This window comes from Roseateles sp. GW821-FHT09G03 (assembly GCF_059416045.1).
In genome coordinates this window covers 1-54663 of the sequence record NZ_JBWKOK010000014.1, presented here as the reverse complement: position 1 = coordinate 54663, position 54663 = coordinate 1, and the positions used below count along the sequence as shown (strand labels likewise).

General features: G+C 69.8%; 41 protein-coding genes and 1 pseudogene. 24 read left to right on the top strand and 18 right to left on the bottom strand.

Annotation, left to right across the window (positions count from 1 at the left end):
• From AC07OZ_RS29405 to AC07OZ_RS29370, 8 genes and pseudogenes are all read left to right on the top strand, one after another.
• A partial coding sequence (locus tag AC07OZ_RS29405; protein WP_495470561.1) for a hypothetical protein occupies nt 1-506 on the top strand: 506 nt, incomplete at its 5' end.
• Nucleotides 507-532: 26 nt separating this feature from the next.
• Nucleotides 533-1741 carry a response regulator gene (locus AC07OZ_RS29400; RefSeq protein ID WP_495470564.1) on the top strand — a complete coding sequence of 403 codons (1209 nt, stop codon included), beginning with the start codon at nt 533-535 and terminating at the stop codon, nt 1739-1741.
• Entirely contained in the window at nt 1741-5142 is a 3402-nt protein-coding gene (locus AC07OZ_RS29395; protein ID WP_495470560.1) for a response regulator, read from the top strand. Before AC07OZ_RS29400 ends, AC07OZ_RS29395 begins: the two co-directional genes overlap by 1 nt.
• On the top strand, nt 5139-9224 hold the full coding sequence (locus AC07OZ_RS29390) for a response regulator (RefSeq protein WP_495470559.1): 4086 nt from the start codon (nt 5139-5141) through the stop codon (nt 9222-9224). The genes AC07OZ_RS29395 and AC07OZ_RS29390 overlap by 4 nt, the downstream gene beginning before the upstream one ends.
• Nucleotides 9221-9664 (top strand): annotated as a pseudogene (locus AC07OZ_RS29385) (response regulator); the annotation flags it as partial. The gene AC07OZ_RS29390 and the pseudogene AC07OZ_RS29385, both read left to right, overlap by 4 nt.
• Nucleotides 9665-9811: 147 nt before the next feature.
• The gene (locus AC07OZ_RS29380; RefSeq protein ID WP_495470558.1) at nt 9812-10798 is read left to right on the top strand and encodes a S1C family serine protease; all 987 of its coding nucleotides are present in this window, start codon (nt 9812-9814) and stop codon (nt 10796-10798) included.
• A gap of 82 nt (nt 10799-10880) precedes the next feature.
• Nucleotides 10881-11894 carry an LLM class flavin-dependent oxidoreductase gene (locus AC07OZ_RS29375; protein ID WP_495470557.1) on the top strand — a complete coding sequence of 338 codons (1014 nt, stop codon included), beginning with the start codon at nt 10881-10883 and terminating at the stop codon, nt 11892-11894.
• A 163-nt stretch (nt 11895-12057) separates the two neighbouring features.
• Nucleotides 12058-13488, top strand: coding sequence for a type II secretion system protein (locus AC07OZ_RS29370; RefSeq protein WP_495470556.1), 1431 nt, complete (start codon nt 12058-12060; stop codon nt 13486-13488).
• Between the two features lie 16 nt (nt 13489-13504).
• Here AC07OZ_RS29370 and purL read toward each other — a convergent pair whose 3' ends face one another.
• Both purL and AC07OZ_RS29360 read right to left on the bottom strand, forming a co-directional pair.
• Nucleotides 13505-17533, bottom strand: coding sequence for a phosphoribosylformylglycinamidine synthase (gene purL, locus AC07OZ_RS29365; RefSeq protein ID WP_495470555.1), 4029 nt, complete (start codon nt 17531-17533; stop codon nt 13505-13507).
• A gap of 97 nt (nt 17534-17630) precedes the next feature.
• Nucleotides 17631-17942, bottom strand: a complete 312-nt coding sequence (locus AC07OZ_RS29360; protein WP_495470554.1) for a hypothetical protein — start codon at nt 17940-17942, stop codon at nt 17631-17633.
• Nucleotides 17943-18225: 283 nt separating this feature from the next.
• On the opposite strand from AC07OZ_RS29360, the gene fusA reads away from it, so the two are divergent.
• A complete protein-coding gene (fusA, locus tag AC07OZ_RS29355) occupies nt 18226-20328 on the top strand; it encodes an elongation factor G (RefSeq protein WP_495470553.1) in 2103 nt (700 codons plus the stop codon).
• An 80-nt stretch (nt 20329-20408) separates the two neighbouring features.
• On the opposite strand, the gene AC07OZ_RS29350 is transcribed toward fusA, so the two are convergent.
• A complete protein-coding gene (locus tag AC07OZ_RS29350; RefSeq protein ID WP_495470552.1) occupies nt 20409-22142 on the bottom strand; it encodes an aspartyl protease family protein in 1734 nt (577 codons plus the stop codon).
• 477 nt (nt 22143-22619) lie between these two features.
• On the opposite strand from AC07OZ_RS29350, the gene AC07OZ_RS29345 reads away from it, so the two are divergent.
• The gene (locus AC07OZ_RS29345) at nt 22620-22892 is read left to right on the top strand and encodes a helix-turn-helix domain-containing protein (protein ID WP_495470551.1); all 273 of its coding nucleotides are present in this window, start codon (nt 22620-22622) and stop codon (nt 22890-22892) included.
• A 74-nt stretch (nt 22893-22966) separates the two neighbouring features.
• Here AC07OZ_RS29345 and AC07OZ_RS29340 read toward each other — a convergent pair whose 3' ends face one another.
• On the bottom strand, nt 22967-23401 hold the full coding sequence (locus tag AC07OZ_RS29340; protein ID WP_495470550.1) for a VOC family protein: 435 nt from the start codon (nt 23399-23401) through the stop codon (nt 22967-22969).
• 83 nt (nt 23402-23484) lie between these two features.
• Here AC07OZ_RS29340 and AC07OZ_RS29335 point away from each other — a divergent pair, with 83 nt between their 5' ends.
• The 4 genes from AC07OZ_RS29335 to AC07OZ_RS29320 all read left to right on the top strand — a co-directional run bounded on the left by AC07OZ_RS29335 (nt 23485) and on the right by AC07OZ_RS29320 (nt 29263).
• Nucleotides 23485-24615, top strand: a complete 1131-nt coding sequence (locus AC07OZ_RS29335) for a saccharopine dehydrogenase family protein (protein WP_495470549.1) — start codon at nt 23485-23487, stop codon at nt 24613-24615.
• Nucleotides 24616-24622: 7 nt separating this feature from the next.
• Nucleotides 24623-25090 carry an SRPBCC family protein gene (locus AC07OZ_RS29330; protein WP_495470548.1) on the top strand — a complete coding sequence of 156 codons (468 nt, stop codon included), beginning with the start codon at nt 24623-24625 and terminating at the stop codon, nt 25088-25090.
• 40 nt (nt 25091-25130) lie between these two features.
• Entirely contained in the window at nt 25131-25763 is a 633-nt protein-coding gene (locus tag AC07OZ_RS29325) for an NAD-dependent epimerase/dehydratase family protein (protein WP_495470547.1), read from the top strand.
• Between the two features lie 116 nt (nt 25764-25879).
• A complete protein-coding gene (locus AC07OZ_RS29320; protein ID WP_495470546.1) occupies nt 25880-29263 on the top strand; it encodes an amidohydrolase family protein in 3384 nt (1127 codons plus the stop codon).
• A gap of 213 nt (nt 29264-29476) precedes the next feature.
• On the opposite strand, the gene dut is transcribed toward AC07OZ_RS29320, so the two are convergent.
• From dut to AC07OZ_RS29265, 11 genes are all read right to left on the bottom strand, one after another.
• Nucleotides 29477-29926, bottom strand: coding sequence for a dUTP diphosphatase (gene dut / locus AC07OZ_RS29315; RefSeq protein WP_331617251.1), 450 nt, complete (start codon nt 29924-29926; stop codon nt 29477-29479).
• A 60-nt stretch (nt 29927-29986) separates the two neighbouring features.
• Complete coding sequence (gene coaBC / locus AC07OZ_RS29310; RefSeq protein ID WP_495470545.1) at nt 29987-31216, bottom strand: bifunctional phosphopantothenoylcysteine decarboxylase/phosphopantothenate--cysteine ligase CoaBC; 1230 nt, start codon at nt 31214-31216, stop codon at nt 29987-29989.
• Between the two features lie 150 nt (nt 31217-31366).
• Nucleotides 31367-32098 carry a tRNA (guanosine(46)-N7)-methyltransferase TrmB gene (gene trmB, locus AC07OZ_RS29305; RefSeq protein ID WP_495470544.1) on the bottom strand — a complete coding sequence of 244 codons (732 nt, stop codon included), beginning with the start codon at nt 32096-32098 and terminating at the stop codon, nt 31367-31369.
• A 160-nt stretch (nt 32099-32258) separates the two neighbouring features.
• On the bottom strand, nt 32259-33578 hold the full coding sequence (gene deoA / locus AC07OZ_RS29300; protein ID WP_495470563.1) for a thymidine phosphorylase: 1320 nt from the start codon (nt 33576-33578) through the stop codon (nt 32259-32261).
• Between the two features lie 129 nt (nt 33579-33707).
• Nucleotides 33708-34484 carry a deoxyribose-phosphate aldolase gene (deoC, locus tag AC07OZ_RS29295; protein WP_495470543.1) on the bottom strand — a complete coding sequence of 259 codons (777 nt, stop codon included), beginning with the start codon at nt 34482-34484 and terminating at the stop codon, nt 33708-33710.
• 134 nt (nt 34485-34618) lie between these two features.
• The gene (locus AC07OZ_RS29290; protein WP_495470542.1) at nt 34619-35476 is read right to left on the bottom strand and encodes a purine-nucleoside phosphorylase; all 858 of its coding nucleotides are present in this window, start codon (nt 35474-35476) and stop codon (nt 34619-34621) included.
• Nucleotides 35477-35547: 71 nt separating this feature from the next.
• Nucleotides 35548-35994: a cytidine deaminase gene (gene cdd, locus AC07OZ_RS29285; RefSeq protein ID WP_495470541.1), complete on the bottom strand. Its 447-nt coding sequence runs from the start codon at nt 35992-35994 to the stop codon at nt 35548-35550.
• Nucleotides 35995-35996: 2 nt separating this feature from the next.
• Nucleotides 35997-36962 (bottom strand): ABC transporter permease, encoded by a 966-nt coding sequence (locus tag AC07OZ_RS29280; RefSeq protein WP_495470540.1) that lies wholly within the window; start codon nt 36960-36962, stop codon nt 35997-35999.
• On the bottom strand, nt 36955-38088 hold the full coding sequence (locus tag AC07OZ_RS29275) for an ABC transporter permease (RefSeq protein WP_495470539.1): 1134 nt from the start codon (nt 38086-38088) through the stop codon (nt 36955-36957). Before AC07OZ_RS29275 ends, AC07OZ_RS29280 begins: the two co-directional genes overlap by 8 nt.
• On the bottom strand, nt 38085-39680 hold the full coding sequence (locus tag AC07OZ_RS29270; RefSeq protein ID WP_495470538.1) for an ABC transporter ATP-binding protein: 1596 nt from the start codon (nt 39678-39680) through the stop codon (nt 38085-38087). The genes AC07OZ_RS29275 and AC07OZ_RS29270 overlap by 4 nt, the downstream gene beginning before the upstream one ends.
• 25 nt (nt 39681-39705) lie before the next feature.
• Nucleotides 39706-40695 (bottom strand): BMP family lipoprotein, encoded by a 990-nt coding sequence (locus AC07OZ_RS29265; RefSeq protein ID WP_495470562.1) that lies wholly within the window; start codon nt 40693-40695, stop codon nt 39706-39708.
• 433 nt (nt 40696-41128) lie between these two features.
• Here AC07OZ_RS29265 and AC07OZ_RS29260 point away from each other — a divergent pair, with 433 nt between their 5' ends.
• The 5 genes from AC07OZ_RS29260 (at nt 41129) to AC07OZ_RS29240 (ending at nt 46502) form a co-directional block, all read left to right on the top strand.
• Nucleotides 41129-41449 (top strand): FeoA family protein, encoded by a 321-nt coding sequence (locus tag AC07OZ_RS29260; protein ID WP_495470537.1) that lies wholly within the window; start codon nt 41129-41131, stop codon nt 41447-41449.
• On the top strand, nt 41442-43304 hold the full coding sequence (gene feoB, locus AC07OZ_RS29255) for a ferrous iron transporter B (RefSeq protein WP_495470536.1): 1863 nt from the start codon (nt 41442-41444) through the stop codon (nt 43302-43304). Before AC07OZ_RS29260 ends, feoB begins: the two co-directional genes overlap by 8 nt.
• A gap of 163 nt (nt 43305-43467) precedes the next feature.
• Complete coding sequence (locus AC07OZ_RS29250) at nt 43468-45333, top strand: DUF885 domain-containing protein (RefSeq protein WP_495470535.1); 1866 nt, start codon at nt 43468-43470, stop codon at nt 45331-45333.
• Nucleotides 45330-45581 carry a SlyX family protein gene (locus AC07OZ_RS29245; RefSeq protein WP_495470534.1) on the top strand — a complete coding sequence of 84 codons (252 nt, stop codon included), beginning with the start codon at nt 45330-45332 and terminating at the stop codon, nt 45579-45581. The genes AC07OZ_RS29250 and AC07OZ_RS29245 overlap by 4 nt, the downstream gene beginning before the upstream one ends.
• A 174-nt stretch (nt 45582-45755) precedes the next feature.
• On the top strand, nt 45756-46502 hold the full coding sequence (locus AC07OZ_RS29240) for a hypothetical protein (RefSeq protein WP_495470533.1): 747 nt from the start codon (nt 45756-45758) through the stop codon (nt 46500-46502).
• A gap of 48 nt (nt 46503-46550) precedes the next feature.
• Here AC07OZ_RS29240 and AC07OZ_RS29235 read toward each other — a convergent pair whose 3' ends face one another.
• Together AC07OZ_RS29235 and lepB are read right to left on the bottom strand one after the other, a co-directional pair.
• Nucleotides 46551-47261, bottom strand: a complete 711-nt coding sequence (locus AC07OZ_RS29235) for a glutathione S-transferase N-terminal domain-containing protein (protein WP_495470532.1) — start codon at nt 47259-47261, stop codon at nt 46551-46553.
• Between the two features lie 161 nt (nt 47262-47422).
• Nucleotides 47423-48103 carry a signal peptidase I gene (gene lepB, locus AC07OZ_RS29230; protein WP_495470531.1) on the bottom strand — a complete coding sequence of 227 codons (681 nt, stop codon included), beginning with the start codon at nt 48101-48103 and terminating at the stop codon, nt 47423-47425.
• 238 nt (nt 48104-48341) lie between these two features.
• On the opposite strand from lepB, the gene AC07OZ_RS29225 reads away from it, so the two are divergent.
• Nucleotides 48342-48686 carry a DUF2946 family protein gene (locus AC07OZ_RS29225; RefSeq protein WP_495470530.1) on the top strand — a complete coding sequence of 115 codons (345 nt, stop codon included), beginning with the start codon at nt 48342-48344 and terminating at the stop codon, nt 48684-48686.
• Nucleotides 48687-48815: 129 nt separating this feature from the next.
• On the top strand, nt 48816-51023 hold the full coding sequence (locus tag AC07OZ_RS29220) for a TonB-dependent receptor (protein WP_495470529.1): 2208 nt from the start codon (nt 48816-48818) through the stop codon (nt 51021-51023).
• 70 nt (nt 51024-51093) lie between these two features.
• Here AC07OZ_RS29220 and AC07OZ_RS29215 read toward each other — a convergent pair whose 3' ends face one another.
• A complete protein-coding gene (locus AC07OZ_RS29215; protein WP_495470528.1) occupies nt 51094-51840 on the bottom strand; it encodes a hypothetical protein in 747 nt (248 codons plus the stop codon).
• A 274-nt stretch (nt 51841-52114) separates the two neighbouring features.
• Here AC07OZ_RS29215 and AC07OZ_RS29210 point away from each other — a divergent pair, with 274 nt between their 5' ends.
• The 3 genes from AC07OZ_RS29210 to AC07OZ_RS29200 all read left to right on the top strand — a co-directional run bounded on the left by AC07OZ_RS29210 (nt 52115) and on the right by AC07OZ_RS29200 (nt 54623).
• On the top strand, nt 52115-52864 hold the full coding sequence (locus AC07OZ_RS29210; protein WP_495470527.1) for a class I SAM-dependent methyltransferase: 750 nt from the start codon (nt 52115-52117) through the stop codon (nt 52862-52864).
• 126 nt (nt 52865-52990) lie between these two features.
• Nucleotides 52991-53479 (top strand): MarR family winged helix-turn-helix transcriptional regulator, encoded by a 489-nt coding sequence (locus tag AC07OZ_RS29205; RefSeq protein WP_495470526.1) that lies wholly within the window; start codon nt 52991-52993, stop codon nt 53477-53479.
• A gap of 148 nt (nt 53480-53627) precedes the next feature.
• The gene (locus AC07OZ_RS29200; RefSeq protein WP_495470525.1) at nt 53628-54623 is read left to right on the top strand and encodes an alpha/beta fold hydrolase; all 996 of its coding nucleotides are present in this window, start codon (nt 53628-53630) and stop codon (nt 54621-54623) included.
• The last annotated feature ends 40 nt before the right edge of the window (nt 54624-54663 follow it).

Sequence of the window (54663 nt, the reverse complement as noted above, 5' to 3'; positions counted from 1 at the left end):
CGCTCGAACAGGCCTGCTCGCAGCGCGCCTCCGCCGCCGAGCGCGAACCCTTGCTGATCCGCGCGCAGTCGCTGCTGGCGACCTTGCTGGTGTCGCTGGGCCGGCACCTCGCGCGCGAGGCGATGACGCAGGCGGCACCCGATTCGTGGTCGCCGCCGCCATCGTCGTCGTCGTCATCGTCGCCATCGTCATCGTCATCGTCGCCATCGCCGCCGCCACCCGCCCTGTCCGGGAGCGGCGCCCCGCCGGTCCTCGACGACGCCTCGCGCGAGCGCCTGGACGCGCTGCTGGCGCGCCTGACCGCGCTGCTGCGGGACAGCGACTCCGCGGCCACCGACGCGGCGCAGGAACTGTCCGCGCTGCTCGACCGCCTGCCGCTGCCGACCGCCCGGGCCCGGCTGCTGCGCCGCGCGGCGGACTCCGCGGCCCGCTTCGACTTCGACGGCGCGCTCGACTGGCTGCAAGACGACCAACGCACCGCCTCCTCGTCCGGGAGACCCGCATGAGCGATCCCTTCTCCCCCGCCCGCGCCATGACCCCGGCGGATGCCGCCTCGGATCCCACCGACGGCGCCACCGTGCTGGTCGTCGACGACACGCCCGACAACCTGCTGCTGATGAGCGAACTGCTGCGCGACCGCTACCGCGTGAAGATCGCGAACCACGGCGAGAAGGCCCTGGCCATCGCGGGCGCCGAGCCCCGGCCCGACCTGATCCTGCTCGACGTCATGATGCCCGGCATGGACGGCCACGACGTCTGCCGGCGCCTGAAGGCCGACCCGGACACGCGCGACGTGCCGGTGATCTTCCTGACGGCGAAGTCCGACGTCGCCGACGAGACCCGCGGGCTGTCGCTGGGCGCCGTCGACTACATCACCAAGCCGATCAGCCCGCCGATCGTGATGGCGCGCGTGCGCACGCATCTGCAGCTCAAGGCGAGCGCCGATTTCCTGCGCGACAAGGCGGTCTACCTCGAGGCCGAGGTGGCCCGCCGCAGCGAGGAACTGGCCGCCATCCAGGACGTCACCATCCTGGCGATGGCCTCGCTGGCCGAGACCCGCGACAGCGACACCGGCAACCACATCCGGCGCACCCAGCACTACGTGCGGGCGCTGGCCGAGGCGTTGCGCGAGCACCCGCGCTGCCGCGAGCTGCGCGCGCCGGGCTTCATCGCCACGCTGTTCAAGTCGGCCCCGCTGCACGACATCGGCAAGATCGGCATCCCCGACCGCATCCTGCTCAAGCCGGGCCGCTTCACGCCGGAGGAGTTCGAGGTCATGAAGTCGCATCCGGCGCTCGGACGCGACGCCATCGAGCAGGCCGAGGCGCAGCTCGGCACGCCGGTGGCTTTCCTGTCGACGGCCAAGGACATCGCCTACTGCCACCAGGAGAAGTGGGACGGCTCCGGTTACCCGCAGGGCCTGCGGGGCGAGGCGATCCCGCTGTCCGCGCGGCTGATGGCGCTGGCGGACGTCTACGACGCGCTGATCAGCCGGCGCGTCTACAAGGAAGGCATGGCGCACGAGCAGGCGGCGGCGATCATCGCCGAGGGCGCCGGCACGCACTTCGATCCGGACGTCGTCGAGGCCTTCCTGCGCATCCAGCCAGAGTTCCAGTCGATCGCGCGGCGCTTCGCCGACGACGACGCGTCGCTCGCGCGCAAGCGGGCCTGGATGGAGACGGTCAGCCCGCCCGACCTCGCGCTCGAAGTCACGCCGCCGGCCACCCACCGGGATCGCTGATGTCCCCGACGACCGATCGGAGCCGGCCCGTCTGGCGCGATCGATCCGCGCTCGCGTGGGGCATCGCCGCCCTCGTCGCGATCGCGGCGGGCGGGGCGCTGAGCACCGCGCATCGCTGGGTCCTCGAGCTGGACCGGCACCGCGCCCTGCAGTCGGCCACCGACCGCGAAGGTGTCTCCCTGGTCCAGCGCACCCTGTCGGGCCAGGACATGGGCGCCGTCGAGCTGAGCGGCCGGATCGACCCGCTCGTCAAGACGATGACGCTGGAGACCGACCCCGAACGGGCGCGCCTGATGCGTCCCGGCGAGGCGCACCTGCGGGCCGTCGCCGAGACGCTGTCCAGCGCCGGCGTCATCGTGCTCAACGGCGCCGGCATCGTGGTGGCGGAATGGGGACCGGACCCGACGGAGCGCTTCATCGGCCGCGACCTGTCGTTCCGCCCGTACGTCCGGCAGGCGCTGAACGGGCGGCCGTCGGTCTACACGGGACTGGGTCCCGACCTGCGGACCCGCACGCTGCTGTTCAGCGCGCCGGTCCTGGCGAGCCGCGAATCCACCGGCGCCGTCATCGGCGCGATGGTCGCGCGCAAGTCGTCGGCGGTGCTGGACCGCTTCTTCGACGCGCGGGGCCATGCCGGCGGACTGCTGATCTCGCCGCAGGGCGTGGTCTTCGCGGCGAGCCGGCCCGACTGGGCGCTGGCCCTGGTGGGCCCGGCCACCCGGGAGCGCGCCGCGCGGCTGACGGCGACGCAGCGTTTCGCGGGGCTCTTCGTGGACCCGGCCCGGACGCGCGTGCTGCCCTTCGACCCCCTCGACGGCGCGGTGGTCGAGGTCGACGGCCGGCGCCTGGCCGCCGCTGCGACGACGATCGAGTGGAACGACCCGGACGGCCCCTGGCGCCTGGTGCTGCTGGACGACCTCTCCGCGACATGGACCGCGCGGCAGCAACTGGCGGTGGCAGCCCTGGCCGCGGCGCTCCTGCTGGGGGGCTACGCGCTGACGCGGCAGATCGCGGCCCATCGCCGTGAGCGCGAGCGCCACGCCGCGGCGATGGCCGCCCGCGCCGAGGCGGTCCGCGCCATGTTCCGCATCGCGCCCATCGGGGTCTGCCTGATCGTCAACGGCCGGATCGAGTTCCTCAATCCGGTGCTGGCCGAGCAACTGGGACTGCGCCTGTTCCAGGAGTGGCCGCGCCGCTACGCCGACGACGCCAGCCGCGCGCTGGTCGACACGGTGCTGCGCGAGCGGCGCCGCGCGTTCGACGCCGAGGTCCGCCTGGTCGGTGCCGGCGGCGGGACGCGCGCCTACGTGCTTTCGTCCATGCCCTTCGACTACGAGGGCGACAAACCCGGCGTGGTGCTGTGGCTGGTGGACATCACCCGGCGCCAGGAGGCCGCGCGCGAGGCGCGGCGGGCGATGGAGGCGGCCCGGGACGCGGCGCGCGCCAAGTCCAGCTTCCTGGCCGGCATGAGCCACGAGATCCGTTCGCCGATGAACGTCATCGTCGGCATGTCCGACCTCGCGCTGCAGACCGGCCTGGACGCGCGCCAGCGCAACTACCTTGAGAAGGTGAACGGCGCGGCGCTCAGCCTGCTCGACCTGATCGACGACATCCTGGACTTCAGCAGCATCGAGTCCGGCCGGATCGCGCTGGAGCGGGTGCCCTTCCAGCTCGACGGGGTGCTGGACCGCCTCATCGACCTGATCGGTCTGCGCGCTGAGGACAAGGGCGTGGAACTGCTGATCCACCGTCCCGCCGACGTCCCCGACGCGTTGATCGGCGATCCGATGCGGCTCGGCCAGGTGCTGATCAACCTGGGCGCCAACGCCGTGAAATTCACGGACAGCGGCGAGGTCATCGTCGCCGTGGAACGCGTGCCGGCGGGCGCGGCCGGCGCGGGGACCGGGACCGGGACCGGGACCGATGGCGATGTCGATGTCGATGGCAAGGACGACGAGGTCGAGCTGCGCTTCAGCGTCACCGATTCGGGCATCGGCATGACGGAGGCGACGATCTCGCGGCTGTTCCACAGTTTCCACCAGGCCGACACGTCGACGACGCGCCAGTACGGCGGCAGCGGGCTGGGCCTGGCGGTCAGCCGCCAGCTGGTCGAGATGATGGGCGGCCGCATCCAGGTCACGTCCCGCCCGGGCGAGGGCTCGACCTTCTCCTTCACCGTGCGGCTCGGTCTGCGCCGGGGGGCGCTCGCGACGGCCACGCGGGCCACGGCGGCGATGGCCGACCTGTCGCGGCTGCGCGTGCTGGTGGCCGATGACAACCGCGCCGCGCGCGAGATCCTCGGCGCCTTGTGCGCGGGCTTCGGCATGCGCGTGGACACGGCCGTCAACGGCGCGAACGCCGCGCAATGCGTGCTGGAGGCCGAGGCCGGCAAGCGACCCTACGACCTGGTGCTGATGGACTGGCAGATGCCCGTGCTGGACGGCCTCGAGGCGACGCGGCTGATCGCGGCGGGGAGGCTCGCCTCGCCGCCGGCGATCCTGCTGGTCACCGCCTTCGGCCGCGATGCCACGCTCGCCGCCGCGCTGGTCGACGCGGACCCGCGCCACCGGCCGCAGTTGCTGAGCAAGCCGGTCACCGCCTCGACGCTGCTGTCGGCCATCGGCGAGGCCACCGGGCAGGCGCAGGTGCGCACGCTCGCGTCCCCGCGGCGCGGCATCGCGACGCGCGCGGCGATGGCGCGGCTGACCGGGACGCGGCTGCTGGTCGTCGAGGACGATCCGGTCAGCCGGGAGCTGGGCGCCGAGCTGCTGCGCGCCGCCGGCCTGGACGTGACGCTGGCGCCGGACGGCCAGGCCGCGCTCGACCTGCTGGCGCTTCCGGATCCGGGCATCGACGCGGTGCTGATGGATTGCCAGATGCCGAGGATGGACGGCTTCGAGACCACGCGCCGCCTGCGCCAGGACCCGCGCTGGCGCGATCTGCCCGTCATCGCGCTGACGGCCAGCGCGACGCTGGAGGCGCGCGAACGTCTCGCCGCCGCCGGCATGAACGGCTGGCTGAGCAAGCCGCTGAGCGTGGACCGCCTCTTCGAGGTGCTGGCGCATTTCTCGCGCGGCGGGATGCCGGATCCGTCGGCGGTCGCCGGCGAGGGCGCGACGCCGGGGGCTGAGGCCTCCGCGGACGGCTCGGCGGACACCTCGACGGACGCCGACCTGGACGCGCTGCTGACGCGCCTGAGCCAACTGCTCCAGGGCAGCGACGCGGCGGCCGTCGAGATCGGCCGCTCGCTGGCGGAGACGATCGCCCGGCGGCCGCCCCCGCCGGCCCGCGCCCGTCTGCTGCGCCGCGTCGCCGCAGCGGCCTCGGGCTTCCGTTTCGACGAAGCGCTGGCGCTGCTGAGCTGGGACGCCGGCACGCCGGCCGGAGGGCCGCCGACATGACGCGCGCGGCGATCCTGCCGGCACGTCATGCGGCCGCCACGGGAGTCGCCGCGTGGGCCGCCGCCAGGGTCGTCCAGGGGACCGCCGCGCGGGTCGCCGCCTGGGTGGTCGCGGCGGCGCTGTCGCTGCTCGCCGGCGCGCTGATCGCCGGGCAGGCGCGGCAGGTCCTCGACGAGCGGTTCCGCGACCGGATGGCGGCCGCGATCGACCGCGAAGTCCTGCTCTTCCGCGGCCTCACGGAAGAGAGCAAGGCGATGGGCGCGCTGCGGCTGGCGGGCCGCATGGATCCCGACCTGAAGAAGGCCGCGCGGCAGACCGATCTCCAGGCGGCGCTGCGCATGCGGCCGGCCGCCGACGTGCTGTCCGCGATGAACGACCAGCTCGGCGCGGACGTCAGCTTCGTGACCAACCGCGACGGCATGATCGTCGGCGAATGGAACCGCGGCCTGCAGCGGTCGCCCATGGGCATGGACCTCAGCCACCGCGAGTATTTCCGCGAGTCCATGGCCGGCCGCGTCGCCGTCTCGATGGCGGTCAGCCAGGCCACGGCGCGCCGGGCCCTCTACCTGAGCGCGCCAGTCTTCCAGGACGTCGACGCGCGGGGGCCGGTGATCGGCGTCGTCGCCACGCAGTTCTACGGTCCGTCGCTGGACCGCTTCCTGACCGCGCACGAAGACATGAACTCGCTGATCCTGTCGCCCGAGGGCGTGGTGATGGCGTCGACCCGCCCCGAGTGGGCGTTGATGCTCGCGGGTGTCGCGTCGCCCGGGCGCAGCCGGCGCCTGACCGAGGGGCAGCGCTACGGACGCCAGTTCGAGGACCCGGCCCGCGCGGCCGTGCTTCCCTTCGATCCTGGCGCGAGCGACGCGGTGATCGACGGGCACCCGCAGGCGCTGGTGGCGCGCGACCTGGGCTGGCGCGACAGCGCCGGCCCGTGGCGGATGGTCGTCGTCGCCGATCTCTCGAGCGCGCTCAGCGGACCGGCGCAGGCGGGCATCGGCCTGCTGTCCGCGCTGCTGTGCTTCGCCGCGCTCGCCGCGTTGCTGCGCGGCCTCTCGCTGCGCGCCGCGCGGCACGCGCAGGAGACGGCGCTCCTGCGCCAGGGCGAACGCTTCATGGCCCTCATCGAGCACACGCCCACCGGCATCGGGCTGATCTCGGACGGCGTGGTGGGCATCGCCAATCCGGCGCTGCGGCGCCTGGTCGACGTCGAGATCGGCCAGCCCTGGCCCGACGTCTACGCGGACGACGTCAGCCGCGCGCGTGCCCGGGCGCAGCTGGACAACGGCAACGGCAGCGAAGTCGAACTGCAGATCGTCGATCCCGAGGGCGCGCGCCACGCCTGCCTGGCGGCGTTCCTGCCGGTGGCCTTCGGCCACTCGGGCACGCTGATCTGGCTGACGGACCTGACCGACCGCCTGTCCGCCGAGAACGAGATCCGCGCGGCGCGCGAATCCGCGGAGACCACCACCCGCGCCAAGGCCGACTTCTTCGCCAACATGAGCCACGAGTTGCGCACGCCGATGAACGCGATCATCGGCATGGCCGAGCTGGCGCTGCAGACCGAACTCGACGCGCGCCAGCGCAACTATGTGGACAAGACCTGCCGTGCCGCGGAGACCCTGCTCGGCGTGATCGACGACATCCTCGATTTCAGCCGCATCGAGGCCGGCCGGCTGACGCTCGAGCACATCCCGTTCGAGCTCGACGACGTGCTGGCGCACCTGGTGCAGGTCGTCGGTCTCGGCCTGGAGGAGAAAGGCGTGGAGCTTCTGTTGAGCGTGCCGGCCGGCTTGCCGGCGACGCTGGTCGGCGATCCGTTCCGCCTCGGCCAGGTGCTGGCCCACGTCGCCAAGCATGCGGCGCGGCGCAGCGAGCAGGACGAGGTTGTGGTGGCCGTGGCCGCCGTGATGGAAGAGGACCGCCTGACCGCCGGCGATCGTGGCATCGGCGATCAAGGTGTCGACATCGACGACGGTGCCGACGACATCGATGGCATCGACCCTCCCGAGCACGACGCGCGCGACGGCATCGACGACACCGGCATCCTGCTGCGCTTCAGCATCCGCGACAGCGGTCCCGCGCTGTCGCCCCCGGAGCTGGCGCGGCTGGGCCGGGGGCCGGCGGAAGGCGACGCGGACACCCCCGATCGCGGCGATCTGGCGCTGGCCGTGTGCCGGATGCTGGTGGAGATGATGGGCGGGACGCTGAGCGTGGACTCGATGCCCGGCGCGGGCCTGACGCTGCACTTCACGGTGCGGCTGGGCATCGGCGCGCGCGAGGACGGCGACGAGGTCCATGAGGCCCACGAAGCCCACGAAGCCCATGAAGGCGGGCAGGCCGGCGGGCGGCCGGCGGCGCTCCACGGCCGCGTGCTGATCGTCGACGACAACCGCGTCGCCCGCGAGGTCCTGGCCGCGCTCTGCCAAGGCCTGGGCCTGCAGGCCGAGCAGGCTGCCGACGGCGCGCGCGCCGTGCGGGCGGTGCACGCGGCCGCGCGGGAGCACCGCCCGTTCGACTGGGTGCTGATGGACTGGAAGATGGCGGAGATGGACGGCGTGGCCGCGGCGGCCCGGCTCTTCGAGGAAGCGGTCCCCGTGCCGCGCATCGTGATGGTGACCGCCTTCGGCAATGACGACGCGCTGTACGAGGCGATGACGGCGCTGCCGATCACGCCGCCGCTGCCCGTGCTCGGCAAGCCGGTGACGGCTGCCGCGCTGCGGGGCGCCCTCGGGGCGTTGGACGGCTCGCGCCCAGGAAACACTCACTCGGGCGCTCACCCGGGCGCGCATCCGCACGCGCAAGCCCGCCGCGCCGCCACGAAGGCGACGATGCAGGCCCTGGCCGGCGCGCGGCTGCTGGTCGTGGAGGACAACCCGGTCAACCAGGAGCTCGCCCAGGAGCTGCTGACCAACGCCGGCATCGCGGTGACCCTCGCGGGCAACGGCGCGATCGCGCTGGAGCGGCTGCGGCAGTCGCCGGACGGCTTCGACGGGGTGCTGATGGACTGCCAGATGCCGGTGATGGACGGCTACGACGCCACGCGTCAGTTGCGCCAGGACGCCCGCTGGCGCGAGCTGCCCGTCATCGCGCTGACGGCCAACGCCACCGGCGCCGACCGCGCGCGCATCCTGGCCACCGGCATGAACGACCACGTCGCCAAGCCGCTGAACGTCGACACGCTGTTCGAGGTCCTCGCGCGCTGGATCCTCCCCGCCGGGGGCGCGGCCATGGCGGCGGCCGCGCGGCCCCGTACGACGGCGGTGCCGCCGCTGTCCGCCGCCGTTCCCCCGCCCGACATGCTGTCCGCGCCGTCTGCGTCCTCCAGGCTCCGCGGATCGCGGCCGGTCACCCCGGCGCTGCCCGTCGTCGACGGCCTCGAGGCGCGCTCCGGCCTGGCCGCGGCCGCGAACAACGCCGTGCTCTACCTGCGCCTGCTGAAGGTCTTCCTCCATTCCCAGCAGGAGACCGGCGCGCGGCTGGCCGAGGCGGCCGCGTCGGACCACGCGCACGCGCTGGAACAGATCGCCCATTCGCTGCGGGGCTCGTCCGCGACCATCGGCGCGCTGCCGTTGAGCGAGGCGGCCGCCGCGCTGGAGAGCGCCTGCCGCGCCCGGGCGCCGGCGGCCCGGCGGCGGGAGTTGGCGATGGCCCTGCGCGTCACGCTGGACCGCCTGCTGCACGCCCTGGGGCAGACCTTCGCGGACGGCACGCCGCCGCCGATGCCCGGTCCGCTGCAGGATCCGCTGCAGGATCCGCCGCGGCCGGCGGGCCTCCCGATGCTGGACGAACGCCTGGCGCGCCTGCGCCGCGAGCTGGGCGAGCACGACGCCGCGGCGGTGGACACCGCCGAGCGGCTCAAGGAGGAGATCGACCGGGGCGGGCATGGCCTGGACGACCGGCGCGCCACCGCCCTGCGCGAGGTCCTGGCGGCCGCGACGCGATTCGACTTCGAGACCGCGCGCCGCGGCCTGGACCAGGAGGCGGCCCGGGCTGAACAACCGCCCCACTCGACCCACATGCCGCCCGCGCCGCCCCCGCCGTCACCCGGCGCCCGATCGATGGAGGATCCCCAGCCATGAGCCTCTCCAACGGAGACCCGCGCCCGACGATCCTGATCGTGGACGATTCGCCCGAGGTCCTGTCGCAGCTGTACGAACTGCTCAAGGAGCGGCACCGCGTCAAGGTGGCGACCACCGGCGACCGCGCGCTGCGCATCGCGGCCGAGCCGCCGCGGCCCGACCTCATCCTGCTGGACGTGCTGATGCCCAGCATGGACGGCTACGAGCTCTGCCGCTGGCTCAAGGCGGACGCGGCCACGCGCGACATCCCGGTGCTCTTCCTCACGGCGCGCTCGGACCCCGCGGACGAGAGCCACGGGCTGTCGCTGGGCGCGGTGGACTACATCACCAAGCCGATCAGTCCGCCGATCCTGCTCGCGCGGGTGCGCACGCACCTGCAGCTCAAGGCCACCGCGGACGTGCTCCGCGAACGCGCCGCACACCTGGAAGCCGAAATCGCACGCTGGGCCGGCGCTCCGGACTGACGGAGCTTTGATAATCATCCGGTCTTTGGTGCTTTCGGCCTTGTCATGCACTTCCGGCTTCTGTCCGTCGTTCTCATCACGCTTCTCCTGGGGTCAGGCCTTGTCCAGGCCCAGCCTCGGCCGGTGACGCCGCGCGGTCCGCTCGACGCGCAGGAGCAGAACAACATCGCGGTGTTCCGCAAGGTGTCGCCGTCGGTCGTCCACATCACGACGCTGGCCCAGCAGCGCGACCTCTTCTCCCGGCACGTGACGGAGGTGCCCAGCGGCACCGGCAGCGGCTTCCTGTGGGACGAGCTGGGCCACATCGTCACCAACTTCCACGTGATCCGCGGCGCCTCGGCGGCGAAGGTCACGCTGTCGGACCAGAGCGCGTATGACGCCACGCTGGTCGGCGTCGATCCGGACCGCGACCTGGCCGTGCTGCGCATCGTCGCGCCGCGCGAGAAGCTGACCCCCGTGCCCATGGGCAGCAGCCGCGACCTGCTGGTCGGACAGACGGTCTATGCGATCGGCAATCCGTTCGGACTCGACCAGACGCTGACGCGCGGCATCGTCTCGGCGTTGAACCGCGAGATCGAATCGATGACGCAGCGCACGATCCGCGGCGCGATCCAGACCGACGCGGCGATCAACCCCGGCAACTCGGGCGGTCCGCTGCTGGACTCGGCAGGCCGGCTGATCGGCGTCAACACCTCCATCTTCAGCCCGAGCGGCGGCAGCAACGGCATCGGCTTCGCCATCCCCGCCGACGAGGTGAACCGCGTCGTGCCGCAACTGATCAAGCACGGCCGCGTGATCCGGCCCGCGCTGGGACTGACCGCCGGCAGCGAGCAGTTGCGCCAGGCGCTGCGTCTGCCCAAGGGCGTCGTGCTGATCGGCCTGCAGCCCGGCGGCGGCGCGCAGCGCGCGGGGCTGCAGCCGTTCATGCGCGGTCGCGACGGCCGCATCGTCGGCGGCGACGTCATCACCGCCGTCAACGGCAAGGCGGTGGCCGACCTCGACGACCTGCTCGGCGAACTCGAGGAACGCCAGGTCGGCGAGAAGGTCACGCTGACCGTCTGGAACGGCGGCAAGACGCGCCAGGTCCTGGCCCCGCTCACCAGCGACTGATCGCCGGGACCGGTCGCCTACCCCAATTCGCGATAACCCTCCCGGGACCCCGGTCCGGACGGCCCGCCTAGACTCGGCGCCCATGCAAGCCCGACTTTCGATCCTCGACCTCGCCTTCATCGTCGACGGCGGTTCCGCCGCCCAGGCGCTCCGCGAGAGCATGGCGCTGGCGCAGCACGCCGAGCGCCTCGGCTACACCCGCTACTGGGTCGCCGAACACCACAACATGGACGGCGTCGCCTCGTCCGCCACCGCCGTGCTGATCGGCCAGATCGCCGCGGCGACCTCGACGATACGCGTCGGCTCGGGCGGGATCATGCTGCCCAACCACGCGCCGCTGACGATCGCCGAACAGTTCGGCACGCTGGCCACGCTGTTCCCCGGCCGCATCGACCTGGGACTGGGCCGCGCGCCGGGCACCGACGGACCGACGATGCGCGCGCTGCGCCGCCACCTGGCCACCGCCCATGAGGACCGCTTCCCCGAGGACGTGCTGGAGCTGATCGGCTACCTCGCCCCCGCGCAGGAGGGTCAGGTCGTGCGCGCCGTGCCCGGCCAGGGCACCGAGGTGCCGGTCTGGCTGCTCGGCTCCAGCCTGTACGGCGCCCAGCTGGCCGCCTACCTGGGGCTGCCGTTCGCGTTCGCCTCGCATTTCGCACCGGCGATGCTGATGCAGGCGCTGGAGATCTACCGCGCCCAGTACCGGCCCAGCGCCCGGAACCCGGAGCCCTACGCGGCGGTCGGGCTCAACGTCGTCGTGGCCGACACCGATGCGCAGGCGCAGCGCCTGTTCACCTCCATCCAGCAGCGTTTCCTCGGCATGCAGCGCGGCCAGCGCGGCCTGCTGCCGCGGCCCATCGACAGCATGGACACGCTGTGGACCGCCGGCGAGAAGCTGGGCGTGGAGCGCATGTTGTCGGAGTCCATCGTCGGCTCGCCGCGCACGGTGCGCGAAGGGCTGCTGGCGACGCAGGAGCGCACCGGCGCGGACGAGTTCATCGTCGCCTGCGCGGTGCATGACCCGGCCGCGCGGCGGCGCTCGTACGAGCTGCTGGCAGGTATTGCCGCAGGTTCGGCCGCAGGCACCGCGGGCTGAATCCGGCGCCGGCGTGCGGCTGGCGCAGCGCGGTGACGGAGACAGGGGAGCCGCCTGCCGCGAATCGAGGAGCGCCGGCCGCGGGGCGCTCAACTTCGCGGATTGGCACGAACGCCGGGGATTGGGAGGATGACGGCCCTCACCCCCCAGGAGTTCCTCCCGCATGTCTGTCCGCGTCCGCTCCTTCTTCCCACCCTCCTCCGCCGGATCCGCGAGAGCCGCGAGAGCCGCGACACGGCAGACGGGCTTCAGCCTGATCGAAGTGACGATGGCGCTGGTGCTGCTGGGCGCGATGTCGCTCGGTGCGCTGCAGGTGCAGCAGTTCCAGCAGATCGTCGACAGCGGACGCCAGGCCGGGCTGCGGCTCGCCGCGCTGCGGGACGGTGCCGAGCGTTATGCGCGGGATCACGGGGCCACCCTGCTGGCGCTGAAGTCACGCACGGCCTGCGAGAAGATCGCCCTCTCGCGGACGTCCTCGGCGGGAACGCCGCCGCCCGGAGACTGCGCCCTGAAGCTCGACGGGAAGCCCGACGGCAAGACGCTGGCGGTCAACGCCTTCCAGCCGTCGATCGGTGAGCTGCAGGCGCTGGGCTACGTCAATCTCGACGACAGCCTGCCGTTCCCGCACGGGAACACGATCGTGGACGGCCGCACCGGCCAGGCCGCCGAGCCGCGATGGGCCGTGTCCGTGCTGTGCCACGCGAACTGCGACCCGGCAAAAGGCGGTGGTCCGATCTTCCGGGTCATGCTCTACAACACCCAGCCGTTCTTCGCGCAGGAGGATCTCCCCTTCGGCTACGGCGCCCAGTTGAAGGCGACGCTGCGGGCGCTCGGACCCGATGCGATGGTGTCCCTGCCGGGCGAGTCCCCGGAGACGGCGGTGACGCTCAGGGGCAAGGAGGCCGCCGCCGTCACCAATCCGCTGAAGGGCGACAGCCCCGACACCGGCGTTCCCGGCGTCGTGGCGTCGAATCAGCTGGTCTACGTGGACAAGGGTGCCCTCACCCCGGGCATCGCCTGCGGCGTCGCCACCGGCGCCAGCGGTCCCGGCGCCAGCGGCGCGACCTGCCGCGACGGCTCGGCGACGCCGACGCAGCGCTGGGATTTCAATGCCCAGCCGCTGGAGAACGTCGGTCGCCTGCAGGTCGTGGGCGACACCGCCATCGGCGGCCGGACCACCCTCCACAAGGACCTGCAGGTCGGCAGGAAGGACCACGGCGCCTGGCCGGCCCACGTCAGCGTGAACCGGGGGAACGTCGATCTCCACGAGGGCAAGCTGGTGGTGCATCGCGGCTACGGCGACTTCAGCGATCACCGGTCGCACGCGAACTCGCGGCTGGGCGGCATCCGGCTGCCGACGACGAATGGCCCGGGCCTGCCTTGCGATCCCGTCAGCAACGATCCCGATCAGGCCGGCGGCAACCTCGGCCTCTACTTCGATGGCAAGGCCATGCACGTGATGGTCTGCCGCCCGCGGCAGCTGTCGGCATTGGGCGGAGCCGCCAACCAGCGCCGGGTCTGGCAGATGGACGGCATCTGGACGCGCAGCGGCGACGCGCGAAGCGCGGACCGCGTGCAGCTGCCCCATCCCTGACGGTCAGGTCCGGGGCTTATCCCACCCACTTGCGCGCGTTGCGGAACATGCGCATCCACGGGCTGAACTCGCCGGCGTCGCCGCCGGTCCAGCTCATCTGGATGTTGCGGAACACGCGTTCCGGATGCGGCATCAGCGCGGTGAAGCGGCCGTCGGCCGTGGTCACCGCGGTCAGGCCTTGCGGGCTGCCGTTGGGGTTCAGCGGGTACTGCTCGGTCGGCTGGCCGTCGCCGTCGACGTAGCGCATCGCGCGCAGCACCTGGTCCGGGTTGCCGCGCTGCGAGAAGTCCGCGAAGCCCTCGCCGTGCGCGACCGCGATGGGCAGGCGGCTGCCGGCCATCCCGGTGAAGAAGATGCTCGGCGAGTCGACGATCTCGACCTGCGCCAGGCGGGCCTCGAACTGCTCGCTGCGGTTGCGCACGAACTTGGGCCAGTGCTGCGCGCCGGGGATCATCGGCGACAGCGCCGCCAGCATCTGGCAGCCGTTGCACACGCCCAGCGCGAAGCTGTCGGAGCGCGCGAAGAAGGCCTCGAAGGCCGCCTTCAGCACCGGGTTGAAGAGGATGGACCGCGCCCAGCCCTCGCCCGCGCCCAGCGTGTCGCCGTAGCTGAAGCCGCCGCAGGCGACGAAGCCCTTGAAGTCCTTCAGGTCGACCGCGCCGGCCTGCAGGTCGCTCATGTGCACGTCGTAGGCGTCGAAGCCGGCCTGCGCCATCGCATAGGCCATCTCGACATGCGAGTTGACGCCCTGCTCGCGCAGGATCGCGACCTTGGGGCGCACGCCGCTGGCGATCAGCGCGGCGGCGACGTCGTCCTTCACGTCGAAGCTGGGCGACCAGTGCAGGCCCTTGCCCGGCGTGCCCGCCAGCGTGTGTTCCTGGTCCGCGCAGGCGGGGTTGTCGCGCTCGCGGGCGATGCGCCACGAGACCTGGTCCCATTCCTGCTGCAGCTCGGCCAGCGGCGCGGCGAAGACCTTCTTCGCGTCGCGCCAGACTTCGGCCTGCTTCGTGTCGTTGGTCTTGCCGACGACGTGCGAGAGCTTGGACAGCCCGTGCGTGCGCAGCGTCTGCAGCACGGCGTCGCGGTCGCCGGTGGCGACCTGCAGCACGATGCCCAGTTCCTCGTTGAACAGCGCCTTCAGCGTCAGTTCTTCGCGGCGGGCGCTGACCTGCGAGGCCCAGTTCTTGGAGTCGCCCATCTCGGCGCGGCTGTCGCTGATGCCGTCGCCTTCGGTGACCAGCATGTCGACGTTCAGGCTCACGCCGCGCTGGCCGGCGAAGGCCATCTCCAGCGCCGCGGCGAACAGGCCGCCGTCGCTGCGGTCGTGGTACGCCAGCAGCTTGCCCTGACCGCGCAGGTCGTTCACGGCGGCCACCAGCGACTTCAGCAGCGCGGGATCGTCGAGGTCGGGGACCTCGGGGCCGAACTGGTTCAGCGTCTGCGCCAGGATGGAGCCACCCATGCGCATGCGGCCCTGGCCGAGGTCGACCAGGACGAGCGTCGTGTCGCCGTCGCGCAGCTGCGGCGTCAGCGTGCCCCGCACGTCCGCCAGCGAGGCGAAGGCGGTGATGATCAGCGAGACCGGCGCGGTGACCTGCTTCGTGGCGCCGTCGTCGCTCCAGCGCGTGCGCATCGACAGCGAATCCTTGCCCACCGGGATCGAGATGCCCAGCGCCGGGCACAGGTCCATGCCGACGGCCTTGACGGTGTCGTACAGCGCGGCGTCTTCACCCGGTTCGCCGCAGGCCGCCATCCAGTTGGCGGACAGCTTCACGCGCGACAGCTCGATGGGCGCGGCCAGCAGGTTGGTGATGGCCTCGGCGACGGCCATGCGGCCCGACGCGGGCGCGTCGACGGCGGCCAGCGGCGTGCGCTCGCCCATGCTCATCGCCTCGCCGGTGAAGCCCTTGAAGTCGGACAGCGTGACGGCGACGTCGGCCACCGGCAGTTGCCACGGGCCGACCATCTGGTCGCGGTGGTTCAGGCCGCCGACGGTGCGGTCGCCGATGGTGACCAGGAAGCGCTTGCTGGCCACCGTCGGGTGGCGCAGCACGGTGCGCGCGGCCACGCCCAGATCCACGCCGTCCAGCGTCAGCGCACCGCCCGAACGGGCCACGCGCGTCACGTCGCGGTGCATCTTCGGCGGCTTGCCCAGCAGCACGTCCATCGGCATGTCGATGGCGCGTTCGCCGTCGGTGCCGTCTTCCAGGACCAGCTCACGCTGCTCGGTCGTCACGCCGACGACGGCGAACGGGCAGCGCTCGCGCTCGGCCATCGCGGTGAAGAGTTCGAGGCTCTCCGGCGCGATCACCAGGACGTAGCGCTCCTGGCTCTCGTTGCACCAGATCTCCTTGGGCGCCAGGCCACTCTCTTCCAGCGGCACCTTGCGCAGGTCGAAGATCGCGCCGCGGCCCGCGTCGTTCACCAGTTCCGGGAAGGCGTTGGAGATGCCGCCCGCGCCGACGTCGTGCACGGCCAGGATGGGGTTGCGCTCGGCCAGGCCCCAGCAGTGGTTGAGGACTTCCTGCGCGCGGCGCTGGATCTCGGGGTTGCCGCGCTGGACCGAGTCGAAGTCCAGGTCGGCGGTGTTGGTGCCGGCGGCCATCGAGCTCGCCGCGCTGCCGCCCATGCCGATGCGCATGCCGGGACCGCCCAGCTGGATCAGCAGCGAGCCGGCCGGGAAGGCGATCTTCTTCGTCAGGTCCGCGCGGATCGCGCCGAGGCCGCCCGCGATCATGATCGGCTTGTGATACCCCCGGCGGATGCCGTCCACGTCCTGCTCGAAGACGCGGAAGTAGCCGCCCAGCGCGGGCCGGCCGAACTCGTTGTTGAAGGCGGCGCCGCCCAGCGGGCCCTCGGTCATGATCTGCAGCGCGCTGGCGATGTGCGCGGGCTTGCCGACCGGGTTCTTCTCCCAGGGCTCGGACAGGCCCGGCAGGTGCAGGTTGGAGACCGAGAAGCCGGTCAGGCCGGCCTTGGGCTTGGCGCCGCGGCCGGTCGCACCCTCGTCGCGGATCTCGCCGCCGGCGCCGGTGGAGGCTCCCGGATGCGGGGAGATCGCCGTCGGGTGGTTGTGCGTCTCGACCTTCATCAGCACGTGCGCGGTTTCGGCGCGGGCCTCGTACCGCGGCGCGCGGCGGTCGCCGGCGGCCATCCAGCGCTCGATCACGTGGCCTTCCATCACCGCCGCGTTGTCGGCGTAGGCGATCACCGTGTGCTGCGGGTGCAGCTTCTCGGTGTTGCGGATCATGCCGAACAGCGACAGCGGCTGCGCCTCGCCGTCGATGGTGAACTGGGCGTTGAAGATCTTGTGGCGGCAGTGCTCGCTGTTGGCCTGCGCGAACATCATCAGCTCGACATCGCTGGGGTCGCGGCCCAGCTTCGTGAAGGCGGCGACCAGGTAGTCGATCTCGTCGTCGGACAGCGCCAGGCCCCAGGCGCCGTTGGCCTCGTCCAGCGCGGCGCGGCCACGGGCCAGCACGTCGACGTGCGCGAGCGGCTGGGCCTGCTTCTCGTCGAACAGGTGGGCGCCGGCCTCGCGCGACAGCAGCACGCTTTCCGTCATGCGGTCATGCAGCAGGTCGGCGCAGGCAAGGATCTCGGCCTCGGTCAGCGCCTTGGCGCCCCCGGTCAGGCCGGCGGTCAGGCTGCTGAGCAGGCCGGACTTCAGCGTCAGGCGGAACTCGGTGACGCGTTCGACGCGGTGGATGGGCAGGCCGCAGTTGTGGGCGATGTCGGTGGCCTTGGAGGCCCAGGGGCTCAGCGTGCCCAGGCGCGGGGCGACGACGATCAGCGCGCCGTCCGATGCACCGTTCGACGGGCCTTCGTAGGCGTCGCCGTAGTTCAGCAGCGCGGCCAGCTTGCCGCTGCCGTCGGCATCGAGGGCGGTGTCGGTCCAGACCCAGTGGACGTGGCGCGCATGCACCGCGGCGATGCGGTCGCTGACGGCCTGCAGACGCGCCAGCAGCGCCGCGGCCCGGAAGGACGAGAGGGCATTGCCCCCCTCGAAGTGAATCAGATGCTTGGAGGAGGTGGTGCTGGCCATGGGGTCCCAGGGGGTTTGCGCCGCGCGCGCCGCGACGGTGAGCCCGCCATTCTAGCCAGCGCGGTCACGCGGCCCGGGTTTACCCCCTCCGGCCCCCTCAGCGGCAGTCGGTGAGGCGATCCAGCGCCACATGCATCTGCTGGTCGGACAGCTTGCCGCGCTGCGGCTGCACCCATGCGCCGGGTGTTCCGGTGGTCAGGGGTTTGACGGCCAGCACCTTGACCGGCTCCGGCTGCACGGGACGCTCGCGGTCCAGCGACCACCAGCCGTCCGGCACGGTGCAGGTCATGCCGACATCGACCGTGGCCGGCGCCGCGACGGCGCCGGTCGCATCGAAGGTCAGGGCGCACAGGCCCAGGAACGGCGCCAACAGGCGCAGACGTACATGCACACGCACACGCAACTTCACGGCAGCTCCCTACTACTCGTTCGAGTTACCCAATGTATGGATGTTTCATGACGTAATCGCCCGAACATTCCGGCATTCGCCCGTTTTCCTGCCCCTCATTCGTGGGGGTGACAGGGCGAGGGCAACGTGCAGGGCCGTGCCCCGCTCAGCCCCTGAGGCGCCGGGCTCTTCCGACCGGCGGATGGCGGGGGTCATGGCTTGTCGCTACATTGGTCGGTTCCCGGACCCGGCGTGCCTCCCATGAAGCTGGCGCGCGGGTCATCCATTGCCACTGGAGACCACCATGTCCCGCAAGACCCCCATCGAGCTCTACCGCAACATCGGCATCTCGGCGCACATCGACGCCGGCAAGACGACGACGACGGAGCGCATCCTGTTCTACACCGGGGTCAATCACAAGATCGGTGAAGTGCACGACGGCGCGGCGACGATGGACTGGATGGCGCAGGAGCAGGAACGCGGGATCACGATCACCTCGGCCGCGACGACCTGCTTCTGGAAGGGCATGGACCGCTCCTATCCGGAGCACCGCATCAACATCATCGACACCCCGGGGCACGTGGACTTCACCATCGAGGTGGAGCGTTCCATGCGCGTGCTGGACGGCGCGGTGATGGTGTACGACTCGGTCGGCGGCGTGCAGCCGCAGTCGGAGACGGTCTGGCGCCAGGCCAACAAGTACAAGGTGCCACGTCTTGCCTTCGTCAACAAGATGGACCGCGTGGGCGCGGACTTCTACCGCGTGCGCCAGATGATGGTGGACCGCCTCAAGGCCAACCCGGTGCCGGTGGTGCTGCCGATCGGCGCGGAGGAGCACTTCAAGGGCGTGATCGACCTGCTGAAGATGAAGGCCATCCTGTGGCACGACGCCACGCAGGGCATGACCTTCGATTACCAGGAGATCCCGCCCGAGCTGAAGGCCCAGGCCGACGAATGGCGCGAGAAGATGGTCGAGGCGGCGGCCGAGGCCGACGAGGAACTGATGAACAAGTACCTCGAGACCGGCGAGCTCGACGAGGCCGAGATCAAGCGTGCCATCCGCAAGCGCACGATCGCGGGCGAGATCCAGCCGATGCTGTGCGGCACGGCGTTCAAGAACAAGGGCGTGCAGCGGATGCTGGACGCGGTGATCGACTTCATGCCCTCGCCGGTGGACATCCCGCCGGTGCACGGCTTGGACGACGACGAGCAGGACACGACGCGCGCGGCCGACGACGGCGCGAAGTTCAGCGCCCTCGCCTTCAAGCTGATGACCGATCCGTATGTGGGCCAGCTGACCTTCGTGCGGGTGTACTCGGGCATCCTGAAATCGGGCGACTCGGTCTACAACCCGACGCGCGGAAAGAAGGAACGCATCGGCCGGATCCTGCAGATGCATGCCAACCAGCGCGAGGAGATCAAGGAGATCCTGGCCGGCGACATCGCCGCCTGCGTGGGCCTGAAGGACGTCACGACCGGCGAGACGCTGTGCGACCCCGAGGCCATCATCACACTGGAGCGGATGATCTTCCCGGAGCCGGTGATCTCGCAGGCGGTGGAACCGAAGACGAAGGCGGACCAGGAGAAGATGGGCATCGCGCTCGGACGCCTGGCGGCGGAGGATCCCTCCTTCCGCGTGCGCACGGACGAGGAATCGGGCCAGACCATCATCTCCGGCATGGGCGAGCTCCATCTGGAGATCATCGTGGACCGGATGAAGCGCGAGTTCAGCGTCGAGGCCAACGTCGGCAAGCCGCAGGTGGCCTATCGCGAGACGGTGCGCAAGGCGGTGACGGACGTGGAAGGCAAGTTCGTGCGCCAGTCCGGCGGCAAGGGCCAGTACGGGCACGTGGTGTTCTCGCTGGCGCCGCAGGAGCCGGGCAAGGGCTTCGAGTTCGTCGACGCGATCAAGGGCGGCGTGGTGCCGCGCGAGTTCATCCCGGCGGTGGAGAAAGGCGTCATCGACAGCCTGCCCAACGGCGTGCTGGCGGGGTATCCGGTGGTGGACGTGAAGGTCACGCTGACCTTCGGCTCGTACCACGACGTGGACTCCAACGAGAACGCGTTCAAGATGGCCGCGTCGCTGGGCTTCAAGGAAGCCTGCCGACGCGCCAGCCCGGTCATCCTCGAACCGATGATGGCCGTGGAAGTCGAAACGCCGGAAGACTATGCGGGTACGGTGATGGGCGATCTGTCCAGCCGCCGCGGCATGGTGCAAGGCATGGACGACATGATCGGTGGTGGGAAGATCATCAAGGCGGAAGTGCCGCTGTCGGAGATGTTCGGGTACTCGACCTCGCTGCGCTCCGCGACGCAGGGCCGCGCGACCTACACGATGGAGTTCAAGCACTACAGCGAAGCGCCGAAGAACGTCGCCGACGCGATCATGACTGCGAGAGCCAAATGACGCGACGCCTCGGCTGAGGCGTCATGACGAAGAACGGGCCGCAACAGCGGCCCGTTCTTCATGGTGCTTTCAACGCATGCTCAGGGAGCCGTCGGCAATCCGGACTCGCGGACCTGCTGGTCGATCTTGGGCTCGCTCCTGCGGGCGGCGTCGAGGTCCTGCTGCGCGCGATCGGTGTCGCCCTGCTGCTGCCAGGCCAGGCCGCGCCCGTACAGCGACCAGGCGTAGCCGGGCTTCAGCTGGATCGCCGTGTCGAAAGCGGCCTTGGCCCGCGGCAGGTCGCCCATGCGCAGCCGGGTCCAGCCCAGCGAGTCCTGGAAGGCGGCGTCCTTCGCGCTGATCTCGACGGCGCGCTCGCAGTCCTGCACGGCGATCGGCAGTTCCAGGTTGCGGGTCGTGCGCAGGAAGCAGCGCTCGTTGTAGGCGTTGCCCAGATTGACGTCGCGCCGATGGGTGCTGATCCACAGCTCCCATTGCCGGTGCGCCTCGGGCACCAGGCCCAGGGTTCCGTACATCAGGGCCATCCGGAAGCGCTGATGCGCGTCGCGGGGCAGACGGACGTCCAGAAGGGCCAGATCGGCGGCCGCCTCGTCGCGCTTGTTCAAGCGCGTATTGGCGCCCGCCTGCACCAGGACGGCGTCGTCGAGCCGGGGGTCGAGGCGCAGCGCCTCGTTGGCGTCCTTGATCGCGGCCTCGCGGTCGCCCATCGCCTGATGGATGCGCCCCCGCGTCAGGAACTGGCTCGCGACGTCCGGCTTCAGCGCGATCGCGCGATTCATGGCCTCCAAGGCCGCCGGGTACAGGCCAGCCTCGTAGGCGAGCGTGCCGCGGCTGGCCAGCGCCAGCGCATCCTCCTGCAGGGCCGGCGGTGCGGCCGCGAAACGCGCATCGAAGCGGTTCTCCGCGGCGCCCTGCCGCGGGGCGAAGACGGCACCGCCGTTCCAGGTCGCGTAGATCCTGCGCTGCAGGTAGGAGACGTAGATGCGGTGGGCGAGCATGTAGTCCACGCCCAGCGTCATGCCGAAGTCGCCGTCCCTGTCGATGTCCTCCACCGCCAGGCGCTGGTGGGTGATGCGCTCGCCGCCGAGCTGGAAGCTGTCGACGTCGGTCAGCCACTCACGGAAGCGCCCGGGCGGCTCGGCGGCCTGCAGGCGGCTCTCCGGGATCCCCGCCTTGCGGGCCGTGTTCCGGGACAGCGTGGAGTTCTGCGATCCCGTGGAGAGCATGGCCAGGGCCGGCGTGTCGTTGATGCTCACCGGCAGGCGGATCATGGTGTCGCGGTCGTCCCGCAGCGGGGCCATCGGCACCTCGATGAACGGCGCGTCGCCGGCCCAGTACGCGAGGCTGACCTTGTCGCAATCCCCCTGCGGGAAGACGAGCCGCACGACGCCGCGGGCGAGGTCGTATTCCGTGTCGCCGGCGGCGAGGATGTTGCGGCCCAGGATGCCCTGGAGTCCGAGGCCCGGCCGGGCGTCGGTCACGACGAAGCTCACGTTCCTCAGTTCCAGGCTGCCGAGCATGAGCCGGCTCACGACGGTCGTATGCGCCTCGAGGTTTTCGCCGTTCCCCGAAATGTGCTGCCCGAACGGCAGCATGGTCAGCGGCAGCTTCAGGACCTCGGCGACTTCGGGCGACAGCACCGAGTACTGGGCGCTGCTGCCCACCATCATCGGCACGTCCTGGCCGTTGATCTTGAGGTTGGCCACGACACGGTTCTGGGTGACGATCACCGGGAGGGTGGTCGGCTGCATCTTGCAGTCGGCGGCCCAGGCGGGCGCGGCCATCACGGTCAGCGCCGCAAGGACTGACCCCATCGTCGATCGCAGACGCGCGGTCACGAACCGCGGGCGTGCCTGCGCGGCCGCTTCATTTCTTTCTTGCAACTGGAACTCCCTCATTGGCGAGGCTGCGCCGAGCGCGCGCCCTGTCGTCGGTCCCGGGCTCTGCGGCCATCGGGATGCGGCACTCTACCGCAGGGCGGGTTCGTGTCGGCGCACGTTCCGCCCTGGAGCGCGGTTGCCAGCCATGGCTGACAAAGACCAGCTTTTCGGGCGTTTTTGCAAGCCATGGCTTGCACCTCAGACCGAAAGGGCGCGGGCAACTACAGATCTTTGGAGGCACTGTCTGTCGTCGTGCGACAAGTCAGTTGGGCGACGAGCCATCCGCGTTTCACATCAGCCGCTGCCTGAATTTGGCGTTTTACTGATCCTGGTCAAGACTTGGCACCTGCTCAAGCTGGGCACCCCAGCGGAGGCCAACGAAAATCGATGATTTGCTCAGCGTTGCAAGGCATGCCCGATACCGCCAGCTTCCCCGAGGACATCGGACTCATTCTGAAAGCGCGCCGCGAAGCGAAAGGCCTTTCGAAGACGGCGTTGGCGGACAAGGCATTCCGAGTGCGGGAGGTGATCTATCGCCTGGAGGCTGGCGAGGAGTCCACGGTCTCCTCGCTGATGGACGTCACGCGTGCACTTGGTCTGCGCGTTCGCTTCGAGATCGCTGGCCTGCCAACGATGGAAGAACTCAGGGAGCGATTCTTGAGAGACGAAGACGATGAGCTCTGATGTCCCGCATCTTCCTTTGATTTCGTCGTCGCCCGATTCCGGTCGGATTGGCGTGCCGGGCGAGTCGCGCACCATCAGCCGAGCTGCTCCGCAAGCCCGACGATGATGCCCTCGGGACCGCGGAGATAGACGAGCCGGTACGCGGTCCCGTATTCCATCCTGCCGATGAGCGCTGCGCCATGGGTCAGCATCCGCGCGACGACCGCATCGATGTCTTCGACGGCGAACATGACGCGGCGGATTCCCAGGGCGTTCACGGGCGTGTCCACCGGCCCGAACCTCACGGCGTCCGGCGTGTGGAACTTGTCCAGCTCGATGCCCTGTCCGTCGGGCGTCCGCAGCATGGCGAGCGTGGCCCGCACGTCGCCGAGCCCGATGAGGCGCCCGATGTCGGGCCCTTGCACGTCGGTCTGCCCCTCCAGCGTCAGCCCCAGCTCGAGGAAGAAGGACTTCACCGCCTCGAGATCGTCGACAACGATCAGCACGTTGTCCATGCGCTTGAGTGTCATGGCCTTGGTTCCATTTCAACGGTGTCGCTCATTGTGAGCGCCCCGTAGACTGCGCCCTTCAACGACTCAAAGAAGACCCGGAATTGAAGACGCTGGTACTGGGAGGCTATGGGAACTTCGGTGCGCGCATCTGCCGCGCATTGGCGGGTGATCCGTCGATCGCGCTGAGGGTCGGTGGCCGCAACGCGGCCCGTGCACGGGCCCTGGCCGATGAGCTCGGATCGGGCGCCGAAGGCGTTGCCATCGATCTGGCCTCACCCGCGTTCCCGGATGAACTCCGGCGCCTCGGCGTCGAGCTGCTGATCCATACGGCGGGGCCGTTCCAGGATCAGTCCTACGACGTCGCGCAGGCTTCCGCGCGTGCCGGCGCGCACTACATCGACCTCGCCGACGGACGTCGATTCGTCTGCGATTTCCCGTCGTCGATGGATGCGGCATTCCGCGCATCGGGACGCGTCGGCATCTCCGGCGCGAGCACCGTGCCGGCCTTGTCTTCCGCCGTGGTGGAGAGGCTCACGCAGCAGTGGCGCGCCATCCGCAACATCGACATCTGCATCGCGCCGGCACAGACGGCACCGCGCGGGGAAGCGACGCTCGCCGCCGTGTTGAGCTACTGCGGCGGGCCGATCCAGGCCTGGGACGAGGGGCGTTGGCAGTCGCACCTCGGATGGGCCGATCCGGCGCGCGTCCAGTTCGCCCGCTTGCGGCCGCGCCTCGGCGCGTTGTGCGACATCCCGGATCTCGAGCTGTTCCCTTCGCGTTATGGCGTGACGAACAGAGTCATGTTTCGTGCGGCGCTCGAAGTCGGCCTCACGCAGAGGGCGATGGGTTGGCTGGCAACGCTTCGACGCCTCGGGTTGTTGAAGCAACCGTCGCGACTCGCTGCGCTGATGCAGGCCACGGCGCCTATGTTCGACTTCCTCGGCTCCGCGCTCGGCGGGATGGTCGTGCGCGTGGAAGGCGACGATCCAGCGGGTCGGCAGGTCCGAAGGGAGTGGCACATCGCCGCCGACAACGACCACGGCCCCGAGATTCCCTGCATGGCCGCGATCCTGCTGGCGCGCAAGCTGGCGCGCGGTGAAGACCTGACCCCGGGCGCTCATGTGTGCATGGGGTTGCTGGCGCTGGATGAGTTCAAGCCGGAGTTCGATCGTTGGGGCATGGTGACGGACCTTCCCGCGGAAGAGATGCTCGATGGCGCACCGGCGGTTTGAGTTCGAGATGCCGGCGCCGTCGGAAGTCGTCTTCGACGCCTTCCACTTCCACCATTGGCGCCTGCAGTGGGACTCGCTGGTCCGGGGCACGCGGGTGCAAGGCGGAGCGCCCTGCCCCTTCGTCGGCGCCGTCACCGAAAGCGAGGGGGGCGGCATGCTGCGCTACCTGTCGATGACGACGCGATTCGTGTCCTTCGACAGGCCGAACGTCGCAGCGGCCACGATGGTGGGACGTTCGTTCCCATTCAGCCGCTGGGCCGCCTCGATGCAGCACCGCGGCGAAGGGCCGGATCGCTCGTGGTTGATCTACACCTACACCTTCGAGGTCGGGCCGCGATGGCTGCGATGGCTGCTAGAACCGCCCGTCGTCTGGATGTTTGATTGGCAGACACGACGGCGTTTCGCGAGGCTGCGGGCGTACATTCAGCGCCACCGACAAGAGATCGAGCGGTGGCAGAAGCAACCGTCTTCATGACACCCCACCGCCGCTTCCGCGCGTACGAGGAGATTCGACGATGAGACTGCTGCTGCTCGGTGCCACGGGGCTGGTGGGAAGCGAGGCCCTGGCGCTCGCACTTGCCAGTGATGCGATCTCCGAAGTCATCGCGCCAACGCGCAAGCCGTTGGCGCCTGCAACCAAGCTAGTGAACCCGGTTGTGTCACGCCTGGAGGACCTGATTCCAGAGCTGGCTTCACTCAAGCCTCAAGCGGTGATCTGCGCGTTGGGAACAACGCAGGCCAAGGCCGGCTCGAAAGAGGCGTTCCGACACGTGGACCACGAGCTCCCCGTCGCCTTCGGCAAGGCCGCGCACGCCGCAGGCGCCGAGACCTTTGCTCTCGTGAGCGCGGTCGGGGCATCAGTGGATTCGCGGTTCTTCTATCCGAGGACCAAAGGGGAAGTGGAGCGGGACATCCAGGCCATCGGGTTCCGATCGCTGACGATCTGCCGACCCAGCCTCATCGGCGGCGAGCGCCAGGAAACCCGGCGCGCCGAACATGCGGCGATGGCGCTGATCCGGGTCCTGACGCCGATCCTGCCGAAGAGGTTCCGAATCAATCCGGCGGGCAGCATCGCGGCGGCGTTGCTCGGCGCGGTCAGGGAGGCAAAGCCGGGATGCCGTTGGATCTCTTCGGACGAAATGAACTGACCTCCGCGCACCCGATACGCCCTCCGCACTGCCATTCGTCATGCCCTCGCAAACCCGGTCGGGTTTGCGCGTAGTCGGCCTCTATGCTGCCGGCACTCTTCATCCCAGGGTGCCCCATGACGAACAAGATGCTCACGAAGCAGTCCTCGCTGACGAATGCTTTCACCGTCACGCCCGCCCGTGCGGGCGTGATCGCTTTCGGACTCGCGCTGCAGGCCGCCGCCTTCGCCGCTGATGCCCCCGTCGCGGCGCCCTCTCCGGCCACAGCCGCCTCGGCGCCCGCCGCGAAGTGGAACGTCAACCAGCCCCCCGGCGAGAAGAAGATCGCCAACATCGACGTGCGCACTGGCACCTGGATGTCGGTCGACGTCAGCCCCGACGGCAAGCAGATCGTCTTCGACCTGCTCGGCGACCTCTACGTGATGCCCGTCGGCGGCGGCGAGGCCAAGGCCCTCACGCACTCGATCGCGTGGGAGATGCAGCCCCGCTTCTCCCCCGACGGCAAGCAGATCGCCTTCGTCTCCGACGCTGGCGGCGGCGACAACATCTGGGTGATGAACGCCGACGGCTCCAACGCCCGCGCGATCTCGACCGAAGACTTCCGCCTGCTCAACAACCCCGTCTGGCATCCGAGCGGCAAGTACATCGCCGCCCGCAAGCACTTCACCGGCACCCGCTCGCTGGGCAGCGGCGAGATCTGGCTCTATCACGTCGACGGCGGCAAGGGCCAGCAGCTCAACGAGAAGCCGAACTGGCAGAAGGACCTCGGCGAACCCGCGCTCTCGCCCGACGGCAAGTTCCTGTACTACTCCCAGGACAGCACCCCGGGCCGCCAGTTCGAATACAACAAGGACAGCACGGGCGAGATCTTCCGCATCTACCGCCAGGACCTGACCGACGGCACCAACGAGCCCTTCGTCACCGGCCCGGGCGGCGCGATCCGGCCGACGCCCTCGCCTGACGGCAAGTACCTCGCCTTCATCCGCCGCCTGCGCGACGCCACGGGCAGCCGCACGACGCTGTTCCTCAAGGACCTGAAGACCGGCCGCGAGTCCCCCGCCTGGACCGGCATGGAGCGCGACCTGCAGGAGTCCTGGTCCGTGCACGGCGTCTATCCCGGCATCGCGTGGATGCCCGATTCCAAGCAGGTTGTCGCCTGGGCGCAGGGCAAGCTGTGGCGCATCGACCCGTTCAAGTCGAGCGCGGCCGAGATCCCGTTCCATGTGAAGGACGAGCGCCAGATCACGCCCGCGCTGCGCTTCGCGCATGAGGTCGCGCCCGCCACCTTCGACTCGAAGATGCTGCGCTGGGTCAAGGTCTCGCCGGATGGCAAACGCGTGGTGTTCTCCTCCGCCGGCTATCTCTACACGAGCGAGCTGCGCGACGGCCAGCCGGTGGGCGAAGCCCGCCGCCTCACGTCGCAGACGGAACGCTTCGAGTACTTCCCGGCGTTCTCGCGCGACGGCAAGCAGCTCGTCTACGTGAGCTGGAACGACGCGGACCAGGGCCGCGTGCGCGTGCTCGATCTGACCGGCGGCCGCGACACCATCGTCACGCCGGAACCGGGCAAGTACCTGTCGCCGGCGTTCTCGGCGGACGGCAAGACCGTCGCGTACCAGAAGGCCAAGGGCGGCTTCCTGACCTCGCCCTGGAACAGCCTGGAGCCCGGCGTCTACGTTGCCGCGGCCGATGGCAAGGGCCAACCGCGCCGCGTGACCAAGGACGGCGAGGCGCCGCAGTTCGGCGCCGACAACGACACGCTCTACGTCACGCGCAAGCAGACGACGGGCGAGGTCGATTCGAATCACCAGCTGGTCCGATTGAATCTGGTCGAGCGCAGCGAGTTCGCCGTCGCGAAGAGCGAATTCGCGACGCGCTTCACCGTCTCACCGGACGGCCAGTGGCTCGGCTTCACCGAGCGCTTCCACACCTACGTCACGCCGCTCGCCCCCGCGGGCAAGCTGCAGACGGTCGGCCCGAAGGCCGAGGCGATGCCGGTGAAGAAGCTCGACGTCAACGCGGGCGACGACCTGCAGTGGTCGGGCGACGGCAAGTCGCAGCCGTATGCGCTGCACTACGCGCTGGGCAACGAACTCTTCACCGTGCCGCTGACGCAGGCGCTGCAACCGGGCTTCAAGCCGGCGGAGCGCGGCGCGACCATCAAGCTGACGCTGACCGCCGACAAGCCCAAGGGCCGCATCGCGATCGTCGGCGCGCGCATCGTCACGATGAGCGCCAGCAAGCCGGATGAAGTGATCGAGGACGGTGCGATCCTGGTCGACGGCGACCGCATCGCGGCGATCGGTCCGCGCGCGTCGGTGACGATCCCCGCCGGGACGGAGACGATCCAGGCGGCGGGCAAGACGGTGATCCCGGGGCTGATCGACGCGCACTGGCACGGCACCATGGCCGAGAGCGAGATCGTCCCGCAGCAGAGCTGGATCAACTACGCCTCGCTGGCCTTCGGCCTGACGACGCTGCACGACCCGTCCAACCGCACCAGCGACATCTACACGCAGTCGGAGATGCAGCGCACGGGCCGCGTGGTCGGACCGCGCATCTTCTCGACGGGCACGGTGCTGTACGGCGCGAAGGCCGATTTCTCCGCGGTGATCAACAGCCTCGAGGACGCGCAGACGCATCTGAAGCGCCTGAAGTCGGCGGGCGCGATCAGCGTGAAGAGCTACAACCAGCCTCGGCGTGACCAGCGCCAGCAGGTGCTCGAAGCCGCGCGCGAGACCGGGATGATGGTCGTGCCGGAAGGCGGCTCGCTGTTCCAGCTCAACATGTCCATGGTGGTCGACGGCCATACCGGCGTGGAGCACGCGCTGCCCGTGGCCAAGGTCTATGACGACGTCAAACAGCTGTGGCCGCAGACGCAGGTCGGCTACACGCCGACGCTGAACGTCGCCTACGGCGGGCTGGATGGCGAGCACTACTGGTACGCGCACACGGACGTGTGGCGTCACCCCATCCTCAGCAAGTTCGTGCCCAAGGCCGTGCTGGAGCCGCGCAGCGTGCGTCGCGAGACGGCGCCGGAGGAGGACTTCAACGTCATCCAGGTCGCGAAGACCGCGACCGAATTGCAGCGCGCCGGCGTGTCGGTGAACATCGGCGCGCACGGCCAGCGCGAAGGGCTGGGCGCACACTGGGAGATGTGGATGATGGGCCTGGGCGGCATGAGTTCGCTGGAGGCCATCCGCACGTCGACGCTCAATCCGGCGCGTTACCTCGGCCTGGACAAGGACATCGGTTCACTGGAGCCGGGCAAGCTCGCGGACTTGGTGATCGTCGACGGTGACGTGCTGAAGGACATCCGCCAGAGCGACAAGATCAGCCAGGTCATGCAAGGTGGCCGCGTCTTCGACATCCCGTCGATGAATGAGGTCTGGCCGGCGAAGAAGGCGCGCAAGCCGTTCTTCTTCGATGGCGCCAATGCCAGCGCACCGGTGGACGCGGCGGCGGCAGGCGTTGAGGAAGGCCACGGCCACGGGGATTGACCCCGGCCGGCTGAGCGCGGGCTCTCCACGGGGCATGGGGCCTCCCTCCGGGAACCCCAAGCCCCATTCCGGCCCCACTCACGATCGCTGACTCCAGGCTGCGATTGACTAGTCCGACTTCGAGAGTCGGGCTGGAGTGGCGCTTGAGTGGCGCTTGGGTGGCGCCTGCGTCGGGCGCGGCTGAGGCGTGAGCCTTCGCCGCGGGGCGTGGGGTCAGGCCTTGCCCGTCGACCCGAAACCGCCCTCGCCGCGCGAGGATGCGTCGAAGTCGTCGACGACGCGGAAGGTGGGCTGCACCACCGGCACGATCACCATCTGCGCGATGCGCTCCATCGGCTGGATCGTGAACACGTCCTTGCCGCGGTTCCACACGCTGACCATCAGTTGACCCTGGTAGTCCGAGTCGATCAGGCCGACCAGGTTGCCCAGCACGACGCCGTGTTTGTGGCCCAGGCCCGAGCGCGGCAGGATCATCGCGGCCAGGCCCGCGTCGCCGATGTGGATCGCCAGCCCCGTGGGCACCAGCACCGTGTCGCCAGGCGCCAGCGTGATCGCTTCGTCCAGGCAGGCGCGCAGGTCCAGGCCGGCGCTGCCGGTCGTCGCGTAGGCGGGGAGCTGCTCGGCCATGCGGCGGTCGAGCACCTTCAGATCGATGGTGGTCATGGAATCAGTCGAAGAGACAGTCGAAAAGGAAATCAGCAGGTCTGAAGGTCGGCGTCGGCCTCAGGCGCCGTAGGTCGTCAGCCGCTGCGCGATCTCGCGCACGAGCTCGCGGGCCAGCGTCAGCTTGTCGGCGCGCGAGAGTTCGCGTTCGCCGCGGGCGTCGACCAGCGTCAGCGCGTTGTCGTCCTGGCCGAAGGCCGCCGGGCCGATGTTGGCCACGATCAGCGGCACGTTCTTGCGCTGGCGCTTCTCGCGCGCGTGCTTGATCAGGTCCTGGCTCTCCGCCGCGAAACCCACGCACAACGGCGGATGCGGCAGCGCGGCGACCGTCGCGAGGATGTCGGGGTTCTCCGCCAGCGTCAGCGCAGGCGCGACCGCCTCGCCGGCCTTGGCGTTCTTCTTGATCTTGTGTTCGGCGGTCTGCGCCGGGCGCCAGTCCGCGACCGCGGCCGTCGCGACGAAGACCTGGTGCGTGGCCGCGCGCGGCAGCACGGCGTCCAGCATCTCGCGCGCGCTCTGCACGTCGATGCGGGTCACGCCCAGCGGCGTCGGCAGGTGCACCGGGCCGGCAACCAGCGTCACCTCGGCGCCCGCCTCCGCCGCCGCGCGCGCGATGGCGAAACCCATCTTGCCGCTCGAACGGTTGGTGATGCCGCGCACCGGATCGATGGCCTCGTAGGTCGGCCCGGCCGTGATCAGCAGCTTGCGTCCGGCCAGCACCTTGGGCTGGAAGTGCGAGACGACGTGCTCCAGCAACTGGATCGGCTCCAGCATGCGGCCGTCGCCGACCTCGCCGCAGGCCTGGTCGCCGGATCCGACACCCAGGACCTTCGCGCCGTCCGCCTGCACCTGCGCCAGGTTGCGCTGCGTGGCCGGGTGCGCCCACATCTCGCGGTTCATCGCCGGGGCCAGCAGCAGCGCGCACTCGTGGGCCCGGCGCGCCAGCGCGGTCAGCGACAGCAGGTCGTCCGCGCGGCCCTGCGCCAGCTTGGCGATGAAGTCCGCGCTGGCGGGCGCGATCACCATCACGTCGGCTTCGCGCGTCAGGTTGATGTGCGCCATGTTGTTGTCGGGGCGCGCATCCCACTGGCTGGTGAAGACGGGGCGGTTGGACAGCGCCTGCATCGTCACCGGCGTGATGAAGGCTTCCGCGCCCTCCGTCATGATGACCTGCACCGTGGCGCCGGCCTTCACGAACAGCCGCGTCAGCTCGGCGATCTTGTAGCAGGCGATGCCGCCGGACAGGCCCAGGAGGATGTGCCGACCGGCGAGGGAGTTGGATTCGGACATAGGAGGGAACTCTACCAGCGCGACCTTGCGGCGATCCCTGAAAGGCCTTGCAGGCCCCATCGCGCCTGACCTTCGTCACGCAGGTTCCCGCCCCGACGGGCGGGGCCCGACGCACGCGTCAGCGGCGACAAAGGCCAGTGGCGCAGCGGGTCAGGCCTTGCGCTTGAACACCAGGTCCCAGACGCCGTGACCCAGCTTCAGGCCGCGGTTCTCGAACTTGGTCAGCGGGCGGTAGTCCGGCTTGTCGGCGTAGCCGTCCGCGCGGGTCGAGGTGTTCTCCAGATCCGGATCGGCGGCCAGCACCTCCAGCATCTGCTGGGCGTAGGGCTCCCAGTCGGTGGCCAGGTGCAGATAGCCGCCCGGTGCCAGGTGTTGCACCAGCTTGGCCACGAACGGCGGCTGCACCAGCCGACGCTTGTTGTGGCGCTTCTTGTGCCAGGGATCCGGGAAGTAGATGTGCACGCCGGCCAGCGAGCCCTTGGGGATCATGCTGTCCAGGACTTCGACAGCGTCGTGCTGGAAGATGCGGATGTTGGGGATGTCCTGCTCGCCGATCAGCTTGAGCAACGCGCCGACACCGGGTTCATGGACCTCGCAGCCGATGAAGTCGATGCCGGGCAGGGTCTGCGCGATCTGCGCGGTCGGCCCGCCCATGCCGAAGCCGATCTCGAAGACGACTGGCGCCTGGCGACCGAAGGTGGCTTCGTAGTCCATCGCCTCGGGCTTGAACGGCAGCACGAACTTCGGTCCGAGTTCCGCGAGCGCCTTGACCTGTCCGGTGCCCATGCGACCGGCGCGCACGACGAAGCTGCGGATGCGGGCTTTCGGATGGTTGACGCCCTCGCCTTCGGGCGAGTCGTTGGAGTCGATGGAATCGGACATGTCGCGTATCAGCGGGAATCAGGAATCGAGGGCCGGAATTCTACCGAGCCTGCTCCCTGGGGTCGTGCGGCCGGAGGGACCCGGTGCCGGCCGACCGATTTAGCGGAGCCTGCGAGCGTATGAGGGCGGCCGGTACCGGGTCCCGCAGGCGTGCTCGGTCTCAGCCGAGTTCGGCCATGACGAGCGGCGTCGGCGTCCACGACGGGGCATCGTCGAGGGTGATGGCGGCGAGCACCTGGGCGATCGCACGATCGGCCGAAGCCTCGTCGGCGGCGTGGACGAACGCGATCGGATCGCCGCCCGCGACGACATCGCCGAGCTGGGCAAAGCGATCGAGGCCGACGCGCATGTCGAGCGCATCGCCCGGCAGGCGGCGGCCGCCGCCGAGCTCGACGATGACGAGCCCCAGGTCGCGCGTGTTCATGCCGACGATGCGGCCCGCGCACGGTGCCGGAATCGGGCGCACGACCGGCGCCGACGCCAGGTAGGCCTCGGGCTTCTCAAGCAGATCCGCCGGGCCGCCGAGCGCCGCGACCATCTTCGAGAAGCGTTCCGCCGCCGCGCCGCTGTCCAGCGCCGCCTGCAGCTTCACGCGCGCCGAGGCCGTGTCCGGCGCAAGTCCGCCCAGCACCAGCATCTCGGCGCACAGCGCCAGCGTGAGCTCATGCGTGCGGGCCTCGCGCGGCCGCCGTCCGGTCAGGTAGTCGATGGCGCCGCGCACTTCCAGCGCATTGCCCACTTCCTGCCCCAGCACCTGGTTCATGTCGGTGATCAGCGCCCGCGTGCGCAGGCCCGCGCCGCCGGCCACGTCGACGATGCTCTGCGCGAGGTCGCGCCCGAACTCCGGCGTCGCCGCGAACGCGCCGTTGCCGCACTTGATGTCCATCGCCAGGCCCTGCAGCCCGGCGGCGAGCTTCTTGGACAGGATGCTCGCGGTGATCAGCGGCACGCTCTCCACCGTGGCGGTGATGTCGCGCACCGCGTAGAAGCGCTTGTCGGCCGGTGCCAGGTCGCTGGTCTGGCCGATGATGGCGCAGCCCAGCGTGCGCACGATGCGGTCGAAGTCCGCCGGTGCCGGCGTCGTCGTGTAGCCGGGAATGGCCTCGAGCTTGTCGACGGTCCCGCCCGTGTGCCCGAGGCCGCGTCCCGCGATCATCGGCACGTAGCCGCCGCAGGCCGCCACCATCGGCGCGATCATCAGGCTGAGCTTGTCGCCGACGCCGCCGCTCGAATGCTTGTCGAGCACCGGGCCCGGCATGTCGGGCCAGCTCAGCACCCGGCCGCTGTTCATCATGGCGCGCGTCAACGCGACAGCCTCGTCGCGCCCCATGCCCCGCAGGAACACCGCCATGCCGAGCGAAGCCACCTGGCCCTCGCTCCAACTGCCGTCCACCAGCCCGCGCACGAAGTGCTGGATCTGGGTCTCGTCCAGCGCGCGCCCCTCGCGCTTGGTCCGAATGATTTCCTGCGCCAGCATGATCGCCGCGTCCCTTCGATGTGTTGTCGTTATGCGCCCGCCCCTCATTGGTCGGGCGGGTCGTCGCAGCCTGCGCTCGATGAACGCTGGTCGAGCGCTCGTTGAACGCCGCTTCCGTGCAGCTTCGGCGCTTCAGTACGCGGCGCTGACGGCCGCGCTGTCCTGTCCGGCCAGGACCGCCTCGATGTCGCTCAGCAGTCCGCTCGCGCCGAAGCGCATGCGCTGCGGCGTCAGCGCGGCGGTGCCGAGCGCGTCAGCCGCCAGTTGCAGATACGCGCGGGCATCGACCACCGAACGGATGCCGCCCGACGCCTTGAAACCCGCGTTGCCAAGGCCGCTGCCAGCGATCTCGCGCAGCATCGTCGCGGCCGCTTCCGGCGTGGCCGACACCTTGGACTTGCCCGTGCTCGTCTTGACGAAGTCCGCCCCCGCCATCAGCGCCTGGCGCGTGGCCTCGGCGATGCGCGCGGTCGAGCCGAGTTCGCCCGATTCGATGATGACTTTCAGCGTCAGCGGCCGCGTCGCGTGACGGACCTCGGACAGGAACTCGCCGACCTCGGTCGACTGCCCCGCCATCAGCGCGCGGTACGGCAGCACGACGTCCACCTCCTGCGCGCCGGCCTGCGCGATCGCGCCGATCTCCGCCAGCACGCGCGGCAGATCCAGGCTGCCATCGGGGAAGTTGGCGACGGCGGCGACCCGGATGTCCTTGGGCAACGCGGCGCGCGCCTGCGCGACGAACTTCGGCCACACGCACACGGCAGCCACGTGACCCCGCTCCTGACCATGTTGTTGTGTGCCGATCGCGCGTTGGCACAGCGCCTCGATGTCGGCGGCGGTGTCGCCGTCGTTCAGGCTCGTCAGGTCCAGGCATTGCAGCGCCAGGCGCGCCGCTTGTTCGAGACTCATCTCCGACTTCATCGACTACTCCTACTGCTCTACGCGGAAGGTCGCGCACGACCGCTGCCACCCGTCGTGCCCGTGGACACGGCGGCCGTCGGGGCCTTGGCGACGCCGGCGCCCCGATCTTCGCTCCCGGGCCCTCAGGCCTTCAGCGATTCCAGCGTCGCCAACGAGGCCAAGTAGTGGCCCAGGTACGCCGCCGCGCGGTCGCCCGAGACCTTCGCCTGCTGCAGCGTCAGCGCGTGCGTCAGTGCTTCGTCGGACATGCCCGCGGCCATGTTGGTGATCAGCGCCAGGCCGGCCACGCGCAGACCCGCGTGACGCGCCAGGATGGTCTCCGGCACGGTGCTCATGCCGACCGCGTCCGCGCCCCAGGCGGCGAACATGCGGATCTCTGCCGGCGTCTCGAAGTGCGGGCCGACGGCCCACACGTACACGCCCTCGGTCAGCACCATGTTGTGCTCGCGGGCGATCTTGAAGCCCTGCTGGCGCAGCTCGGCGTCGTATGCGACGCTCATGTCGCAGAAGCGGTCGCTGCCCGGCAGGCCCGTCAGCGGCGAACGTTGCGGCGCGTTGATGTGGTCCGAGATCAGCATCAGGCTGCCCGGAGGCTGGTGCGAGCGCAGGCTGCCCGACGCGTTCGTCAGCACCAGCACCTTCACGCCCCAGGCCTTCAGGCTGCGGATCGCGCCGGCCATGCCGGTGCAGTCGCCGCTCTCGTAGGTGTGGGCGCGGCCGCGCAGCATCGCCACGCGTTGCTGGCCGACGCGGCCCACGGCGATCTCGGCCACGTGGCCTTCGACCTTGGGTTGCGGGAAGGCGGGCAGCTGCGCATACGGCAGGTGCTTCACATCCTGCAGCTGATCGACGGCGCCGGACCAGCCGGAACCCAGCACGACGGCGACTTCAGGGCCTTGTTCGCCGAAGGTCGACTTCAGCGTGGCGATGCTGGCGGTGATGGCGGCGTCGAGTTCGGCGCCTTGCAGGGGGATGGACATGTTCGTTCTCCTGTCGCGGCCACTCTGGACCGCGTCGATGTCGATGTGGATGTCGGCGCGGATGTCGACGTTCAGAGCTTCAGGTGATCCGGACCGAAGCTGGCGGGCAGCAGCTGCTCCAGGGTCCAGTGCGCGCGCACGCCGGAGGCGTCGCCCGCGATCACGATGAGGTCGTCGGGCCGCGCGAATTCGCGCAGCTTCTGGCGGCAGCCGCCGCAGGGGGTGATGATCTCCGAGCCCGCGCCGGTGACCATCACCGCGCGCGCCACGCGCCCGCCGCCCATGATCATGTGGCCCAGCGCGTTGGTCTCCGCGCACCAGCCCTGCGGGTAGGCGGCGTTCTCGATGTTGCAGCCGGCGTGGATGCGGCCGTGTTCGTCGAGCACCGCGGCGCCGACGAAGTACTTCGAATACGGCGCATGCGAGTGCTGGCGCGCGTCGAGCGCGGCCTTCAGCAGGCGCTCGATGACGTCGGCGGGCAGCGGGATCGAGGCGATCAGGTTCTGGTTGGCGCTCATGCTCAGCGCTCCTTCACGTAGGGCTTGCTCAGCGCCTTGGGCGCGATCGCCTGGCCGATGAAGCCGGCCAGCAGCACCACCGTCAGGATGTAGGGCAGCGCCTGGATCAACTGCACCGGCACTTCGCCGATGCCCGGCAGCGACACGCCCTGCAGGCGGATCGCGACGGCGTCCAGGAAGCCGAACAGCAGGCAGGCGCACAGCGTGGGCACCGGCTTCCACTTGCCGAAGATCATCGCGGCCAGCGCGATGAAGCCGCGGCCCGCGGTCATGTTCGGAGAGAACGAGGCGTTCTGCGCCAGCGTCAGGTAGGCGCCGCCGAGGCCGCACAGGATGCCGTTGAGCGCCAGCGCGGTGTAGCGCAGCCGCGGCACGGAGACGCCGGCGGCGTCGACCATCGCGGGGTTCTCGCCGACCGCGCGCAGGCGCAGGCCGGGGCGCGTGCGCTCCAGGAAGAACCACACGACGACGACCAGCAGGAAGGCCAGGTAGACCAGCGCGTTGTGGCTCAGCAGGCCGTGGCCGATGACCGAGGCCATCCAGCTGCCGGGCGTCGGCTCGGCCCACTGCGGCAGCAGGCCGGTGATGCGCTGCTCCGCGCCGATCGGCGGCGTCTGGCCGCCCTGCGCGAACCAGGCGATGCCCAGCACCACCGTCAGGCCGGCGGCCACCATGTTGAGCGCGACGCCGGAGACGACCTGGTCGCCGCGGTGCGTCACGGTCGCGAAGCCGTGGATCATCGACATCGCGATGGCCACGACGATCGCGGCCAGCAGGCCCAGCGTCGTCGAGTGCGACACGCTGGCCACCGCCGCCGCGGCGAAGGCGGCGGACAGCATCTTGCCTTCCAGGCCGATGTCGACGACGCCGGAGCGCTCCGACAGGAGGCCGGCGAGCGCGGCGAACAGCAGCGGCGTGGTGACGCGCAGCGTCGACGCCAGCACGGAGCCGATCAGGACCTCATCCATGGGACTTCCCCTCCGCCGCGCGCTGCTTGCGCGTGACTGCGCCGTAGAGCTTCGCGAACATCGGCGCGCTCACCATCGCCATCGCGCCGGCGAACAGCACGATCAGGCCCTGCACCGTCACGACCATCTCGCGGCTGAAGCCGGGGACCTCGAACGAGACCTCGACGCCGCCCTGGTACAGCGTGCCGAACAGCAGCGAGGCCAGCACGATGCCGACCGGATGGTTGCGGCCCATCAGCGCCACCGCGATGCCGGTGAAGCCGGCGCCGGCCACGAAGTCCAGCGTCAGCTTGCCCTGCACGCCGGCGATCTCGTTGACGCCGACCAGCCCGGCCAGCGCGCCCGACAGGCCCATCGCGGCGAGCACCTGCCAGCGCGGCTTGATGCCGGCGTAATGCGCGGCGCTGGGGTTGGAGCCGACCGCGCGAAGCACGTAGCCGGCGCGGCTCTTCCACAGGAACCACCAGACGAAGACGCAGGCCGCGACGGCCAGCAGGATCGACAGGTTCAGCGGCGAGGACGGCCATTCGACGCCGACCTTCGCCAGCAGCTCATGGACGGCGGGCATGCGGGCCGAGTCGGCGAAGGCATCGCTCTCGACCGACATCGAGCCGTTCGGGCGCAGCCAGTTCACGAGCAGGTAGCCGTTGAGGCTGGCCGCGAGGAAGTTGAACATGATGGTCGTGATGACCACGTGGCTGCCGCGCCAGGCCTGCAGGTAGCCGGGCACCGCGGCCCAAACCATGCCGAACAGCGCCGCCGCGACGATCGCCAGCGGGATCATCACGAAGCCGGGCAGCTTGGGCGCGAGCCACAGCGACAGCAGCGCCACGCCGATGCCGCCCAGCGTCGCCTGCCCTTCCCCGCCGATGTTGAACAGGCCGCCGTGGAAGGCCACCGCCACCGCGAGGCCGGTGAAGATGAAGGTGGTCGTGTAGTAGAGCGTGTAGCCGAGGCCGCGCGCGCTGCCGAGCGCGCCTTCGAGCAGCACGGTCAGCGCCTGCATCGGGCTCGCGCCGATCAGCAGCACGACGCCGCCGGCCACCGCCAGCGCGATCAGCAGGTTCCACAGCGGCAGGAGGACCAGGTCCATCCAGCGCGGCATCTGCAGGGCTTGGCTACTCATGGGGCGGTCGCCGCGGCAGCGGTCTTCTCATGATTCGGGGAGGCGGACATCAGCAGTCCCAGGTTCTTCTCGGTGCACTCGTCGATCGAGAGCTCGCCGGTGATGCGGCCCGCGTTCATGACGATCACGCGATCGGCCAGCGCCAGGATCTCGTCGAGCTCGCTGGACACGACCAGGATCGCGCAGCCGGCGTCGCGCAGGCGGCGCAGCTGGTTGTGGATGAATTCGATCGCGCCGATGTCGACGCCGCGCGTCGGCTGGCCGACCAGCAGCACCGCGGGGCTCTGGCCGATCTCGCGCGCCAGGATCAGCTTCTGCTGGTTGCCGCCGGAGAACTTGGACGAGCCCAGTTCCGCGTTGCGCGGACGGACGTCGAAGCGCTCCATCATCTCCGCGGTCTGCGCGCGCAGGTGGCGCTGGTTCATGCCCATGCCCATCGGGCCGGCGCGGTAGGCGTCCTGCTCGTGGTACCCGAGCGCGGCCGTTTCCCATGCGGGGAAGTCCAGCACCATGCCGAGCGCGTGGCGGTCCTCGGGCACGTGCGCGAGCTTGAGCTCACGCGCCGTGCGCGGATCCATCCACGAGGTCGGGCGGAAGTCGCGGCCCGCCACGTGCAGCGTGCCGGCGTCCGGCGCGCGCATACCGGCGAGGACTTCGAGCAGCTCGCTCTGGCCGTTGCCGGAGACGCCGGCCACGCCGACGATCTCGCCGGGACGCAGCGTCAGCGTCGCGTTGCTCAGCAGGTGCACGCCGGAACCGCTGTCGCCGGCGACGGTCAGGCCTTCGGCCTTCAGCACCGGCTGCTCCGACGGCGGCTTGACCGCGCCGTCGTCACGGCCCAGGTTGACCTTGCGGCCGACCATGCTCTCGGCCAGGTCCTCGGGACTGGTCTCGCCGATCGCGCAGGTCTTGATCACGGCGCCCGCGCGCATCACGGTCACGGCGTCGCACAGGGCCATCACCTCGCGCAGCTTGTGCGTGATCAGCAGGATGGTGGTGCCGCGCTCGCGCAGGCGGCGCAGCACGTCGAACAGCTGGTCGGTTTCCTGCGGCGTCAGCACCGCCGTGGGCTCGTCCAGGATCAGGATCTTCGCGCCGCGGTACAGCGCCTTGAGGATCTCCAGACGCTGCATCTCGCCGACCGGCAGGTCGGCGACGGTCGCGTCCAGCCGCACCGTCAGGCCGGTGTCGCGCATCAGCGCCTCGAGCTCCTGGCGCACCTGGCGCTTCGCGCGGGAGAGGAAGAACGCGGGCTCCGCGCCCAGCATCACGTTGTCCAGCGCGGACAGCGTGTCCACCAGCATGAAGTGCTGATGCACCATGCCGATGCCCAGCGCGATGGCCTGCTGCGAACTGGCGATGGAGACGCGCTGGCCGTCCACTTCGATGTGGCCCTCGTCGGCGTGGTAGTAGCCGTACAAGATCGCCATCAGCGTGCTCTTGCCGGCGCCGTTCTCGCCGACCAGGCCGTGCACCGTGCCGCGCTCGACGGCCAGGCTCACCGACCGGTTGGCCTGCACCGCGCCGAAGCGCTTGGAGATGTCGCACAGACGGACCGCGGGCGCGGCGGCGCCGCGTGGGGACTGTGTCATGTCAGGAACGCTCGCTCGCGAGGGATCAGTTCTTGCAGGCGTTGTCCGCCATGTAGTCCGCGACCTTGATCTTGCCGGCGATGATGTCGGCCTTGTACGCGTCCAGCTTCGTCTTGATCGCGGGGGCGATCAGCTTGGCGTTGTTCGCGTCGACGGCGTACTCGACGCCGCCTTCCTTCAGGCCCAGCACGCTGATGCCGGGCTTCCATTCCTTGAGCACGTTGTAGACGGCGACGTCCACGCGCTTGACCATGGAGCTCAGCATGGTGCCGGGCTGGATGTGGTTCTGGTTGCTGTCGACACCGATGGCCAGCTTGCCCGCGTCCTTGGCCGCCTGGTAGACGCCGACGCCGGTGCCGCCGGCCGCGGCGAAGACCACGTCCACGCCCTTGGCGAACTGGGCCTTGGCCAGCTCGCCGCCGCGGGTCGGATCGTTCCAGGCCGAGGCGGTGGTGCCGGTCATGTTCTTGAAGACTTCGGCCTTCGGATTGGCCGCCTTGGCGCCCTGCTCATAGCCGCACTCGAACTTGCGGATCAGCGGGATGTCCATGCCGCCCACGAAGCCGACCTTGCCGGTCTTGCTGGTCAGCGCGGCCAGCGCGCCGACGAGGAAGCTGCCTTCCTGTTCCTTGAACAGCACCGACTGCACGTTGGGCTGGTTGACCTTCTCGTCGATGATGACGAACTTGGTCTTGGGGAAATCCTTGGCGACCTGGTTCAGCGCCGAGGCCTGGGCGAAGCCCACCGAGATGATGGGGCTCGCGCCGCGCTCGGCCATGCGGCGGATCGCCTGCACGCGCTGGGTCTCGTTGCTGATCTCGAACTCGAGATACTTGCCGCCCGTGTCCTTCTTCCACTGCTCGACGCCACGGTACGCGGCCTCGTTGAACGACTTGTCGAACTTGCCGCCCATGTCGAAGATCACCGCCGGGGTGGTCTGCGCGGCCGCCGCGCCAGCAGTCAGGGCCAAGGCCAGGCCAGCCGCGAGGGGGGAGAACGACAGGAAGGACTTCATCATTTGCGGTCTCGATGCGAAGGGTGAGGAGCAGCCGGGCATTCTAAGAAGGCGCGAGTGTAAGCCACGTCAAGGTAAACGCTAAACGTTTGCGGGGTCGGCAAATCAGGAGGTGGCTCCCTACTTGAGGGCGTTGCGCCAGCCCGGAAATGCCGGTATCGGCTAGCACGTCCCGTGCCCAGGTTGCTCGACTCCGTTCTGCCAAGCGCGGGCTCTCCGCGACGCAGGGGACATCCCTCCGGGAATCCCCAGCATCACTCCGGCCCCACCCCCACTCGCTGACTTCGTCCCTTTCGAGGGATCGCTTTTCTGGGCGAATCGCAGTCCGCCCTCGGGTTGACCGATCTCTCACCTCGGTTCGGCGAGAGAAGTTGAGAATCACTATCATTTAGAATCTTTCGCTTCGCAAGCCCGCAGGCCATCCCCCTACGACATGAGCGCCGTTCTCTCCGTCCCCACCCTCGCGCTGGCCGCCATCGGTCAGGCGCATCGCGTCAAGGCGCTGCAGGCCCCGGCGCATGCGCCGGAATGGAAACAGATGCTGGAGGAACTGGGCTTCGTCGCCGGCGAGCACGTCGCCGTGCTGGCCCGCGCCATGCCCGGCGCGGACCCGCTCGTCGTGCGCATCGGCCAGTCGACCTTCGCGCTGCGCCGTGCCGAAGCGGAATGCGTGGAGCTCGAGGGCGCCGCGCCCGGCGGACTGACGGCCTCGACCGAAGCGGGCTCGGGCCAGGCGGGAGCCGCCCATGCGTGAGTCCATCGTCCACATCCATCCGGCCGGGCCGCTGCTGGCGTTGGTCGGCAATCCGAACTGCGGCAAGACCGCCCTGTTCAACCGTCTGACCGGCAGCCGCCAGAAGGTCGCCAACTACGCCGGCGTGACCGTCGAGCGCAAGGAGGGCCGCCTCAAGACCGCCGCCGGCAAGCTGCTGCGCGTGCTGGACCTGCCCGGCACGTATTCGCTATATCCGCGCTCGCCGGACGAGCGCGTGACCGTCGACGTGCTGGCCGGTCGCGCACAGGGCGAGAAGCGCCCCGACCTGATCGTGTGCGTGCTGGATGCGACCAACCTGCGCCGCAACCTGCGCCTGTTCCTGTCGGTGCAGCGTCAGGGCCTGCCCTGCGTGGTCGCGCTGAACATGGCCGACCTGGCGCAGCGCCGCGGCATCAACATCGACACGCAGAAGCTGAGCACGCTGCTGGGCGTGCCCGTGATCCGCACGGTGGCCACCGATGGCGAAGGCATCGACGACCTGCGCGCGGTGCTGGACGAACCCGAGCGCTGGCGCACCGATGCCGTGACCGCCGAAGGCGAGGACACCGCGCGCATCAACCACATCCTGAAGGAGCTGGGCCTCGACGCGCTGCAGGGCGAGTTGCCCAGCGACAAGGTCGACCGCTTCGTGCTGCATCCGGTGCTGGGACCTATCCTGCTGGCGGTGCTGCTGTTCTTCCTGTTCCAGGCGGTGTTCGCCTGGGCCGAGGCGCCGATGGGCTGGATCGAGGCCGGCACGGCCTGGCTCGGCGAGCAGGCCGGCGCGCTGCTGCCCGAGGGCCATCTGCGCAGCCTGGTCGTGGACGGCCTGATCGCGGGCGTGGGCGGCGTGCTGGTGTTCCTGCCGCAGATCCTGATCCTGTTCTTCTTCATCCTGCTGCTGGAAGAGTCCGGCTACCTGCCGCGCGCCGCGTTCCTGCTGGACCGGCTGATGGGCTCGGTGGGGCTGTCGGGCCGCAGCTTCATCCCGCTGCTGTCGAGCTTCGCCTGCGCGATCCCGGGGATCATGGCGACGCGCTCGATCGCGAATCCGCGCGACCGCCTCGTCACGATCCTGATCGCGCCGCTGATGACCTGCTCCGCTCGGCTGCCGGTGTACGCGCTGCTGATCGGCGCCTTCATCCCGCAGCGCGAGCTGTGGGGCGGCATCGAGCTGCAGGGGCTGGTGCTGTTCGTCCTGTACTTCGCCGGGATCATCGCGGCGATGGCGGTGGCCTGGCTGCTGAAGCGCTTCACCGACGCGGGCCGCCAGGTGCGTCCGCTGATGATGGAGCTGCCCAGCTACCACTGGCCGCATGCGCGCAACGTGGCGATCGGCCTGCTGCAGCGCGCGGAGATCTTCATCAAGCGCGTGGGCGGCATCATCCTGGCGCTGACGCTGCTGCTGTGGGTGCTGTCGACCTTCCCCGGCGCGCCGGAAGGCGCGACGGGCCCGGCGATCGAGTACAGCTTCGCCGGCTACCTGGGCCGCGGGCTGGCGACGATCTTCGAGCCCATCGGCTTCAACTGGCAGATCAGCCTGGCGCTGGTGCCCGGCATGGCGGCGCGCGAGATCGCGGTGAGCGCGCTGGGCACGGTGTACTCGCTGTCGGCCACGGGCGACGAGGCCGCGCAGGCGCTCACGCCGCTGATCGCCTCGACCTGGGGCCTGCCGACGGCGTTCTCGTTGCTGGCGTGGTTCGTCTTCGCGCCGCAGTGCCTGTCGACAATCGCGGCGGTGAAGCGCGAGACCGGCGGCTACAAGATCCCGGCGATCATGCTGACCTACCTGTTCGCGCTGGCCTACGTGGCGTCCTGGTTGACGTTCCACGTCAGCCGGTGGCTGTTGACGTGATGTCGGACTGAGATCGGACTGAGGGCGGATCGATATCGGATCGACATCGCGCTGAAGCCGGCAACGGCATCGACACACAAGGGCGCCGCTCGCATCGATCGGCGCCCTTTGCTTTTGGCACGCTGTCGCGCCGGGTCGCGCAAAGCTATGCTCGCGCCCCATGATGAATCGTCCCACCCATCACTTCCGCCCTACCCTTTGCGCGCTGGCCGTGGCCGCGCTGACCAGCCTGGTCGCGTTGTCCGCCGGTGCCGCCTTCGCCGCCCCAGCCGGCGACATGCCCCAGCCGACGCGCGGCATCATCAAGCTGGATCCGGACCAGACCCTGGACGCCGATACCCGCTTCCAGCGCCTGGCCAACGACTACATCGAGGCGCTCTGGCGCCTGGACCCGGACGCCGCCATCGGCGCCGGCCGTTATGAATTCGCCGCCGAGCTGCCCGCGCCGGACCGCGCGATGCGCGCCCGCTCGCTGAGCTTCACGGACGACTGGCTCAAGCGCTTCGAGGCCGTCGATGCGAAGACGCTGAGCGCGGCATCGCGCACCGACCTCGGCCAACTGCTCAACAAGCTGCGCAGCGACCGCTTCCAACTGACCGAGCTGCGCGAGTACGAGTGGAATCCGTCCTATCTCAACATCGCCGGTCCGATCGACTACATCCTCGCGACGGACTACGCGCCGCTGCCGGTGCGGCTGAAGACGATCTCGGCGCGGCTGGCGCAGGTGCCGGCGTACTACCGCGCCGGCGCGGCGCTGCTGAAGCAGCCGACGCTGGAGCACACGCAGCTTGCGATCGACCAGGCGCCGGGCGTGCTGAGCGTGCTGGACGAAGTGGCCAAGGCCGCGCAAGGCGCGGACGCCGCCTCGCTGACCGAGACCGAACGCAGGCAGTTGACCGATCGCATCGCCGCGGCGAAGACCGCGGTCGAGGCCTTCCGCACACAGCTCACGCAGTTGCTGGCCGAGGGCAAGGCGACGGGCAAGGCCCGCAGCTTCCGCCTGGGCAAGGCGCTGTACGACCAGAAGTTCGGCTACGACATCCAGTCGGTGCATTCGGCCGAGCAGATGTACCAGCGCGCGTTGAAGGCGCGCGAGGCGCTGCTGACGCAGATGGCGCAGATCTCCGACATGCTGTGGACGCAGACGATGGGCGACGCGCCCAAGCCGGAGGACCGCTTCGCCCGCATCGGCGCGGTGATCGGCAAGCTCAGCGAGCAGCACGTCAAGCGCGAGGACTTCGTCAAGGAGATCCGCGCGCAGATCCCGCAACTCGAGCGCTGGATCACCGACCACGACCTGCTGACGCAGGACGCGAGCAAGCCCCTGATCGTGCGCGAGACGCCGGTGTACCAGCGCGGCGTGGCCGGCGCCGGCATCGAGGCGCCCGGCCCCTACCGGCCGCAGGACCGCACCTACTACAACGTCACGCCGCTGGACGACCTGACCCCGGAGCAGGCGGAAAGCTCGCTGCGCGAGTACAACCGCTGGATCCTGCAGATCCTCAACATCCACGAGGCGGTGCCGGGCCACTACACGCAGCTGGTGCACGCGAACAAGTCGCCGTCGCTGGTGAAGACGCTGTTCGGCAACGGCGCGATGGTCGAGGGCTGGGCGGTCTACGGCGAGCGGATGATGCTGGAGTCCGGCTACGGCGGGAACGCGCCGGAGATGTGGCTGATGTGGGGCAAGTGGAACCTGCGCAGCGTCACCAACACGATCCTGGACTACAACGTGCACGTGCTGGGCATGACCGAAGCGCAGGCGCTGGACCTGCTGCAGCGCCAGGCCTTCCAGACCGAGCGCGAGGCGCGCGAGAAATGGCGCCGCGTGCAGCTGACCTCGGTGCAGCTGACGAGCTACTTCAGCGGCTACAGCGACATCATGGAACTGCGTGACCAGCGCAGGCACGCGCTGGGCAAGGACTTCCGGCTGAAGGCCTTCAACGAGCAGTTCCTGAGCTACGGGAATGCGCCGGTGTCGGTGATCTCCGAGCTGATGTCGCAGCCGGTGGCGAAGGCACCGCAATGACCGGGGAACGCGACAGCGCGACTGGCGGCGCCGAGGAGGTCCGGGTCCTCGAGGCCCGCGTCACGGAGCTGGAGATCAAGGCCAGCTTCGCCGAGGACCTCGTCGACCACCTGAACGCGCAGGTCGCGAAACAGCAGGAGCAGATCGACGCGCTGGTGCGCGAGGTCATGCAGCTGCGTCGGCAGGTGCCGGAAGGCCGCGGCGACGCCGCGGGCGCCCTGCGGGACGAGCTGCCGCCGCACTACTGAGCGGCGCCCCATCGGGCGCGCCGGTCCCCGTTTCCAGGGACCGGCTTCCTGGGGCCCGGCAACCGGCAGGACGAAAGTCAGGTGCGGCTTGACAAGCCTCGGCGCAGCATCGCCTCAGCGTGAACCGGGCCCCGCACCGTTGCGGGCCGACCCTGGCGCGCGAGGGAGGCGCCCATGTTCGACCAGATCAAGCCCGGCCACGTCCTGCGTTTCGGCACGGACCCGTCGACGATCATTTCCCCGAAGCAGGCCAACAGCTCCGAGCAGAACGACAACACGCTCGAGACGCCCTGGCCGACCACCAGCGCGCTCGGCCAGGTCCAGTTGATCTCGCATCCTTCGGGCCCGCTGGCCGCCATGGCCGCCGACGTGGCCACGAAACTGCGCAAGGGCATCAGCTTGACGCGAGCGGCGAGTTACTCCGCGGCCGGACGCGAACGGACGCCCGCCGATCGGCTCCTCGGCGTCACGATCTGCGATTTCGTCGGCTACACCGACGGCAAGAGCAACTACATCCCCAGCCAGCGCGCCGTCTTCAGCAAGGACTTCAGCGGCTGCCTGATGGTGCTGTACACCCAGGCCGGCCAGCGCCGCGTGGCCCACGCGGCCGCGAGTCAGACCCCGCGCATGGACTGCAAGCGCGCGTTCCTGCAAACGATCCAGGCCAACGGCGCGACGCTGGGCGGATGGTTCCGGCCCTTCGTCTCCGCCCTCGATTCGGACGGCCGCATGGCGGCCTTCGAGGCCATCCGCGAGCATGTCCGCGGCGACCCCTACGCGATCACGACCTTCGGTGTGATCTCGGCGACCGGCCAGCCCTACGCGATCGACGCCTTCAAGCCGGCCGCCGCCATCGCCAACGACTGGATCGTCACCCGGCTGCGCACGCCGCAGATGTACACGACCTGGACCGTGCCCTGAACGCCCACGACCGCGCAGGCACCGAGGCGCCGGTCACTCTCGGCCCGTTCAGGCCGCCGGCCGCGCCGGGATGTTCAGCCCGCGCTTGACGGCGTCGCGCGCCAGGAACGACTCCAGCACGCGCTGGACGTTCTTGAACTCGCTGAAGCCGACCAGGTCGCCCGCGCCGTAGAAGCCCACCAGGTTGTTGACCCAGGGCCAGATGGCGATGTCGGCGATGGTGTACTCGTCGCCCATGATCCAGCCGCGGCCGGTCAGGCGCTGCTCGAGCACGCCCAGCAGGCGCTTCGATTCGTTGAGGTAGCGGTCGCGCGGACGCTTGTCCTCGAAGTCCTTGCCGGCGAATTTGTGGAAGAAGCCGACCTGGCCAAACATCGGTCCGATGCCGCCCATCTGGAACATCACCCACTGCAGCGTCTCGTAGCGGCGTGCCGGGTCTTGCGGGATCAGCTTGCCGGTCTTCTCGGCGAGGTAGACCAGGATGGCGCCGGACTCGAACAGCGGCAGCGGCTCGCCGCCGGGGCCGTCGGGATCGATGATCGCGGGGATCTTGTTGTTGGGGTTCAGCGACAGGAACTCGGGCGTGAGCTGGTCGTCGGTCTGGAAGCTGACCAGGTGCGGTTCGTACGCCAGGCCGAGTTCCTCGAGCGCGATCGACACCTTCACGCCGTTGGGCGTCGGCAGCGAGTAGAGCTGCAGGCGCTCGGGATGCTGCGCGGGCCACTTCTTCGTGATGGGGAAACTGGACAGGTCCGTCATGAGGGTTCCGTCGGAATGTTGTGAAGGCGCCGATGAGGCGCCAGCAGGGCGTGATTGACGGACCATTCTCTGCGGCGCCCGAGAGACCTTGCGCGCGACGGGTCAATGCGATCCGTGCACGGTGCGGTCCGCGCCCCGACGGCGCTCTGTGCCGGCCGCGCTCAGCGCAACGGCGCCGCGAACCGGTCCCAGCGCGGCGCCCAGTGTCCGGTGATGTCGGCCGACACGAGCACGCGATGCGCCTGTCCGATGATCAGCCGCCGCTGCACCAGGCCGATGAAACGGGAGTCCTCGCTGTTGTCGCGGTTGTCGCCCATCATGAAGAACTGGTCGGCCGGCACGACGACCGGACCGAAGTCGCGGCGCGCGCGGACCTCGGGCAGGAACTGCACGACGCGGCGCTGTCCGCCCCACTGCTCGACCGCGCGCACGCCGCGGACCTCGACGCCGGGCGCGAGCGCCTCCGCCACCTCCTCCACCGGCGCATAGTCCGCCGGCTGGCCGTTGAGGATCAGCCGGTCGGCGCGCAGCTCGACGGTGTCGCCGGGCACCGCGACGACGCGCTTGATCAGCCGCGTGCCGTCGCGCGGCGAGCTGAAGGTGACGACATCGCCCCGCTGCGGTTCGCCGACGCGGCGCAGCGAGATGTCGGTCAGCGGCAGCTTCCAGTCGTAGGCGACGCGTTCGACGAAAACGACGTCGCCCTCGAGGATCGTCGGCCGCATGGACCCGCTGGGGACCGGGTTCCAGTCCGCGATCGCGGTGCGGAAGAAAAGGAAGCCGACGAGGAACAGCAGGAAGCTGCGGTTCTCGCGGAACCAGGCGGCGACGGGGATCTTCATGGGAACACTCCAGGTGTCGATGAGGCCCCAGTGTGTCGGGCACCCGGGCGGCGTGGGGCCGCATGCGGCGACTGGCGGGAATCCGCGCATGAGTGGCCCGCCCCTACCCGCTCGTGATTCGCTCGCGATTCGCTCACGATTCACTGGAGATCGGTCGGAGATCGCCCGACGGCTGACGACAGCTTCGCGACAGCCTGACGTTCAGCCGGACGACTCCCGCCCTTCATAATTCCGCGCCATGCGCAAGCACCTCCTGCACTTGCTGCTCCCGCTGTTCATGCTGCTCTCGCAGCAGGGCGCGGTGTGGCATGGCATCGGTCACCTGACCGGTGCGCGGGGGCATGCGCCGACGGCCCAGGCCAAGGACGACGACGCCACCCACGCCGATCCGGACGACTCGTCCGCCGATCAGCTGTGCGAGGTCTGCCTGGCCTTCGACGATCTCGCCGCGTCGGCCCGCGCCGAGGCGCCGGTGCTCGCGCTGGCCGAGGCCGTCCACGTCCAGGCGGCCGCCGCCGAGCGCGTCGCGCGCTCGATGCCCGCGCCGCCGCCGCGCAGCCGCGGCCCGCCCCTGGCGATCTGAGCTCGACCTCCTGACCGCAGCGCCGTCCGCCCGCGCCTGAACGCTTCCAACGATTCGTCGAAGCCTTCAGCGACCGGGTCTCGACGGCCAGCCTGCGCTCGACCGATTTCAGATTTCCAGAGTCTCACCATGACCCACCCTCCTCTGCGCGTGCTCGCGCTGTCCCTCTCGCTCGCCTATCCGCTGCTGCACGCGCTGCCGGCACGCGCCGATGACACCGCTTCTGCCGCTGCCGCCGCGACCAGTACCGCCAGCACCGCCAACACCGTTGAGGCGCCTACCGCCGCCGGTGGCACGGCGTTGCCCACCGTCCAGGTCCAGGGCGCCCGCAGCCGTCTCGACGCGGCGCGCAACGGCCTGTCGCCGGACACCGGCAGCACCATCTACAAGTTCGACAAGAACGACATCGCCCGCCTGCCGCAGGGCGACGACACGCCGCTGAACCAGGTACTGCTGCAGACGCCCGGCGTCGTGCAGGACTCCTACGGCGGCCTGCATGTGCGCGGCGACCACGCCAACCTGCAGTACCGCATCAACGGCGTCGTCATCCCCGAGGCCATCAGCGGTTTCGGCCAGACGCTGGAGACGCGCTTCGCCGACAGCATCAGCCTGCTGACCGGCGCGCTGCCCGCGCAATACGGCTACCGGACCGCCGGCATCGTGGACATCACGACCAAGGGCGTCAGCGAGGACGGTGAAAGCGACAAGCCCTTCGCCGGCAGTGCCGGCATCACGCTGGGCACGCAGCGTTCGCGCGAGCTCGACCTGTCGGTGCACGGCACGCAAGGCCGCTTGAGCTACGAGTTCAGCGGTTCCTTCCTCGGCAACGACCTGGGCATCGAGAATCCGACGCCGTCGCGCGATGCGCTGCACGACCGCACGCATCAGGGCAAGGGCTTCGGCCTGGTGTCCTACCTGCTCGACGACGACAGCCGCATCACCGCGATGGCCGGCGTGACCGACAACCGCTTCCAGATCCCGAACTCGCCGGGGCAGTCGACCGCGTTCACCATCGACAACACGTCGGACAAGGACTCGAGCACACTGGACGCACACCAGCGCGAGCGCAACCGCTTCGCCGTCGTCAGCTATCAGAGCGTGATCGGCCGCGACATCGACTACCAGGTCTCGCTGTTCCACCGCTACACCGACGTCCACTACACGCCGGACCAGACCGGCGACCTGCAGTACCTCGGCGTGGCCGCCGACATCCTGCGCCGCAACGAGGCCAACGGCGTGCAGGCCGATGCCAGCTGGCGACTCGACAGCGCGCACACGATCCGCAGCGGGCTCTTCGCGCAGCGCGAGCACGCCAGCACCGTCAACAACGCGCTGGTCTTCCCGGCCGACGACGACGGCAACCAGACCAGCGGCACGCCGGTGAGCATCGCCGACAGCGGCCGCCTGAGCGGCCACCTGTGGGGCGCCTACCTGCAGGACGAGTGGAAGCTGGACCGCACGTTGACGCTGAACTACGGCGCGCGTTACGACGAGGTCGACACCGTGACGAAGGAGCATCAGTTGAGCCCGCGCATCGGCCTCGTCTGGGACGCCGCGCCGACGGTGCGCGTGCACGCGGGTTACGCGCGCTACTTCACGCCGCCGCCGACCGAGAAGATCGACACCACCTCGGTGGCGGCCTTCGCCGGCACGACCAACGCGCTGCCGACGGACGCGGACACGGCGGTGCGCTCGGAGCGCTCGAACTACTACGACGCCGGCGCCGCCTGGCAGGTCACGCCCAAGCTGACGCTGGGCATCGACGGCTACTACCGTGCCGTGCAGCACCTGCAGGACGAGGGCCAGTTCGGCAACGCGCTGATCTACTCGGCCTTCAACTACGCCAAGGGCCGCATCTACGGCGTCGACCTGTCGGCGAGCTACAAGGAGAAGCGCTGGTCTGCCTACGCCAACCTTGGCACCACGCACGCCCGCGCGCAGCAGGTCGAGACGGGCCAGTTCAACTTCGAGCAGGACGAGCTGGACTTCATCGCCAACCACTGGGTGCACCTGGACCACGAGCAGAAGCTGAGCGCCTCGGCCGGCGTCAACGTGCGGCTGGACGACGGCTACGCGGTCGGCGCCAGCGCGCTGTTCGGCAGCGGCCTGCGCAACGGCTTCGCCAACACGACGCACCTGCCCTCGTACACCAGCGTGAACGCCGATGTGAGCAAGAAGCTCGAGCTCGGCGGCGGCGGTCCGGTGGAGGCGCGCCTGTCGGTGATCAACCTCTTCGACAAGGGCTACCAGTTGCGGGACGGCTCGGGCATCGGTGTCGGCGCGCCGCAGTACGGCCAGCGCCGCACGGTCTACGTGAGCCTGACGAAGGAGTTCTGATCGCAGGAACGACAGCGGCCCCTCGGGGCCGCTCTCTTTCCGATCTCGTCGGCGCCGGGAGGCGCCGCGATCAGGGCGCGAGGAGCTTCGGCAACGCGGCTTGCGCGGTCTTGACGCAGTCGTCGAGGAACTGCCGCTCGACGGCCTTGAGTCGCGCGTAGCCGTCGGCCTGCCAGTCGGCGAGCGTGTTGGACGACTGGTCGTCGGAGAAGCTGCACTTGATCTGCTCGCCGGCGGACAGCCAACCCGCGCCGTCGGGTTTGCGGGAGATCGTCGTCACGATCTTCAGGTCGTAGAACGGCGTGTCTTCCTTGTAGTCGCGGAAGACGAGCGCATAGACGTCGTTGCGGATGAACATCGGCTTCTTGAACTGACGGCCCTGCGCGTTGTCGCGCACCCAGGTGTCGATCGCCGCGCCCAGGCTCAGCGGCAGGTCGCGACCGGCCGGATGCGGCATGGCATCGACCTTGTCGCCCTTGTAGTCGTCCTTGCCCACGGGCGTGCGGAACGAGCCCAGCAGCGCACCGACCACGAGCAGCGCGGCATCCTTCGAACGGTCCGACTTGTTGACCAGACGCAGCACGTCGTCGGGGTACTTGGTCCCCGGCTCGGTCGACCGGTCGATCTGGATCGGCACGATGCCGGAGTAGACGGCGACCGGCGCGGACGCGGTCTCGGCGACGGCGGGCGCCGCCGGAGCGGCCTCCACGGCCGACGCCGCGATGGCGGGCGGCGAGACTTCCTGGGTCTGCGCCTGAGCCCCGGCGGCACAGGCAAGGGCCATCAGGCCGGCGGAGACGAACGACTGCTTCTTCATGGTATTTCTGGTTGGGTTGCCGCGATCGCGGGGCTGGAACATCGACATCGCGCGACGTCTTTCCTCTTGAAGCCGCGCGACGGTCGACACGCTAAAGGGAAAGGCGACCGCGACCGCTCGCCCTCAAGGGGGACATCGCCCGCGATCGCCGATGACGCGTGAAGAAGTGCGCGCCCTGGCCGGCCAGACAGTCGCGGCGGACCTGTCGCCTGTATCGGGGTGACAACGCGCGCCGACGCGGAGCCCGGCCTGGACTCGCGGTAGGCTCGCCGCCATGAACGTCCCATCGCCGGATCACCCCGCCCACCACGACGACGAGACGCCGGGCCCCGGCGATCCCTCGACGTCCCGGACAGCTCCGACATCTCTCACACACCAGTTGCCGCGCGACGCGGGCACCCCGGCCGAGCCTGCGTCGGATGTCTGGGACCGGCGCTACGCCGCCCAGCCCTTGAGCCAGGATGAAGCCTGGCTGAGCGGCTGGCAGCATCGCCTGCCCGGCGTGCGGCGCGCGCTGGACATCGGCTGCGGCGACGGCTGGGAGACGGCCGCGCTGCTGGAACTGGGCGTGGACGTCACCGGCATCGACATCTCGGCCGAGGCGCTCGCGCGCTGCCGGCAGCAGTCGCCGCGGGCGCGGCACGTGCTGGCCGATGTGCGTTCGATGCCGATGCTGCCCGACGGCGACTTCGACCTGGCCGTGGCGCAGCTGTCGCTGCACTATTTCGACCGCGACGACACCTGCCGCGCGCTCTGCGAGATCGCTCGCGTGCTCGCGCCGGGCGGCCGGTTGATCGGCTGTGTCAACGCCGAGGACGACTGGCACTACGGCGCGCCGGACGACGCGTCGAGCTGGGCGCTCACCATCGTCGACGGTGTCGCCAAGCAGTTCTTCACCCGCGGGAAGATCGAGGACGTGCTCGCCGCGTGCTTCGACATCGAGCACCTCGACAAGCGCACGCTGAGCCGCTACGGCAAGCCCAAGTCGGTGTGGGAGTTCTTCTGCACGAAGAAGCCCGAGTGAGCGGGCACCGGCACGTTGCCCTCGGTCCTGTCTCACAGTTCGCGGTGTCGCTGGGATCCGCACAGGGTCCGACCTCAGAATAAATTTCGCTTGCAATTCATTCGTATCCTAATTAAAGTTCAACCCATGGCACGCACCACCCCCCCCAAGCAGCAGAAGCAGACCGGCGCCGACGCCGTCTGCCCGCCGCTGGAGATCGATCAACAGCTCTGCTTCGCGCTCTACTCGACGATGCTGGGCATGAACAAGGTCTACCGCGAACTGCTGAAAGATCTCGACCTGACCTACCCCCAGTACCTCGTGATGCTGGTGCTGTGGGAACGGGACGGCCTGACGGTCGGCGAGATCGCAGAGCGTGTCTTCCTCGATTCCCCCACCGTGACCCCGCTGTTGAAGCGGCTGGAGGCCGCGGGCCTGGTCAGCCGGGACCGCTCGCCGCAGGACGAGCGCCAGGTGCTGATCACGCTGACCACCGCTGGCCGCGCGCTGCGCAAGCGCTCGACGCATCTGCCACAGTGCATCGTCGACGCCTCGGACTCGGACCTCTCCGAGTTGATGGAGCTTCGCGACCGCCTGCTCGTGCTACGCGAACGGATGGCCCGCAAGGCCGCTTGAACGCGAACCTGACGAACACAAACACCGCCTTCCCGCACCAATTACTTCGCACACTAACAATTAGCAAGCAAGTCAAATACCTGACATCTCTTCCCACAGCACCAACCCGCCTTTCCACCACCTCTCACCACCCCAGAAGGAGCCCACCATGAACGCCATCGCCCCCCTCGCCCGCCAATCGCGTCGTCAACTGCTGGTCCTCTCGACGCTGGCCGTCGCCATTGCCGGAGCAGTCACCGGCGCGGTCGCCACGCCGGCCTTCGCCGCCGATGCCAAGTCCTCGCCGGCGCCCATCGTCAGCGCGCAGCCGTCGGGCTCCTACATCACGACCAAGGACGGCGTGCAGCTGTACTACAAGGACTGGGGTCCGAAGAACGGCCAGCCCGTCGTCTTCAGCCACGGCTGGCCGCTGAACTCGGACAGCTGGGAATCGCAGATGATCTTCCTGGCCGACCAGGGCTACCGCGTGATCGCCCATGACCGCCGCGGTCACGGCCGTTCCAGCCAGCCGTGGGACGGCAACGACATGGACCACTACGCCGACGACCTGGCCACCGTCATCGAGACGCTGAACCTCAAGAACGCCGTGCTGGTCGGCTTCTCCACCGGCGGCGGCGAAGTCGCCCGCTACATCGGCCGTCACGGCACCTCGCGCGTGGCCAAGGCGGTGCTGATCTCCGCCGTCCCGCCCATCATGGTCAAGTCCGAGAAGAACCCCGGCGGCTTGCCCATCGCGGTCTTCGACGGCATCCGCAAGGCGCAGCTCGACAACCGCTCGCAGCTCTACAAGGACATCCCCGCCGGTCCGTTCTACGGCTTCAACCGTCCGGGCGCCAAGGTCTCGCAGGGCCTGATCGACAACTGGTGGTTCCAGGGCATGCAAGGCGGCCACAAGAACACCTATGACTCGATCAAGGCGTTCTCCGAGACCGACTTCACCGAGGACCTGAAGAAGTTCGACAAGCCCACGCTGATCATCCACGGCGACGACGACCAGATCGTGCCGATCGACGCCGCGGGCCGCGCCTCGGCCAAGCTGATCAAGGGCTCGGTGCTGAAGGTGTATGCGGGCGCGCCGCACGGCCTGACCGATACCCACAAGGATCGCGTCAACGCCGACCTGCTGGCCTTCATCCGCCAGTAACAGCCGGCAACACCGGTGGTGCGGGCCCCCGGGAACCCCG

Bases quoted from the DNA above. Each gene is read 5' to 3' on its own strand.
- AC07OZ_RS29400 (WP_495470564.1), top strand. From the start codon at position 533: ATGACCCCGGCGGATGCCGCCTCGGATCCCACCGACGGCGCCACCGTG.
- AC07OZ_RS29395 (WP_495470560.1), top strand. From the start codon at position 1,741: ATGTCCCCGACGACCGATCGGAGCCGGCCCGTCTGGCGCGATCGATCC.
- AC07OZ_RS29390 (WP_495470559.1), top strand. From the start codon at position 5,139: ATGACGCGCGCGGCGATCCTGCCGGCACGTCATGCGGCCGCCACGGGA.
- AC07OZ_RS29375 (WP_495470557.1), top strand. From the start codon at position 10,881: ATGCAAGCCCGACTTTCGATCCTCGACCTCGCCTTCATCGTCGACGGC.
- AC07OZ_RS29370 (WP_495470556.1), top strand. From the start codon at position 12,058: ATGTCTGTCCGCGTCCGCTCCTTCTTCCCACCCTCCTCCGCCGGATCC.
- purL (WP_495470555.1), bottom strand. From the start codon at position 17,533: ATGGCCAGCACCACCTCCTCCAAGCATCTGATTCACTTCGAGGGGGGC.
- fusA (WP_495470553.1), top strand. From the start codon at position 18,226: ATGTCCCGCAAGACCCCCATCGAGCTCTACCGCAACATCGGCATCTCG.
- AC07OZ_RS29350 (WP_495470552.1), bottom strand. From the start codon at position 22,142: ATGGGGTCAGTCCTTGCGGCGCTGACCGTGATGGCCGCGCCCGCCTGG.
- AC07OZ_RS29345 (WP_495470551.1), top strand. From the start codon at position 22,620: ATGCCCGATACCGCCAGCTTCCCCGAGGACATCGGACTCATTCTGAAA.
- AC07OZ_RS29340 (WP_495470550.1), bottom strand. From the start codon at position 23,401: ATGACACTCAAGCGCATGGACAACGTGCTGATCGTTGTCGACGATCTC.
- AC07OZ_RS29330 (WP_495470548.1), top strand. From the start codon at position 24,623: ATGCCGGCGCCGTCGGAAGTCGTCTTCGACGCCTTCCACTTCCACCAT.
- AC07OZ_RS29325 (WP_495470547.1), top strand. From the start codon at position 25,131: ATGAGACTGCTGCTGCTCGGTGCCACGGGGCTGGTGGGAAGCGAGGCC.
- AC07OZ_RS29320 (WP_495470546.1), top strand. From the start codon at position 25,880: ATGACGAACAAGATGCTCACGAAGCAGTCCTCGCTGACGAATGCTTTC.
- dut (WP_331617251.1), bottom strand. From the start codon at position 29,926: ATGACCACCATCGATCTGAAGGTGCTCGACCGCCGCATGGCCGAGCAG.
- coaBC (WP_495470545.1), bottom strand. From the start codon at position 31,216: ATGTCCGAATCCAACTCCCTCGCCGGTCGGCACATCCTCCTGGGCCTG.
- trmB (WP_495470544.1), bottom strand. From the start codon at position 32,098: ATGTCCGATTCCATCGACTCCAACGACTCGCCCGAAGGCGAGGGCGTC.
- deoC (WP_495470543.1), bottom strand. From the start codon at position 34,484: ATGAGTCTCGAACAAGCGGCGCGCCTGGCGCTGCAATGCCTGGACCTG.
- AC07OZ_RS29290 (WP_495470542.1), bottom strand. From the start codon at position 35,476: ATGTCCATCCCCCTGCAAGGCGCCGAACTCGACGCCGCCATCACCGCC.
- cdd (WP_495470541.1), bottom strand. From the start codon at position 35,994: ATGAGCGCCAACCAGAACCTGATCGCCTCGATCCCGCTGCCCGCCGAC.
- AC07OZ_RS29280 (WP_495470540.1), bottom strand. From the start codon at position 36,962: ATGGATGAGGTCCTGATCGGCTCCGTGCTGGCGTCGACGCTGCGCGTC.
- AC07OZ_RS29275 (WP_495470539.1), bottom strand. From the start codon at position 38,088: ATGAGTAGCCAAGCCCTGCAGATGCCGCGCTGGATGGACCTGGTCCTC.
- AC07OZ_RS29270 (WP_495470538.1), bottom strand. From the start codon at position 39,680: ATGACACAGTCCCCACGCGGCGCCGCCGCGCCCGCGGTCCGTCTGTGC.
- AC07OZ_RS29265 (WP_495470562.1), bottom strand. From the start codon at position 40,695: ATGAAGTCCTTCCTGTCGTTCTCCCCCCTCGCGGCTGGCCTGGCCTTG.
- AC07OZ_RS29260 (WP_495470537.1), top strand. From the start codon at position 41,129: ATGAGCGCCGTTCTCTCCGTCCCCACCCTCGCGCTGGCCGCCATCGGT.
- feoB (WP_495470536.1), top strand. From the start codon at position 41,442: ATGCGTGAGTCCATCGTCCACATCCATCCGGCCGGGCCGCTGCTGGCG.
- AC07OZ_RS29250 (WP_495470535.1), top strand. From the start codon at position 43,468: ATGAATCGTCCCACCCATCACTTCCGCCCTACCCTTTGCGCGCTGGCC.
- AC07OZ_RS29245 (WP_495470534.1), top strand. From the start codon at position 45,330: ATGACCGGGGAACGCGACAGCGCGACTGGCGGCGCCGAGGAGGTCCGG.
- AC07OZ_RS29240 (WP_495470533.1), top strand. From the start codon at position 45,756: ATGTTCGACCAGATCAAGCCCGGCCACGTCCTGCGTTTCGGCACGGAC.
- AC07OZ_RS29235 (WP_495470532.1), bottom strand. From the start codon at position 47,261: ATGACGGACCTGTCCAGTTTCCCCATCACGAAGAAGTGGCCCGCGCAG.
- lepB (WP_495470531.1), bottom strand. From the start codon at position 48,103: ATGAAGATCCCCGTCGCCGCCTGGTTCCGCGAGAACCGCAGCTTCCTG.
- AC07OZ_RS29225 (WP_495470530.1), top strand. From the start codon at position 48,342: ATGCGCAAGCACCTCCTGCACTTGCTGCTCCCGCTGTTCATGCTGCTC.
- AC07OZ_RS29220 (WP_495470529.1), top strand. From the start codon at position 48,816: ATGACCCACCCTCCTCTGCGCGTGCTCGCGCTGTCCCTCTCGCTCGCC.
- AC07OZ_RS29215 (WP_495470528.1), bottom strand. From the start codon at position 51,840: ATGAAGAAGCAGTCGTTCGTCTCCGCCGGCCTGATGGCCCTTGCCTGT.
- AC07OZ_RS29210 (WP_495470527.1), top strand. From the start codon at position 52,115: ATGAACGTCCCATCGCCGGATCACCCCGCCCACCACGACGACGAGACG.
- AC07OZ_RS29205 (WP_495470526.1), top strand. From the start codon at position 52,991: ATGGCACGCACCACCCCCCCCAAGCAGCAGAAGCAGACCGGCGCCGAC.
- AC07OZ_RS29200 (WP_495470525.1), top strand. From the start codon at position 53,628: ATGAACGCCATCGCCCCCCTCGCCCGCCAATCGCGTCGTCAACTGCTG.